The following is a 57,671-nucleotide window of genomic DNA, read 5'->3' on the forward strand; positions in this document are numbered from 1 at the left end:
CGTTGAGGTTGAATTTTTAGATTCACCCCGAATGTGAATTTTATCAGGACTGTTGCTTTGGCCACCACCCACATAGTCAGAAGACGATTCGCCATCACTAGCAAAAGTGCCCTGCACATAAATTGAGTCATCCTCTTTGCGGGATTCTTTTGCGGAGCCAACGGTGACATTGTCATCTACAATCTCACCGCCCCCACGCACATAAATTCGATCGGAATCACCACGAGATGTTCCTGACCCTTCTGCCCCTGATGCAAGTGGATCGCCTTCCGCATCATCGGCAAACACACTGCCTGAAGCTACGGCGTTTGCCTGCGAGTCGGTTTCAGCTTCCAGGTTTTTTTGATTTTTAAAGCGACTGTATTTTTCAATGAGCGTATCAGGATTTTGTCCGCCGTGAACAGCCAACACGCCAATTAGTTTTTGGGCGCTCACTGGTGAATCCAAAACTTCGTCGATAGATTCTATACCGAACATCTCTTCCGGAATATTGTGTGCCGGTGATCGCAAAAGTATCATTTTCGGTAGGCCATTTCGCTTTTTGATTTTATTGGCTATTTCAAGGCCATTGATTTTTTTGCCCAGGGCACTTGCAATAATCATTTGTGGATTAAATCCTAAACGGACGGCTTCTAGTTTTTTTTGCGATTGCAGCCCCTCCACATCTAAACCCAGGCGCTTCAATAGTGTCTCTAAAAACAAAAGTTCGTTGTAATCGTCAATGGCCAGTAATATTCGATACATACCCCATTATTTGATCACACCGTTAGAGGGTCAAGAGTTGCCAAGACTTCACTTTAAAACTTGTTAAGAGTTAGGCCAACGCCTAGGAGCAAATCACTTGGACTTACTTAGAAAAAAATAATATACCTGAACAACCTAAAGACTAAAGGTGAGAGAATGAATCTTTCGCCCATGGCGCCAGCCAACTAATGACGCCCCGAGATAAGGACAAGACAATATGCAAACGGAACGAATAGAGACCATTGCCCTCCCTGACCGCCAATTCACCGTGGACTCACCACGTGGACCCGTGAAAATGGGATCTGGACATGATTTGGCACTAATTGCTGGACCCTGCGTCATTGATAGCCGTGAGTTGATCATGAAAACGGCAAAGTCGTTGGTGGAAATTGCGGACCGACTGGGTGTGGGACTGATTTTCAAAAGCTCCTATGAAAAAGACAATCGTGGCAGCGAAAAAAACTGGCGAGGCCCTTTGGCAGAAGAAGGATTAAAAATTTTAGCGGAGGTCCGCAAAGAGTATGGCCTTCCTGTTTTGACCGATATTCATCGAGTGGAAGATGTGAATTGGGTGGCCGAGCACGTGGATGTTTTGCAAATTCCAGCCTACATGTGCCAACAAACATCACTGGCCATTGCCTGTGGTGAAACAGGACGGCCTATCAACGTAAAAAAAGGCCAATTTTTAGCACCTGAAAACATGAGTGGTGTCGTGAGTAAGATTCAATCCACCGGAAATAAAAATATTTTGTTAACAGAACGCGGGGCTTGTTTTGGCTACAACAGGCTTGTGGCTGACATGCGCTCCATACCAATTATGCAACAACTCGGGACCCCTGTTTGCTTTGATGCTACCCATGTGATTCGTCTCTACGGAATTTCAAGTGCTGACCCCGCCGGTGGCGAGCCGCGTTTCGTGCCTCACCTTGTCTTGGCGTCCGTGGGCGCAGGCACTGACTCACTATTTATTGAAACTCACCCTGACCCGATGTCGGCAAAATGCGACGCGGCCTCGCAACTGAACCTTCAACACTTTGAAAATATGGTAAAAATGGCGCAAGCTGTAAGAAAGGCCATTGGAAGTCCAGAAAATGTTGGGCAGGTTCACATCGAGGGATAGTTTTGTTGAATATTTGGCGAAATCGGCTGGTCACTAAATACATTTTTTTTGAGTTGCTGCCGATTTTTGCCGTGGGCGTGTTGATTTTTATCAGCATCATTTTGATGTTTGAGTCCCTGCGCTTGTCTGAATATGTCATTGTCCACGGTGCCGACCTTTCGGCCATGCTTCGCATCTTGTTTTATTTGGCCATTAGTTTTCTACCCGTGATCTTTCCTATGAGCCTGCTGTTTGCCGTTATTCTCACTTACGGGCGCATGAGTGCTGATTCAGAAATTGTAGCCTTTAAATCCATAGGCCTTTCGATGTCATCCCTGGTCACGCCCGCTCTGCTTCTAGGCCTGATCACCACAGGCCTTTCCGCGCAAACAGCGTTTAGTATGGCGCCCTGGGGGCATCGACAAATGGAAGTTTTGATTCATGAGCTGGGTGCTGCGAAACCTGAAGCGTCCATTCGTGAAGGGGTGTTCTCTGAGGGATTCTATGACCTTGTTGTCTATTCGCAAAAGGTAGATACGAATAGTGGATGGTTAAAGCGGGTTTTTATTTACGATGAACGCGATGCCAATGCGCCCATGACAATTATTGCTCGAGAAGGAAAACTCGTTGCCGACCCCGATTCAATCAACAATAGCGCTCTGCTGCGACTGATTGATGGCAGCGTTCACGTCACTCGGGGCGATATTTATACAAAAGTAGATTTTGAAACCAACGATTTAAAATTATTCACCCCCATTAACATCACTGAAAAAAGCAAGACCCCACTGTCGCTGAATTTACAAGAACTCCGCCAGGCCACGTCTGATCCCACTCGTTCTGAAAACGAACGCCGCCTGCTCAACGTTGAGCTTCACCGCCGGTGGGCCATCTCGTTTGCCTGTTTGATATTGACCCTTGTCGGTGTGGGATTGGGCACTACCACGAATAAAAGATCCGGAAAATCAAGCGGCTTTGTGCTTTCTGTGGGGCTTGTCATGGCTTACTGGATTTTTTATGCCGGCCTTGAGAGTCTTGCAAAAGGTGGATCAGTTCCTGTAGCTCCAGCGCTGTGGGCTCCCAATTTAATATTTTTAGGAATCGGCATTTGGGCCTACCGCAGAACCACAGGATAAAATCATCGCCAGGTCCTTGTGGTCTCTTACAATGTGCGCCCCATCAAAGATGAGATCGAGGTTTCCCTGAGAGCCCCCTTGTCCGGGAAAAAAGGGCAACGTGGCAATTTCCCTGTCACACTCAAAAGCTGACCGCGCCGTGATCATAGTTCCGCTGCGACGTCGGGCCTGCACAACAAAGACTAAACAAGAAAGCGCTGCAATCAATCGATTACGATAGTGAAAGTGTCCCTTGAACATCGGTGAAAAGGGTGAAAACGGACTGATCATGGCACCGTCTGTTTCAATCACCGAGGGTACCCAGTTTTTTAATGCAGCCGGATAAATGTTCGATAAACCAGAGGGCAAAAAAACAAGAGTGGGTCGTTTTTTTCGTATGGATAAACTATGGGCTTTTTGATCCACGCCCATGGCCCCGCCGCTGACAACACCTAAGTCTTCTGAAATATCCAGAAGGCGTGGTATCTCATGCTCCATCCACATGAGGGCCTCGGGTGATGGCCGACGGCTGCCCACAACGGCAAGGAGAGAGTGCTTTAACCAACAAGGGGATCCAAAGTAACTTAAAATCAGCGGCGGCCGATCTTGAACCGCCAACGACTCTGGATAGTCGGCCCCACCTAAGACGCTCCAGCGGATATTATTTTGAAGGCACCAATCCAGTTCTCGTTTGGCCTCTTCAAACCAAAGCGGATTTTCACTCAGCCACGCGCGAAGCTTTGGATCATTCACCTCACGGGTCCACTGATTCGGACATTTTAGATAATCTCCGAGGCTTATAAGTTTATAAAAATTTTCTTTATCTATTGAGTGGCCCCGCCAGCTCAGCGTGGCCACTATATCAGTCCATGTGTACATGGAGAAATTAGGGTGCAAGAAAATGCCAAATCGGAAAAGTCTATTAACTCATCAGCGGCGTCCGGCAGGTCCGGATTTACTCTTCTTCGAATCCCTCCTCTTCAAAGGGCTCAGAGATTTCATCACCACCTTCTGACGTGCCATCGCCTTCGAAGACTTCGACGTCTTCTTCGTCAGAGCCAAAGCTTCCTGAATCACCATCGAAAGTCTCCTCAGCCGGCTCAGAAACAGAATCCTCTCCCTGCTGTCCACGTTGAGCTCTGGCTCGCTCCAGAAGTTCTAATGTTTCTGGAGAAAGAGCCTTTGAATCGGGAATTTCAATTTTTCCGATGGGCCCAAACCCCGTCACGTCGCCAGTGAGAATATCTGACCAGGCTCTCACAATAATAGCCGTACTTGATGTGGCATTCACATCCACCACCCGCAGCCAGCCCAAGGGTCGCAAATTTTCTAGCACCTGTGATGTACTGTTTCGTAGCTTTCTATTGGCACGAATAGGCAATATGTCGCCTCTGGTAAGCCCATCATTTTGTCCTTTATTAAGATAGACCAATGACTCACTGCCAATAATTTTTCGACGATTAGAAAACTGTCCGCCTACAATAAAGGCCTGCACATCTTTGGTTGGGCCTTTTTCAGTGATTTCAACCGTGCGAATTTCACCCATCAGAACACTACTACCCACTGTCACTGGGTTTACTATTCGTGTCACCAACGCGCGGAAGGTTTCACCCAGTCTAATTTCTTCTTCACTTTGCGTTCTCTCTGTTAAAACAATTTCACCTTGAATTTCTACAGCATATCCCAAATCACCGCCAGCATCTGGGTTGTCAGAAATCAACTGTCCTTGATTTTGGATAACCAGCAATTTGTCGCCCACTTTCGCTTGGCCTTTTCGCATTCGAACAAACACATATTGATAGGCGGTGGCCACACGGTTGCCCACTTCCACTTCATGGATAACGCCAATCTCTTCAGGAATCTTTTCTGAAACATAGGCCGTTAGTGGAATTTCATTTTTTACATCTAAAATTTTGCGACGCCCGTAATCGATGCCAGCATCATCATACTTGCCTGCCCCTGTGACCGTGTCTTGCCACGATGGCAAACTCGGTGGCAGCTCCATTACCACAGGCCTTGGTGTAAAAGACGGCGACGGGATTTCTAGTTCTTCTTCCTCCCCACCTACTCCGGGTGCGAAGGCCACCTCTTGTTCGCCCCCTTCTTCCGCAGCCTGTTCTTCTTCAGTCACTTCTGTGGTGACCTCTTCTTCAGTGGCCTCTGTTACTGTAAAGGCCGGCGCATCATTGAGATCACCCAGTAAAAATTGAATGCGATGACCTGGTTTAATTAAATGGGGATTTGTGATTTTACCGTTTAACGACCAAACCTTTGGCCAATAGTTACCATCTCCAAACAGTGTGGCGCTAATATCCCAAAGCGTGTCTCCATTTTGAATTTCATATATTTCACTTTGTCGTTCTGCCGCCACGGCCGACCACTGCTCCTGCGGGGTTTCTGACGCGTAGAAGTCCACGAAGATTTGATGTAACTTTGCTTCGTAGGCGAAATTGGGCTCATCATTTACTGGTGGCGCTTGACTGTAAGCGGGCTCCGCAGGCTCCAGTGGCTCAGCCGCTGGCTCGTCAAACATTGGCGGCTCTGTGGGTTCAGCTAGTTGTTCTTCTCCGCCAGCAGGGCTTTCTTCACCTAAAAGCTCATCGGCATTTTGCAACTCAGTATCTTCTTCAAGAGGCTCTACCTCTTCAAATTCAGCGGCAAAGTCATCGCCCCCTTCCTCTTCAGCGGCAGGCTCTGCCATTTCACCAGTTTCTTCAGACTCAACCACATTCTCTGGCTCGGAGGCCTCATCAGCCCCTTCTCCCACAGCCTCTGCCTCTCCGCCAGATTCTTCACTGAATTCAGCAAAGTCTTCTTCCTCATCCCATCCAGAATCTTCACCAGAATCACTGATGTCAGAAATATCAGCCTCGTCACCACTTTCAGAGAAAACTTCATCAATGTCTTCTTCTTGAGCCCAAGAGGGTGCGCCACCCAATATTACAAAGACGGGGATGCCCAGATTAAAAAGAAGTGGAAAAATTAAAAGTACATGAGCCAGTCGACTTCTCAGCATAACGTTGAACATCCTTGTTCCATTCCCGTAAAGGGGTCAAATTCCAATTAACGCAAAAGGCTCATCTGCTTTTTTGCAACTTCAGCCTCAGGACTTTTTGGATACAACTTCAATACTTCTGCATAAACGTCTGCAGCCCTCTGTGGAAGGTTGAGCTTTTCATAAGCTCGCGCTTTACCAATCAACGCTGCACTTCTCTTGTTGCCTTTGGGATATTTCTTCACCACTTCGTCAAAATACTTTAACGACTCGCCATAGTCGCCACGTGCAAAGTTTAGATCTCCCACCAAATAGGCGGAATTATCGGCAAAACTGCTGTTCGGGTATTGGCCGACGAGAGACTGATGCAGATTCTTTAAGGCGTCTTCTTGTTGACCCCTGTAAGCTTCGATCACTTCTTTATAGAGATCCTTTTCGCTCAATCTTTTTTGCGGTGAAGATGCCGGTGTTGGAACTGCGATACCAAAAACGCCTGCTTGTTTTCTTAACACGCGATTTTCATCTTTTAATTGATCTAACTCTTGTCGTTGTTTTTTAATGACCGTCGACAATCGGGCCACTTTTTCGGCATAGCCCTTGGGTGGGGCATCTGTGACACATCCGGCGATTGTCGAGCACACAACCCACATTAACATGCTGCGTGTAAGATTTGTCGACTTCACCATTCGTATCCCCCCACAATGTTCGTCGCCTCATGTAAAAGGTTATCCAAACTTATGGCTGTTGAAAAGTAAGTTCCGCCGCCACGGGTAAATAATGAGTTTTCAACAGTTATCCACAGGGTTTGTGGAATACAGCCATACCAAGACCTTAGACTTATCTACTGACAAGGTTTTTAGCTCGTTGCTGAAAATGTCAGCACGACCTAACTATTTGATTTTTATAAATTTTTCTAAATTTCGCCGAATTATTTAGTGTCCGACGGTCATGATCTGTAATTCGAACCCCCGGACACCTTAAATGTTCTTACCCTCTTTTAGGGCTTCGTAAAAAATTGGTACACCTTGCATAACTCATGAGCATGGCTGGTTTGATGGGTTTTCTCGGTATTTCTTTGTTGGGTTTGGGATTTGGACTGCATAGTTTTTTAGCAGATCTGTCGGAGCCGCTTCACAAGATATGTCTAAATTCAATGCCAGCAGCTTCTCATTGGAGGTTCGCCTACGCTTCTATCATTTGCGGTGCGCCACTGACGGAAGAAGCTCTGCGTCAATCGCTTTTGGCTGCCGGCCTTATCCACTTGCTTGTGGTGTCGGGGTTACACCTCGTGTTGATGCAGTCTTGGATTCAGATTCTGCTTCGTCCACTCAAGAATTTCACGCTGGCTCGACCTGCTTTAATTGTGGCCCTTTGCCTTTACGCTGCATCATGCCAACTAAACCCACCCATCACCAGAGCACTGATGGGGTTTTTTATTTCTAATTTGAATCAAAAGAGAAAATGGTTTCTCACTTCAGCAGAGCGGACCGCCTTGGCCGGCGTGACATGCCTAACCCTATTTCCCGAATGGTGGAGCTCCCTTTCGTTGCCACTCAGCTGGACGGCCACGTTGGCTTTAATCATTGCCCCCAAAAAACCGCTTTTTGCTGCATTAAGTGTTTATATATTTTTGATACCGCCGCTGCTTTCTCTGGGCATTCCGCACCCGGCTTCTGTTTTTGTTAATCTGCTGATTGCCCCCATTTTGGGGCATGTGCTGTTTCCGCTCAGCTTGTTGGCCAGTATGGCAAAGCCCTTAACGGTTTTGGCCGATGGACTTTGGACCCTGTGCTTTCAAGTTTTATCCCGACTTGAACCCCATTTGGGGGCACCCCAAAAGTTAGCCAGTCCCTCACTTTCTTTCCTTTGGATTTATTTACTGGGACTGCAACTTGTGGCCATAAAAAAATGTCGGCGAAGGACACGTCTATGATTCCACTTTGTCGCCGGTCTCTTATTATATCCGCTTTGTTTTTGTTTACCGCCAGTCGATGGGCCATCGCCCCTGGCCTGCCTGTGCAAGCCTGGATAGTTTGGAATGTGGGTCAGGGTCAGTGGGTTACTTGGGCCAAAGAAAATCATTGTTTGCATTTTGATATGGGTGGCGAGATGTGGCCAAAACAAGCGCTTAAAAAAATCTGCGGATCCCGACAAAACCAACTTTTTTTAACCCATGGCGACTGGGACCATATCAATAAAATTAAAGAAGCCCTTTCGGTTTTACCAAGCCTTTGTCTTCATTCAGCTCCCCTACATATGCTGAGTCCTCTCAAAAAAACACTGATCAACATGATTCCGGTATGCCACCAACTCGTTCACAAAGTGACTCGCCTGTACTCTCCGCCACCGCCTTCCGCAAACCCGCGCCAATCGACCAACGCCAACAGCACTGTGTTTACGGCGGGGCAAAAAATGCTCGTGCCGGGCGATAGCCTGAAAGCGCAAGAGCGGATTTGGAGCCAACAATTGGATTCAATATCAAAAGTTCGATGGCTTATTGCCGGTCACCACGGAAGCCACACCAGCACATCAGACCCCCTGCTTCGCCGCTTGCCAAAACTAAAACAGGTGATCGTGTCTGCTCGAAAAGAAAAGTATGGACACCCTCATAACCAAGTAAAAGCTCGCCTACAAAAACTAAAAATCCCCATGCTCCAAACAGAGCTATGGGGAAATATTTTTTTAATGGAAAATTCTAAATTAAAATCGGATTAAGGCTTGTACGGGCGATATTCCATATCAAGGTCACGCGCCACAGGTTCATAGGCCACATACCCACCGTACACGTTCAAACCCTTTAACAAGGCTGGATCTTGAGAAATGGCCTCTTCAACGCCCATGCGCGCCAGCATTGAACAGTACATGAATGTGGCATTGGTCAGTGCATACGTCGATGTTCGCGGAACCACTCCCGGCATATTCGGCACACAATAGTGAATCACTCCGTCCACTTCGTAAGTGGGTTCTGTGTGTGAAGTGGGCCTTGTTGTTTCAATGCATCCACCCTGGTCAACGGCTACGTCTACTACCACACTGCCAGGAGCCATTTTTCGAATCATTTCATGAGTGACCAAGGTGGGAGCTTTTTGTCCTGTTACCAAAACTCCACCAACCACCAGCTGGGATTGGGCCACTGCTTTTTCGCGGTTTTGAATGTTTGAATACAACGTATGAACACGTCCTTGAAAAACATCATCCAAATATTCAAGACGTGCGTGGTTCACATCGAGGATGATCACATCAGCTCCAAGACCGAGTGCCATTTTTGCAGCATTAATACCCACAACTCCGCCACCAATAATAGTGACTTTGGCTCGCTCCACTCCAGTGACACCACCTAATAAAACACCCATTCCGCCTTTGTCTTTTTGCAGATACTGAGCCCCAATTTGAGTGGCCATTCGACCAGCCACTTCACTCATCGGAGTCAACAAGGGCAACTTGCCATCCGCTGTTTGAATGGTTTCATAAGCGACGGCTTTCACCTTTCGCTCACACAACACTTTAGTCAATTTTGGCTCTGCAGCCAGATGAAGGTAAGTATATAAAACTTGATTCTCGCGCAGAAGATCATATTCATCGGGTAACGGCTCTTTTACCTTTACCACCATTTCAGCGCGCTCATAAACATCGGCAATGGTATCGACGATTTGGGCCCCCGCCTTTTCGTAGGCCTCGTTGGTTATTTGACTACCCACACCTGCATCTTTTTGAACTAATAACTTGTGCCCTTCAGCCACCAGCTGCTGAACACCCGCATCAGTTAACCCCACCCGGTTCTCACTAATTTTAATTTCTTTGGGAACCCCAATGATCATTTCCAGCTCCTTGCTTTACTAAAAAGTTCTTTTAGATAAAACAATTGCTGGCAGTAAGTCTACCACAAAGACCAATGGGTATGGGCACCAACATCCCGATCGGGCAACTGCGCTCCCAATTCAATATGTCGGTAACTGTCAGGCGACTCCAAAATTCGGCGCACCAACCGATTCATGATGTCGTGACCGGCCTTGTACAACACCAAATGCCCCATTAACGGCATGCCTAAGGTCACTAGATCACCCAGAGCATCCAACATTTTATGACGCACAAACTCATTTGAATAACGAAGCCCGTCAGGATTTAAGATCTCTTCACTATCTAGAACCACCGCGTTGTCTAGACTTCCGCCTTTGGCCAACCCCTTGGCCCGCAGGGCTTCCACATCTCTTAAGAACCCAAAAGTTCGGGCATTGGCTAGTTCCCGAGAAAACGTGTGCTCGGTGATATCGAGATCCAGCGTTTGCAACCCAATTTTTTTATGAGGGAATTCTATGGTGCAAGTGACCCGAAGCCCGTTATAAGGCTGCACGTAGGCGTGCTTTTCGTCGGTGCCGTAATAAATGGGCTGGGTGATGTAAGCGTATCTTCGAGGTTGTTCCTGTTCAACAACACCGGCATTCATCAGTGCCTCTAAAAATACTTGAGCACTGCCATCACCGATGGGTATCTCAGGGCCGTCTAATTCTATAAAGAGATTGTCCACTCGAAATGCGGCCAATGCTGATAAGCAGTGCTCTACGGTGGAAACCGAAAAGGCCTCGCCACTCAATGTGGTGGCGAGCTGAGTGGCCGTCACATAGTCGGCGCGAGCCGCCACCGCGGGCCGGCCCGGCATATCACTGCGAACAAAATAGATTCCTGTGTTTTCTGGAGCCGGGCAAAACGTCAAGCAGGCCGGTTGCCCCGTATGCAACCCAATGCCCTCGACCATGGCCCGTTTTCGAATGGTTCTTTGTAAGTACATGCTGTGTATTTATACAATTTAAGTGCCATAAGATAAGAGACCCCCTCCAGAGGAACCCGCGTTGATTTTATTGGGCTTTTCAGGATTTAGCGACGAGCACCCATAATGCGGCGCAATTCGATGTGGACTTAATTACACAGAGAGTGTGGACATTTTTGTTGGGGCCGGGAGTTTTGGGCTTCGCCCGAGGTCTTCGACAAAAACACCGAATATTGAACCGGGCACCTTGCCGAAACGATCACATAAAATTCGAATCACTCTGGTCATGTTTACTCAAGTCAGTCCGAAATGGGCCTGCATCGTTTGTTGCCCCAATGCTACAATAGCAAACCGCTGATTGCACGACCGGCAGGTCAGGCGCAAGTTAGACACGTCATTGCTCCCTCCGATACAGACCGGTTGGATATGATCATACTGTAGGGCATGCCCTGAACCAAAATGAACACATCGCCCCTGATCTCGGTGATACACCAGACGTTTTATCGATTGCGGAATTGCCGACCGCAGAGACTTCTGACGCAAACCTCCTTGTTGCGCCGTAGTTTTGCCGGCAGTTTGATAAATTTTCTGACCTGGCTTTTGCAGCATGAGGTTTTTGTTAGCCATTTTGAACAGTGCATGCTGGCGCCCTTGCCACAGAGGTACTTGTTGCGCCGTGGTCGTTTCGTTACTTCGGTGATCACTCTGGTTTGACCTTGTAACCTCAGCATCTTCAACGGCTTTATTGCAAAGTGAACGTGGATGCACTTGACGCGTCGATCCTTGTAGCGCCGTAGTTTTGTAACCTTTTTGGCGGTCCTTTTGGCTTGGCATTTTGGGCTCTAGGCCTCTTATAGCTATATCGCAAAGCGCATGCAGGAGGTCAGCATGAGTGGGGTGTGGCAATTTGTGCGCGAGGAGCCCTCGAAGTTTTGCTATTTTTTCTACTAGCGCGTGGTCAGCGATGATTTTTAGTTCCGTCAGCTCAGGTGAGACCACGCGAGTGGATTCTTTCGCTTTTACAGGACAAGAGCTCATCGCAAGTAGGGTTCGTTCACCTTCGCGGGTGGATTTATTTTCTAGCCTTGCCAAAACCTGGACTTTTTCAGATTTTGAAAGCCGAGTGTTTAATAATTTTTCTTCATGCCGGAAAAACTTTCTAGCCTCGGCCACATTGGTCAAAGTTAAAGTGCCATTTTCCAGCTTTTTCTCCACCTCTGGCACTTCGCGAATTATTCTCATCGCACTGATGCGTCTGTGGGCTTGGCTCTCTGAATAACCGAGAAGTCGTGTGGCGTAGTCAAACAAAGACGAACACCTGTAGGCGCTAAAAAGTCTGCGCCTTTCGATTTCAGCTAAGTGATGCAAAACTTTTGTGACAAGCTCTCGTTCCTGTCGAACAAGATCTTTAGTGGTTAAGTGTAGATCACTATCTGACAAGTCCTTTAACCGTTTCGGACAAACAGCGTTCAACGGCAATCTGTTTTCTGACAAATGCTTCGATGACATGAATTCTCCCTGGCTCAGTTATTAATGAACACTTATAGCACGGCATTTTTAGCGACTAATTTTTGCGAGCGCGAATAGAGATGTAAATGTGACCTAAAAAGCCTGAGGCTCCCCAACATGCGGCCAATGGGCCAAAACGACGCTTCGAAGCTGCAAAGATCGAAATAAACTCACCACTGCGGCAATATGGAGGGCGAAAAACACGTCAATATTTATTTCAAGAATGTTTTTACCCCGACTCAGTTTACGCAGCTCACTCACAATCGCCTATTTTAATACAGCACCCTGCCCTGGTCTTAATCAAAGTGCATTTTTCTTTTTTTGAGAAACCAAGGTGGCAATTTCGCTGGATGACTTCTCTTGCGGCGCCGCAAGTGATATTTCTGAAAAGATCGACATCCCATCCGGTCTAAGGGCGGTTGGCCCAAGATTCTGTGAGTCACAAATCCTGAGTCAGGCGGCGCTAACTTGCTAACAAATTTCTCTGCTTGTTTGCAAAGCAGTAAAATCACCACTCAGAGATCTTGCTAGGGAATGATCGGCTGTTCGAAGTATCAGATTTGGATAATTTCGAAAGCACCCCCTCTTGTGCCAAAGGTGTCAGAACTGGAATAACCACCAAGTGACTATTCGCGATTTTTTTTGGACAGGCTCATTGATGAATGCTAAATTTAGGTCGAATGAAAAAGGACGAACCATATAATGCCTCATTGAAGAGTGAAACTGCCCCTGAAAGGCTTTATTTTCGGCCTGCAAATCGAAAAGACCGAGATGCAATTTCAAGCCTAGTGTCGGATGGTAACCCGGCGCAAGAGCTGTCTGAAATTTACAAAATGACCAACTTCTAAAATTGTGCTACTTTTGCTGAGTTATGAAAAAATTTACTTTAAGATTGCCACTGCTGCTATTGGTTGGCTTGTGTCTTTGGGTGGCGATTTATCCAAATCAGCTTGAGCTTGTTGGGGACATTTTTTCAAAAGAGTTAACAAGAACTAGAGTAAAAGCCTTTGAAGAAGCTTTTAAAAAAAGAAATGTGAGCATTTATTTGAGCTCTATATGTGATCAAAGACTTAAAGATTTAGGTGACTTAAAAATTGAACCGTCAATATTCTGTACGGCTAAGGCCTGCCTCGAGTCAAACCCTTGTTGTAACATCTGTGGAGTGCATAGTTGGCGTATCGGTGATACAAATTTTTATCTGCTAAATAAGGACATACAAAACATCACATGTGAAGTGGACGGCTGTGGTAATATTAAGAAATGCAATCCAAAAGTAATCCTGTTGTCTGTTCTTCGTAAGAAATGTAGTGATTGACTCCCCCCTCGTGATTCCAACGCATGATTTGCCATGTAACTCAAAGGCCAATTGGATATAGCTCGTGCGAATTTGGCTGGGCTAGACTCGGTTTTCTATTCGAGGTGTACTCCAATAAAAACCCTTTTGTCGGAACAGAGGTGTGTTTGGATTTTTCTGCGAGCCGTTTAGCAAATGAAAAACACACTCGCCCGAAAATTCTGCCGTCAACCTCAACGTCAACGTCAACCTCAACGTCAACGTCAACGTCAACGCCAACGCCAACGCCAACGCCAACGCCAACGCCAACGCCAACGCCAACGCCAACGCCAAAAAGAGACCCGACATTCGATTCCGTGGCAAGGTCTACCATGGGGCCTGAAGACCTCTCAACATTACACCCCGCCGACCTTGACCTTCGATGGTGTGAATGGACTTCACGACCCTTCGCTACACGAACTTAAGCGGCCTTTCCGGCTACACCCTTCCCGCTAAATATTATGCATGGCTTGTTTTTCGCCATACCAAAGTCTCAACAGTAGCGCCTTATAATAACTAGTCACTCTTATTTTTCGGCAAGTTGTTTCATCGCCATACTAAGGGCAGACACGCTGGCTTCAACTTTTTTTCCACTTTTCCGATACGGCATTTGCTATGAAGTTATCTAAGACCTTCTTGCCCATTTCGCTTCTGTCATGGCTATTCCTTTGGGGATGTGCCTCAACCGACGATCTAGCCGACTCCAATGCTGAAAATCTCGGGGCTGAGCACTATGTTTTAGAATCCATGTACATTGAACGGCAAATGCCCCGTCGGCCAGCGGCGGAAGATGCCCGCTTTTTTTACAAAGAGTGTGAGTCGACCGATGGACGAGCCTATTACTCGAAAACCTCCTACGACTGCACTCAGCCCTAGGTTGTTGCTGACGGAAGTTTTTTCTCCACCACTGTGAATCTGTACAGCCTCAAATTGTCGCTCAGTTCACCTTTGTCGCATGAATTCATCAGTTAATGCAGGATCCATACGAATCAAACGGACGAAAATAGCCCTAGGCAAATTCATCAAAGTAACCTACAATGTAGTTGATGATTGTCAGCTGGGATCCCAATAAGGCCTCAACCAATCTTCAAAAACATGGGATTTCATTCGAAGTCGCAGCCACTGTGTTTAATGACTCCCACCACCTTTCGATTTTAAATGCCAAATCTCGGGGTAACGAACGCTGGGCGACTATTGGATTGGCGGCGTATAGAAAAACGTTGGTTGTTGTGCATACATATTTTGACGACCACTCGGGCAAATTTGTCCGAATTATTTCGGCCCGAAGGACGACCAAAAAGGAACGACAAGTTTATGAAAAAGGAATATGATTTTTCAAACGGTGTGCGAGGCAAGTTTCATCGGCCAAAAAAAGTGCAAAAAACTCTTCGGATCGATGAAGACATCTTAAATTATTTTAATCAAGCCGCCAAACGCACCGGCATCCCTTATCAGACACTCATCAACATGTGTTTGCGAAAATTTGCTAATGAAGAGTCCGAATTAGTCATTCACTTAGACGGCAACGGCAAAAAAACGGGTTGATTGAATGCCCGCTTCACTCGACCTAAACTTCTACCGGGTCCAAGTGATTGAGCGACAACTCTGTGATGACCCGACCGCGAGGCGTTTTCTGCAATAGCCCTTCTTGAATTAAAAATGGCTCGTAAACCTCTTCAAGCGTGTCGGCCTCTTCGCTCAATGCCGCCGATAAAGTATCGATGCCCACCGGGCCACCAGAGAATTTTTCTTTAATTAAAGTTAAAATTCGACGATCCATGGGATCTAACCCCAGACGATCCACTTCTAGCTGATCCAATGCATACTGTGCTTGTTCTGTTGTGATGTTTCCATCACCATGAACTTCGGCATAATCTCGCACCCGCTTGAGCAAGCGGTTGGCGATTCGTGGCGTACCACGAGAGCGCCGAGCAATCTCAAGAGCCCCGTCTTCCGTCAACAAAATGCCTAGCAAAGAGGCGGATCGTTTTAAAATGGCCACTAACGATGCTTTATCATAAAAAGTCAAACGCTCCACAATCCCAAATCGATCTCGAAACGGAGCCTTCAACAAACCCGATCGAGTGGTTGCGCCCACAAGTGTAAATGGAGCCAGTTGAAAACGCATGGTTCTCGCACCAAGCCCTTCACCCGTAATAATATCAATGCAGTAATCTTCCATGGCGCTGTAGAGATATTCTTCCACATCTTTGTTAAGACGATGGATTTCATCGATAAAAAATACCGAACCCGACGGCAAGCTTGTTAAAATGGCGGCCAAATCACCCTTTCGGTGCAACGCCGGACCGGAGGTGGCGCGAAACTCAGCTCCCATATCAAAGGCGATAATGTGAGCCAAAGTGGTCTTGCCTAAACCTGGTGGACCTGACAACAAAACATGATCGAGAGGCTCATTTCGTTTTTTCGCCGCTTCCACAAATACTTTTAACTTGGCTTTAACTTTATCTTGCCCCGGAAACTCAGAAAAAGCTTGCGGTCGCAAACTTTTGTCGAGCACCTGATCCAATTCAGTTTTTTCACCTTCTATAATTCGCGACATCTATTCCTCTGATTTCTTATAGTGGAGCAGTGAGTTTCGCTAGGCCCTCGCGAATGCCCTGTTGCACATCCATATTTCGAGGCATAACAGCCACCACAGCTTCCACTTCATTACTCCGAAACCCAAGGTTCACCAACGCCGATACGATGTCAGCTCGTGCGGCAAACTTCACAGCCGACGCCGACCCTTCATCAAGCACCAATTGACCTTTTAAACTCAATATAATCTGCTCGGCTGTTTTCTTTCCAATCTTTGGCAGCGCGGTAAGGGCCTTTACGTCACCTTCCTCAATCATTTGCACCAGATTTTCAATTGTGGTGCCCGATAAAATCTTTAGAGCCATCTTCGGCCCTATTCCCGAAATACTGTTGAGAGACAAAAATAATTTTTTTTCTGTTTGGTGACTAAATCCAAAGAGCTGAAACTGATCTTCTCGCACATGAGTGTGAATCCAGAGTTTCACCAATTCTTCTCCGGCCACATCACTTAAGGTGGTTGCCGAACAATGCACCTCATACCCCACCCCATTCACGTTCAAAACGAGCGTGTCAATACTCGACTCAATGATTGATCCCTGTAAATAAGCTATCATATCCGTTCCCTGTTAGGTTGAAGCCTCACCACTTGCAAAGACATTTGAGATCGCTTACGCGCATGACAAATGCCAATGGCCAAAGCATCGGAGGCGTCCAAACGCCCATCGCTGGCTATGCCCAAAAGGCGAAGGGCAATTAAGCGCACATGTTCTTTACTGGCGGCCCCTGATCCGGTCACGGCCTTTTTAACTTCTCGGGGTGTATACTCAAAAACACCGGCTCCGACGCGCGCTGCTTCCTGAAGACAAACTCCTCGAGCATGCCCCAGCTTGAAGGCGCTGTCGGCATTCTTGCCCAAAAAGACGCGTTCCACCGCAACTTCATCAGGAGTGTTTTTCGCTAAGATGTCTGCCAATTTATCTGAAAGATAAAGTAACTTCTGAGGTAATTCTAGCTTGGATGATATGGCAATTTCTCCATGCATCACATGCACGAGTCTATCCCCGTTTATATCTATGACAGCAAATCCAGTAAAACGGGTGCCAGGGTCTATGCTTAATATCCTCTTCATCGTCACCGTTCATCATTGAAAACCTGTTTTGGAAATGCAAGTATGAAATTATGGTGAAAATCAGCCCTGAGTTTATAGAACGCTATCAAGAAATGCTTGAAAAAGACCCTAACTCGCAGGTATTTGCCCCCCTAGCCGAAGCCTACCGGCAGATGGGGTTAATCGACGAAGGTCTTGAGGTCTGTGAGGCGGGGGTCAAAAAACACCCTCACTTTGCCGGAGGACGCGTTGCGCTAGCTCGCCTTTATTTGGCTTCCCAACGGCCGGCTGATGCTGTGGAGCATTTAGAAAAAGCCATTGAGCTTTCCCCCGAAAATGTGTTGGCCCATAGCCTTCGCGCTGAAACTTTTCGCCAACTGAAAGAGCCAAAACGAGCCTTGGAAGCGTACAAAATGCTGCTGTTCCTTAATCCCCAGCACGAGCAGGCCCAATTGGCGGTTAAAAAACTAGAAAGCCTCACTGCCGATGAGTTTTCTGATGATGTGTTTGCCATGAAGCGTCTTGATGATGTCATCCCACAATCCCAATCCGAACTGGGAATCGAAGATGAAGGCCCAGAAGTCACAGAGTCACGACACCTTGAGAGATATGTTTCCCTGGCGGATGCCTTCATCGTTCGCGGCGACTACACGCGCGCCCTTAAAACACTCAATGACGCCGAGGAGCAACTCGGCCCCAGCCCAGAGATCATAAAACGGCTGAAACTTATCCAAAATGCACAGTCTGAAGAGGACGACGAAGACGCCCCTCCCCCGCCTCAACGGCCCGATCCCCGGCAAGAGAAAATTGATTTACTCCGCGAACTCTTGCAGAAAGTGGATAGTTACAAAATTTCCGTAACGGCGCGGTAACTGGGTTTACTTATGCATGGGGTCGGGATAAATACATCCCTACTACAAAGACAAAAGCGGCGTTCACATTTGCCACTTCAGAAAAAGGGAAATCATGCACTCCACAAGCGACTTTAAAAAGGGATTGAAACTTCTCATCGACAGTGAACCCTACACGATTGTTGATTTTCAGCACGTAAAACCCGGCAAAGGCAACCAATTCACTCGAACAAAACTTAAAAACCTAATTACTGGATCCAACCTCGAGCGAACTTTTAAATCGGGTGAAAAGTTTGAAGTTCCCGACGTGGTTTATCGTGACATGGATTATCTTTATTCAGATGACTCGGGCTTCCACTTTATGGACCAAAGTAATTATGAACAACTCACACTCAGTGCAGAGGTCGTTGCCGATGGAGCTCATTTTCTCACCGAAAATCTGACCACAAAAATTTGTTTATTCAACGACCGAGCTGTGGGCGTTGAACTGCCCAACTCCGTCCAACTAAAAGTCGTGCAAACGGATCCCGGACTAAAGGGAAACACTGTTTCTAACACCACCAAACCCGCGACTTTAGAGACCGGACATGTGGTGCAGGTGCCTCTCCACACCAATGAGGGAGATGTGCTTAAAGTGGATACCCGTACGGGCGAGTACATGGAGCGCGTGAGCACCGGCAAATAGAATGCAGGCAAGCTTTTCCTAGCCCTCCTCCTAAGCCATAATTCGAGGCGTCAAGCCTCGCCGCCTCGGTCTTTCCAGCGGATAATATTGATTTGGGCAACTAGAAGGCAGCACGGCTTTGAGCGAAAAAATTGAAACCAAAATTCAAACGTTGCTTCTCCAGCACCATAAACCTCATCAAGTGTTTGTGGCGCTATTTGATTACCTGACTCAGCGGGAAGAAGACATCGAAGGCGGATTCACGGCTCTCATCAACTTTGCAATTAATGCGGGTTTGCATCAACAAGCTTGGGGTGCCATTGAAAGTTGGCATAAACTGAAACGGCCAGTGCCGTGGCCCCAACTGATTGAGCTGATTCACCGCTGCCAAATCCCCGTCAACAGCCATATCGTACAGCAGTTCTTGCGCGGTGCTAGTGAGCAACGAGCCACTTTTGAGCTAGTGAAGCAACACCATTTGGATAAAAAATTTCCCGAGGTGGCTGAAATTCGCAAACAGTTGGCCCAAATTCGCACTCAAGAGACGGCCCGCAATAAAAATGAAATGCTTGATCAACTCAGCTACTACCAAAACAACTTCATGGTGGATCAAGAAAAAGAGCTTCTTGAAGATTTGGCCGTGGCTTTTCCAGATGATTCCAACGTCCAAAAGCTACATACTGAATTTTCTCTCCGATATGCCCAAACCATTATTGGCGAACACAGGTACGCATCGAAAGAGCGTGCCGACTTGGACGACAAAGAACATTTGAAACTCTCTGAAAGTGAACTGGTGGCGCTGGCCCCTTGGCGCCAAACCGCAGAAGAGATCGCGCAAGTAGATAACAACAAGGCCTATGATCTTGCTATTGGCTTACATTTTGTCGGCGACTTTGCTACAGCTGAAATTATTTTAAGCTATGCCCCATCAGGACTTGCTGCCGATTGGTTCAAAGCGGAGCTGTTGGTGAACTGCCGACGCTATGTTGATGCCTTAGAGTGGATACAAAACCTTGAACTTCGATATCAGAATGATCCCGAAACCACTTTTGCTAGTGTATACTTGCGTGCACAGTGTTTGCGTGGCCTTGGCAAAACGGCAGAAGCCATTGAACTGCTAGGTAGTGTGGTCAACATGAGGCCACACTACAGATCATCGCACTCGCTGTTGTTGGCTTGGCAGGAGCAAAAGGCATGAAGAAGTTTTGGGTTTATTTCAACTGGGCTGTGCCAATTTTAGTGTTCGCATTGCTGTCGTTGGCGATAGGCTTTTTCAAAACTTATCATGTTCCTCGCCTCAAGACTTGGATGCTGATTGAGATTGAACATGCCACTCAAAAACAACTCCCCATTCAAATACGGCCAAAAGCTGTTGAGTTTACGATATTTCCTCTGGGTGCTCGCTTCACCGAAGTAGACATGATCCCAAATGGTGAGCTGGCGACTGAACTGGCGCCATTTGCCATCGGAGAAGTGCATATTTCACTAGGCCTATTCTCTTTGTTAAAAGGCACTCTTCGCGTCGGCACCCTTGAAATTACAGACTCTAACATCCAGTTTTTTCAAAAAGCCAAAAAAGAAGCTCCCCCTGAACCGATGTCATTTTCTTGGGCCCAAATTGCGAAGATCCCACTGGACGAAATCAAACTGAACAAAATCACAGTGCAATCACGATCCTACGACGCTGGAGTGTCGGCACAGGTGAAAGACTTAGATCTCGCTCTTGAGTTTCGACCGAAATCAATCACTACCCGCCTAAAAACGCCCGAGCTGAAGATTAAAAAAACCAAGGCCGACCCCACCGTGAGCTTGTCTTTGGACACAGAATTTTTAGCAGATGAAAAGGGTGTTTACATTTCGGCATTTAAAGCCCAAAGAGATCAGTCTTTCATTGTGGGAGTAGGATCACTTTTGGGAAACACCTCAAAATTAGATTTCAACGACATTCAAATTAAAACAAGAAGCCAATTGCTATTAAGTGAAATCAAGGCCCTCTTGGCTGAGTTTGATCCCCAAACAAAATGGCCTCAAGTTAAAGGATCCACAGAGCTTGACCTCGCCCTCCAAATGAAAAAAGGGCAACGACCCGAATTTAAGTATGACATTAAAACCTACAAAGTTAAAATCGACCAATTTGAAGTGGGACAACTGCAAAGCTCCGGATCCGTCTCAGAGGCCCAAACCACAATTGACACTTTTTCAATTCGAAACTCGGCTGGCGAAGTCAGTGTTGAGAAGATTGATTTGAAAATCGGAAAGGAGTCCACCATTGCCGGTGACGTGAACATTCAATCTCTAGAAATACAAAAGCTTCTACGATCACTCGGTGTTGGCGAGGTGCCTGTGCAAACCCATCTGAAAGGTACATTGCCTTGCTCTGGTTCAATTACCCCAAAGCTGGCTCTGTCTTGTTCTGGCACGATCAACTCAGATTATTTAAATGTCTACTCAGGCGAGGGCGATGACGTTTTTAATATCGTTAACACCGGCCCCTACCAAGTCAGTGGCAAAGTGGAGGTTACAAACAAGGCCGTTTCTTACAATGGTGGCCTCACCGTGGGCGATAGCATCGGGACCTCTTCTGGAACCATTGATTTTGAAAAAGGATTTAATATTGAATATGGCAGTCCTAAATTTAATTTCGCTGATCTAAAAAATTTAGCACAGATAAAATTTGAAGGGACTGGCTCATTGAAGGGCGTCACCAAAGGCAATAGTCACACAGCCACCATGGAAATGACGGCGAAAATGAAGGACATGTGGCTTGCCGACTGGGGGCTTGGCGACCCCACTTTTCAAGTTCGCTACCGAAAAGGCATTTTAGCTTTTAGAAATTTGCGTTCTCACTACGGCTCAACCCGATACAACGGAAACGTCTCTATCAACCTGCTTCGCAATCGTATTTTCGTCAATGCGGAATTCCCCTTTGTTGACAGCAAAGACATGCTGGATGTTTTTTCAAGACAAGTCACCTTACCCTTTAGCATCTCTGGCACGGGCGCTGCCACACTGCGAGCCTCAGGTCCCCTCGAGTTCAGTCGTCTCAGTTATACGCTGGACTCTGCTCTCTATCGTGGCCATATTGCCAATGAATCTTTTGATCAGTTTATTTTCAATGTGGAATCGAAAGATGGCTATGTAGACACGCGTAAAGTGGAAATCACCCGTGGCGCCAGTCATATAGAGTTGGCCGGTAAGGCCTACCCCAATGCTCAAATAAATGCCCGCCTCGTCGGCAAAAACATTCGACTAGAACAATCAGAGAATCTCTCTCGCCTCAAGGTCGCTGCTGCCGGACAACTTGATTTTTCATCTCAACTCAAGGGACATATTTTAGAGCCTCAATCAAGTACTGAGGGGCGAATCAGTAAGGTGATCGTCGGGGGACTGCCTGCAGAAGACTCCACGTTCAAATTGGCAATTAACACCGAATCCATCTCCGGATCGGGGCAATTTTTTGGCGATGTTGTCACCACTGACTTTCGCTACCCTCTTCGAGAGGGTCTACCTCTTTCGCTGGCGTTAAAAACTAACGATTGGGATTTCACCAGATTGTTTGCGCTTTTTTCGGGGGCGTCAAAAGAGGGGGCCTTTCAAACGCAAATGACGTCGGATCTCAAAATTGAATCGTTAAATGGAAAGTTTATAGATGCGAAAGCCGACATGATTGTGCAAGACTTTTTTATTCGTCGCGGATCTGTGGAAATGAAATCAGAAGGAGCCATGAAGCTTTCGTACCAAAATCGCCGTTTCACCACCGAAAATTGGGTGATTCGAGGCAAAGATAGCTTTCTGGAGCTCAAATCTCCGGCCAGCACCCCCCAAGGGTTAGATCTCGAATTAAATGGCCGTGTGGATTTGTCATTGGTGTCACTAGCCACGCCATTTTTAGATGACCTTCGAGGCGATCTATCATTGGCGTTAAAATTAGCTGGAAAAGTGGACGACCCAAATATTTTAGGATCCGCCTACGTACAAAATGCATTGGTGCGATTTCAAGATTTCCCCCATGCCATACAAGACCTCAACTCAGATATTCTCTTTAGCCAAAAAACAATTCTTTTAAATGCCATCAAAGGCCGAATGGGCGGGGGTGCGCTCACAGGTAGTGGAACCGTTCGACTTGAGGGCATCAAGAAAGTGAATATCAACATCGGCGGTCGACTCGAAAACGCAGAACTCAACATTCCCCATGGGTTTATCACTCGAGGGTCTGGAGATGTCTCCCTTACTGGCGAATGGTTTCCCTACACTTTGAAAACCAATTACGAAGTCACTGGCGGTCAAGTCAGTCAGAATCTTTCTGCGACCGGCAGTGGCCAACCTCTCACAATTCAGCCAAGTTCTTTCTTGCCAAAATTTCTGTTGCAAGAAAATTTTGAACCCATTGAACTGGATCTCAACGTGACACTAAGAAATGAACTTCCTGTTGAGTTGAAACTGGGCGGCTTGGACATCAACACTCCCATCACGGGGAAAATTCGAGTGAACGGCACGCCTAGCCAACCAAAGTTAAAAGGTTCATTGGCCACAGGAGTGGACGGTAAAGTGGCATTTCGATCCAATCAGTTTGAAATCCGCACCGGACAAATTAATTACAACGACACTCGCCCAGAGGCTCCTAACCTTCTCGTAACTGCCGAATCCCGCGTGGATAACTATGACATTAAACTTCTTGTGCAAGGGACTGGTACACAGCCGGAAATCACCCTCAGCAGTCAACCGCCTCTGGCCGAACACAAAATCATCTCCTTGCTGGCCCTTGGCGTCATCGACAACTCAGATGGGAGCGCCAGCGGTGATATAGACAAATACCAGATTGGATCAGGGATTATTGCCGATCAATTTGGATTTGGAAAACAAATCAAAGAGCAGCTCGGCGTTGAACTTGATATCACTTCTACATTTGATGCCGCCGCAAATGATACGGAAACAAAAGTGACTATCAAAAAACAATGGAGTCCTCGTTTTGGCGCGGCAGCCAGTCGATCGTTCGGCAAATCCACTGCAAATGATGTGAAAGTAGAATATAAGTTGAATCGATCCGTTTCTGTGGTCGGAACCTGGGAGGGTTACGAAGGTGAAAATGCCAGTTCAGAATCGGAAAACAAAGTTGGCGTAGATTTGGAATACAAAGTTGAATTTAAGTAAACACCTAAAACTCATTCAACATTCGCTTTTGACTGGGCTCGTAGCCCTGGCCTTCGTGTATTGCCCCCTTGCTTTGGCGGCCATCACGTTCAAAGGTGTCGCTAAGGATAAGCAACAAGCCATTCAAAAAGAGGTTCCAGAAGCATTCAACGGCCGCTGGTCAATGCAAAGCGTGGACAAAATAATCACAATACTGATGCTTTCTGACCTATACGAACACGCCAGAGTTTACCGCCAATCCGGAAGGGACTTGATCGTCGAAGCCACGCCCTTGAGTAAAATTAGAAACATCACCTTCAGCGGCTCTCAAGTCTTTACAGAACGAGAAATCATGATCGCCCTGGGTCTTAAAGCGGACATGAAATTTGACAGAGAAAAAGTAGTTACAGCTGGTGAGCGCCTAAAAAACAAATACGGCTCAATGGGGTATTTTTCAACAAAGGTGGAAGTTGAATTCAAACCTGCTGACAGCCAAACTATGGATATTCACTTCAGCCTATCTGAAGGCGTTCAGTGCGAAATACAAAGAATTTCCATAAACGGTGAAAACCCTAAACTTATTAATAACCTTAACAAATCATTAGACCGATTTATTGGCGATCCCTTATCAAACCAAACACTTGAAGGCATACAAAGACGAATAGACGATTTTTTTACGGGCAAGCGATACCTTCAAGTGCAATTGGCTGAAGATGAAATCTCGTACAATTCTGACAAGACAAAGGCAACCCTAAAATACACGCTCAATAATCCCTACCGATTTGAGTTTATTTTTTACGGAAATGACAGCTTCTCAACATCAGAACTGCTTCGAGCCCTTAAAATTGACGAAATCAACAGAGAAGGCGACGACCCCACGACAAAGATTATTCAAAACCTAAAGGCATACTATCTCGCTGAAGGCTTTGCCCATGTGCAGATCTCTTACACCATTAATGATGAACAAAAAGATTTTGTTAAACAATTAAAAATAGACATCAACGAAGGACCTAAAGTACGCATCCGAGAAATTGAAGTCTCTGGAAGAATTTCGAGGCCATCTAAATTTTATGAAAATTTCGTAAAGAAGAACAGCACCTCCTTGGTTCGAACTGGATACTACAATCGTAACGATCTGGACCTTGGCTACAAAAATCTCATCACGTCTCTTCACAACGAAGGGTATGTAAGAGCCAAAGTTCAATCTGCCCGAATTGAGTACGAACAAAAAAAATCTGTCGTAAAAGTATTGCTAGTGATTGATGAAGGCCCACTTACCCAGGTCCGAAAGATTTCATTTGTTGGCAACGAGAACTTTTCCCGCGAAATCTTACTCAATGAGATCACCCTCTCGCCCAATGCCCCCCTTCGCCTCAATGAGCTGGATGCGAGTATTCAAATGATTCAGCAGTTCTACCAAAACCAAGGCTATCTTGAAGCAAATATTACTAATAAAACCACAGACCTTGTGTCGTACAACGACACCGGGTCGCTGGCTAACGTAAAATTTGAAATCTACGAAGGCCCAAAAATCTATGTTTCATCCATCGTCATAGAAGGCAACGGCTTTACAAAAGACTACGTCATTCTGCGAAACTTGAGCTTCGACGCTGGTGACTTATTGTTGCCAGATAAAATTCGAGAATCGATTTCACGAATTAACCGACTTGGTATATTCGCCCAGACCGATATTCGAACAATCGAAGCGGGCACCATGGTGTCGCAGCGGACCGTGCTAATTACTGTCGTTGAGAGAAACCCCGGCCTTTTTCGCTTCGGCGTGGGCGTACTGAGTCGCGGAGAATCGGATTTGACAGTGAGAGGCTTCACTGGGGTCTCATATAGCAACATTAATGGGACTGCGCGAGCTATCACGGGTCGAGTTGATATTGCCACCAACATTCAACGAGAAAACAAATATCCTGAAAACGATATTATAGTTGGATACCTCGAACCATTTTTATTTGGCTCCCTCTACCGTGGACGCCTCAACTTGTCACGCACTCAGGATGCCCGAGACCACACGGATAAGTATGCCCAAATCACTGAGTCCAACGAGATTGATGTGTTTATTGAACGGGACCTCAGCGAACGGGTAAAATTCACTTGGACTCTTTGGAACTTAGATTCTTCTCGGGTTTTTCAAAATCCCGACCCGCCGCCTGTGGTGTACGAGCCCTCCGTGTTCCAAGTGGTCACTATTGGTCCAAGTATTGATGTTGATTTTCGCGACAATCCCTTTTTGCCCACTAAAGGGTTTTTAACGCGACTTAGTTTAGACTATTCAGATCCTTCACTTGGTGGCTCTGAGAATATTCAGTTTTTCAAAGGTGAGGCATCTCATACAGGGTATCTCAGGCTTGGCTCGCCCCGATTTATCTGGGCCAACTCCGTACGTGGCGGGTATCTTGAAAATATTAGTCCGGCTGATGGAAGTGGCGTGCCCCTCAAATATTCATTCTTCCTCGGCGGCGCTTCGACGATTCGGGCCTTCAGTGGGCGCGATTACGACAACCGAATTCCTTACCCAAGTCAATTTAGTGATTTTGATGAACGAACTTTGGTGAAAACTAACAGCAACTATTATTTGCTCAAATCAGAATTGCGTTTTCCGATTTACGGCATGTTTGGAGGAGTTGTATTTTACGATGCCGGCCAAGTAAACGTGGCTGACAGTGATTTCACTCAAATAGGGGCTCTCAGGCAAGCCGTTGGCTTTGGATTTCGTTTTAATACACCAGTTGGCCCGGTAAGCCTTGACCTCGGATATGAGGTCAATCCACCCGACGACCTAGAACCTCAAAAGAGTTTTCACTTTTCTATTGGAACCTTCTGAAGAACACTAAAGTAAATGGGCCCCTGCCCCTGACATTGATCGGGCAAGATGATCCAACCATGCTCTGTTGGTTCGCCACATTCAGATCCCACTCTTTCGACTGTCACTGTGTTTGGTTTCTTTTTTAGATACTTTGATATCACCTGGTCATTTTCTAGAGGAGAAATTGTACAAGTGCTATAAACCAAACGCCCACCTGGTTTCAACACTTGCACGCCAGCACAAAGCAGTGCGTACTGTCGCTGCGCCAAGTACTTTGTCCGCTTCAATGACCACTGCGCCAATTCCGCCGGCCGACTCAATAGATGTTGCTCTCCAGAACAAGGAGCATCTAACAGCACCCGGTCAAAGGCCTCGGGTTCGTACATCCCCCACCGGCTAGAATCAAAGTGAGTGGTTCGAACCTGTGACAGGACGCTTTCAGGCAGCTGTTCTTTTAAAACTCGGTTAAGCCGAGACAAACGTTGTTTAGACAAATCATTGAGCACAAATTTGGCCTCACCCTCCACAGAAAAGATCATGGCCAATGCCTTACCGCCAGGAGCCGAACACATATCTAGAACGCGATTGCCTGGTTTGACTTGCAAAGCAGCGGCCGGCATCAATGATGCCGGGTCCAGTTCATAGGGTAATGAGCGAGTATCAGAAAATGGCGACGGCAACGATACTTTTGCAGATGGCTGTTGCAACGACGCCTTCAACTTAATCCACCGTTCCCCCCAAACGCCTTCATAATACCGAGTAAAGGCCTCAGGCCCTCGCTTCACATCTTTGTCGGCTTTGTTCGATTTAGTTTTTGCCACTGATATTACCTAGTTTCATGGCGCTAACACCTACCATCTCCACTTACTAAGATCCAGCCTCCTGAAAATTATCCTAAGACCATCGGCCAGATTTGGTGCCCAGCGCTTCAGAGCCCGCCCGAATGGTACCGACGAGCTCTTGAGTGAAGGCCAACTCGCCTGATCTCAGCCAAGGACAATGGCCTATTCATGCCAAGCCGGCAGTGGACCTTAATCAACTTGAGGAGATCCGATGAAGGACCTTGGCTTATTGCTGGGAACGCTCCTGGCTTTTCATCTGCTTGGTTGTGCACCCGCAAACTTAGCTGCAGTGAACTCACATGTGGCTTTATCATCCAAAATCAACAGAGATGTCATTTACGGAGACGACAACCGCCTTGATTTGTATGATGTGGCCGAACTTGAAACACTTCTTATTGCGCAATCAACTGTGGCCCTAATAAATTCTTCTCGGGTGTACTTTTCAGATAAAAGCTCAAAAGCAGTCATTACGGGGCAAAACTTCGGACAGCGCTATAACCTGTGTCCTGAAGAACCCTTTCGAGAACAAGACATTGCCGCATTTTGCTCTGGATTTCTCGTTACACCCAACACCATCGTCACTGCTGGCCACTGCATTCGATCTGAAAGCGACTGCAATCGCACCCTGTTTGTCTTTGATTTTGCGCTTGATGCGCCTTCCACCAGGCCGTTAGAAACTAGTAAAGAAAAAGTTTATAGCTGCAAACAGGTAGTTCACTCACAAGCTGAAGTCGGAGGAGCTGATTTTGCCGTCGTGACACTTGACCGTCCTGTGGTCGACCGACCTCCCCTACCCATGGCCTCGTCGTCAAAAACCAAAGCGGCTACCGAACTCATCGTTGTGGGCCATCCATCAGGACTGCCCACAAAAGTAGCCTCGGGCGCACAGGTTCGCGAAGATAAAGAAGGATACTTTGTTGCCAATCTCGACACCTACCAAGGCAATAGCGGTTCGGCCGTGTTCAATGCCAAAACCCATGAGGTTATGGGCGTTTTAGTGCGCGGTGAAACTGACTTCACTTTTAAAGGCAATTGCCGCGTCTCGCGAGTCTGCGAGAATGACCAATGCCGCGGCGAAGACGTCACTAAAATCAGTGAAGTTTTTGATTATTTACCTGAATAACACTTGACCCTTTTTGTCGACGGCAGTTAGCTGCTGTTTATGCGTTATGTAGCAAGCCTAATCGGAGTCGTAGTCCTTATTGGGGTAGCCTGGTTGTTGTCGACGGACCGCAAAGCCGTTCGCGGACCTGTTGTATTTTGGGGTCTTGGCCTGCAGGCGGTGCTAGCTCTTTCTGTATTAGGAATTCCCGCATTAGAAGTGCCCGGGGTGCTTCGTTTTGTTTTTGACTACGCCAACGACGGTATCATGGCGCTGCTGGCGTTTACAGATAAAGGCAGTCAGTTTGTATTTGGTGATCTCGCCAACTCAAATAAATTGGGTTTTATTTTTGCGTTTCAAGTTCTACCCACAATTATTTTTGTAGCCTCCTTTATGTCGATTCTCTATCACCTTGGCTTTATGCAGATAATCGTGCACGGCATTGCCTACATCATGCAACGAGTGCTGGGTACAAGTGGTGCTGAATCACTATCAGTGGCTGCTAATATTTTTGTTGGCCAAACCGAAGCACCTTTAGTGATTCGGCCCTATCTAGAAAAACTCACCCGATCAGAACTCTTTGCTGTAATGACAGGTGGTATGGCCACAGTAGCCGGCGGAGTTATGGCTGCCTATGTGGGTCTACTAAAAGACACTATCCCAGATATTGCTGGGCATCTACTCACGGCCAGTGTGATGTCGGCCCCTGCGGCTTTGGCTATTAGCAAAATCATGTTTCCCGAAAAAGAAATCCCCGAAACCTTAGGGGATGTTCCAAAGACACCTGCCGAAAATCGGGAGCACCACAATATCATTGAGGCCGCGGCTTCTGGCGCCGCTGAAGGGCTGAAACTCGCCTTGAATGTGGCGGCCATGTTACTGGCATTTATCGCACTCATTGCCGCTGTAGACGCCTTGCTGGGAGTTATTGGGGGTTGGACTCAATTTTCAAACTGGGGCAAGGATTTGGTGCCAAAACTTTTGCAAACCAATTCCGATCCAAAACTAAGCCTGTCGTTGGTTTTAGGCTGGTTTTTTGCCCCACTGGCTTGGGTTATGGGAATCCCCTGGGAGGAAGCCGGATTAGCAGGTGCCCTATTGGGAGAAAAAATTATTTTAAATGAGTTTGTCGCCTACTTGCATTTATCGCAAGTCATGGCCCACATTAGCGAGCGAACCACCATCATACTCTCTTATGCCCTTTGCGGATTTGCTAACTTTTCGTCTATCGCCATCCAGCTGGGTGGCATTGGCGCTCTAGCTCCTTCACGAAGACGAGACCTCGCCGAGCTGGGTATTCGTTCGGTGATTGGCGGTAGTCTGGCCGCATTTCTCACGGCCACCATCGCTGGGCTACTTATTTAAAAACTCTCTATTTTTGGTCCGTGACGAGACGTTGCGGAACAAGAAACAGTTCTGGCCAAGCTTTTTCTGCAAGCGACCAAACCGCAAACATGCCTGATGCGTATAAAAGTGTAGAGATCATTGATTGATTAAAAAACGGCAACGCTGCCACATAACATTGCACTAAACCCTCGGCGGATTTGACATAAAGGCCACTTGTGGCCCAGACAAAGAAATTCGTAATGACAAAAAACAACAAAGCGGCCGAGAAAGAACCCGCAACTACCTTCAGCACACCGCTGGATGGACCCTTTTTAAACCAGGCCCGTCCGAAAAGCGCAATAACCACCAACGCCGAATAAGTGGCCACCATAGACAAGTGAAAGCCTAAAAATAAATCACCCAATAACATTGCAAGAACCGGTAAACCCACGGCCCAAAATGGGGATCGTGATTTTGCCCCAGCAAATAGCGCCACAGCAAGAACGGGAGTGAAGTTGGGAGGATGCGGAATCAAACGAGTCAATCCGACTACGACAACAAATAAGGCCAATCCCCACCACCTAATACTTTTTGCAGTTTCCATTGATCTACCTCTCTACCCCACCTAAACCATGCGGGGCGGCACTTGCTAGGGAATAGAACTAGGACAGCGGTCTTGCACTGTCAAAGCTTTTACCAGACTTACCGTAAAGGACTCGACAGCTCCATCAATTTTGACTATTTCTTTTTGATCCAACAAGAAAGGCTTCGCCATGACAATTCATAAATTGGTACTTCTGCGCCATGGGCAAAGTGAATGGAATAAAGAAAATCGTTTTACGGGCTGGACGGATGTGCCCCTCAGTGATCTGGGCCGCGAAGAAGCGCGACAAGCCGGTCGCCTCCTCAAAGCCGAAGGGTTTTCATTTGATGTTGCCTTCACTTCCGTTTTGAAAAGAGCCATCGGTACATTGTGGCTGGTTCTAGAAGAAATGGATCAAATGTACATTCCTGTGGTTAAAAACTGGCGTCTGAATGAACGCCACTACGGAAGCCTACAGGGACTCAACAAAAGGGAAACCGCTGACAAATACGGCGATGATCAGGTGTTTACTTGGCGTCGCAGCTACGATGTACCGCCGCCGCCCTTAGAGTCCACCGATCACCGCCATCCAGCATTTGACCCCCGATACCGAGATGTTCCACCGTCCGAGTTGCCAGCCGCCGAAGCCCTGAAACAAACAAAAGAGCGGGTCATGCCGTTGTGGGATCAAGTGATTGCAGAAGAGATTCGCGACGGCCTCAATCTCATCGCAGCGGCCCATGGCAATAGCCTCCGCGCGCTCATTAAACATTTAGATAATGTCTCTGACGAAGACATTACCGAACTCAATATTCCCACTGGTATTCCGCTAGTTTATGAGTTGGATCAAGACTTGAAACCCATCCGGCATTACTATCTTGGCGATAAAGAGGCCGCAGAAAAAGCTGCCGCTGCGGTGGCCAATCAGGCAAAAAATTAATAACACTTATTACTTAAAATCCATAACCAAGTAGGCCCGCGCATTTTGAGAGCGTGGGTACTGAAAATGGGCTTTGCAGGCTCCCGGCCCGACCACTCCGTTAGTCAATGCCGCCAGGTGCTTCTCTCTCTGGGCACAGGTCAAAAGCGCCGCCTCCGAACCCGTCTGTACAAGCTGGGGCGCGGCCAATGCCTCCTCTGCAGTATTAGCATGACTGGCCAATATCACGGGATTATCTCCGAATAAAGGTACCAGAACCCGGAGATATGAATCGGGCCCACTCAATGCCGCTCGCCCAACAAACTCATCAGAATCACTTAAAGGCTCACTGTAAACAAGCCGCGTCTGCCAGTGGGTGTGACCAAACTCCTCAAGATCACCCAGTACCTTTTCGGCCACCGTACCCACTGATCCGGCTAAATCATAGAAGGGCGTTAAATCAGTAGATTTCTCTGAAAAGCCAAGCCCCTTAAGTCTTTCTTGAAAAAGTTGGCCCCAAAGATAGACCCATCGCCCACTAAGAGTTCCCTCGCGGGGCGCCATCAACGCCACAGAAATAAATCGCCGATTGTCCTCAATCGACTCCTCGCCATAATGCAAGGCATATTTGTGAAGGGCTTTCTTCCAGGCTGCTATGGAAATTTTTTTGTGATGCCGATGCAGTGGCAATTCAAAGACTAAATAACCCTTGGCCCCAGGTTTATAAGGATCCAGTGGCCTGACCGTGCTGTTCGACAAGATATCGTTGCAAATTGAACCCAACGCGACCTGAGAAAAGATAAAAAAAAGGCACAAAGCCAATATCTGCTTCATGCCCTTTTTTCTGCAAGATAAGTACCATCAATCAGTTGTCGGTAGATTCCGCCTTTTTTGCCGTATCATGCTTGCGAGAGGCCAGTTCGGCATCGCAAATCTCTAGCTTTTCTTCGTATTCGTCTTGGCGCTTTTGCAGGGTTTGCTTATAGCCCTTAAATCTTTTGATTCGATCTTTTAAAAATTCTTCAGAAACGCCTACAATTTTGTCTCTTTCATCGATGCCCACTTCCCACTCTTCTTCTTTATCAGTCACTCGGTCCATGGGCTCTGTCCACATCAGCTTACCGGTGCCACCATTTTCTTTTTTCGTCAAATCCACCCGACAGGTCTTAAGCGACCCATAAAGCCCCTTTGAGCCAAATTTACGGTTGCCGTACACCCGGTCTTCAAGGCTATATACCTCATTTTGCAAACGACGAAGCTCTTCGTTCATTTCGACCTTGCGCTGAACCACGAGGTTGCCATCTTTAATACCCAATTTGGTATCACCACTGACATTATTTTCACTCTTCATTTCTGTTTCAATTTTCTCCGCCTTGTGTGGATTACTCGAACAACCCACGACAGCCACAAATGCCAATATGACTAAACCCAGTAATCTCATGAAAATGCCCTCCACGTGCAATCGACTAAAGGAACCATTATCACTGCCTCCCCTCATCGAAAACAAGACTTTTTCAGCAAACCTGCACGTCTAACAGAAGGCCGCTCAACGACGCGACGCAATCAACGGCGTTGAGCCAACCTCCCCAAAACCCCTTTTTAGATGTTTTGCGTCGAAAACTTCACATTCTTTTGGCATCGACTCGAATAAAACCGCACAATGGGATGAGAAGAGCGCGCCGTCGGGGTGTCACGATGTCACAGCTCGTAACTCTCAGCAACAATGAACGCAGGAGCTTGGCCCTTTATGGCAACGCCAATGGACCTCCTTTTTAGGGATCAAAGAAATTACTTTGAACATGGCCACACCCAAGATCTTAAGGTGCGCAAAAAACACTTAGAAAAACTGGGACAACTACTCAGTCGACACGAAGGACAAATACTAGCGGCTTTAAAATCAGATTTACGCAAGTCCTCCTTTGAGAGTCAGGCCACCGAACTGTTTCCCGTCAAAGAAGAGATTCACTTTACTCGAAAACACTTGAACAAATGGACAAAACCTAAGCGGTTTCGTTTAAAACGAGGTCTAGTGGGCCTACCGGTTCGTGTGATGCCTGAACCCTTAGGGCATGTATTGATCCTGTCGCCGTGGAACTACCCTTTCAATCTCAGCCTCACCCCCCTTGTTTCGGCAGTGGCTGCAGGCAACGTGGTCACCCTAAAACCTTCGGAATGGGCCGCACGCTCAGCCCAAGTGTTGGCCGACATTATTCATGATAATTTTCCCAGAGAATTAATCAGCGTCATCATGGGTGATGCCACTGTGGCCGCGTCGCTGACGAGACATGCATTTGATTCCATATTTTTCACCGGCAGCCCCCAGGTGGGAAAAAAAGTGATGGCCGCAGCCAGCGAAAATCTAACGCCGGTGACCCTTGAGTTAGGAGGCAAAAGCCCCGCCATCGTCGACAAAAATGCAGACCTGGAAGTCGCGGCACAACGATTAATGTGGGGCAAGTTCACCAATGCCGGTCAGACTTGTGTGGCGCCGGACTACGTCCTGGTTCACGAGCAAGTTTACACCGAGTTTTTAGCCCTTTGCGCCAGCGTGCTGGAAGAGTTTTACGGAGGCAACCCGTACGACAACCCCGACTATGGCAGTATCGTCAACGCCGCCCATTATGACCGACTATTGGGTCTTATGTCCTCTGGAAGATGTTTTACCGGTGGTAAAGCCCAAGCTCAAAAAGACCGTCTGTACATTCCGCCGACTTTGATGACTGATGTCTCCATAGACTCCCCCATCATGAAAGAAGAAATATTTGGCCCGCTTCTTCCCTTTTTGCCCTTTTCATCCCTTCGAGAGTCCATTCAGCTGATCAAACACAATCCTCATCCACTGGCACTTTATGTATTTTCAAAGGACTCGAGTTTTACTAACACCATCGTTAATGAAGTTCCGTTTGGCGGCGGATGCATCAACGATACACTTTTGCAAACGGCCTCGCCTGAAATGCCTTTTGGCGGTCGAGGCACCAGCGGTTTTGGAGCCTATCACGGGTATGAGGGATTCAAATGCTTCACCCACTTTAAGACCATTGTAAATAGCCCCACATGGATCGACCCGAGCCTCAGGTACCCACCTTATGCGGACAAACTACCTTGGCTGAAGCGACTCATGTTTTAAAATATCACCGCAATAAACCACTCTCTGAGCGTCATCGAGTTTTTAACCTTTTCCCCATCGTAACCTTCATGTTAGCTTTTATAAAAACAAACTGAGGTAACTTCATCTATGGAAAAAATCTGGCTTAAAAACTACCCCGAAGGCGTTCCCCACGAAATTAACCCCGATCAATACAAAAATATGCTTGATGTGTTCCATCAAGCCTGTGCTGAATTTAGTGAACAAACGGCGTTTTCTAATATGGGCGGTCGGCTTAGCTATGGAGAGCTCAATCAACTCACCGACGACTTTGCCTCCTACCTGCAACACCATTGTCACCTTGAAAAGGGTGATCGCATCGCCATTCAGCTGCCCAACGTATTGCAATTTCCTATTGCCCTGTTTGGCGCCCTGAAGGCCGGACTCACTGTCGTCAACACTAACCCGCTATATACAGATCGTGAAATGAAACATCAGTTCAATGACTCTGGTGCAAAGGCCATTGTTATCTTGGCCAACTTTGCGGATAAACTCGAACACATCCTTGGCGAAACCACAATTGAACACGTTGTGGTCACACAATTGGGCGACCAACTGGGTTGGCCCAAAAGCCTTCTTGTCAATGCCGTCGTCAAATATTTAAAGAAAATGGTACCGTCTTATAATTTGCCGGAGGCCATGAGTTTTTACGAAGCCTTAGACATCGGCGCCGGCCGCCCACATTCTCCTGTGGACTCAGACCCCGAAGACTTGGCTTTTCTCCAGTACACGGGCGGCACCACCGGCGTTTCAAAAGGCGCCATGCTGACCCATAAAAATATCACTTCAAATATGCAACAGATCCGGGCCGTACTGGCTCCGTTTCTTGAGTCTGGTAAAGAGATTGTTATTACACCATTGCCGCTCTATCATATCTTCTCTCTCACCGTAAACTGTCTTGCGCTTATGAGTTACGGAGCTGAAAACGTGCTCATCACCAATCCACGAGATATCCCCGACTTTATAAAAACCCTCAAAAAACAGCCCTTCACTTTAATCACTGGGGTGAACACCTTGTTTAATGGTTTAATGAACCATCCCGATTTCAAAACAGTGGATTTTTCTACGTTGAAATTTAGTGTGGCCGGTGGCATGGCCTTGCAACAAGCCGTCGCTGAAAAATGGTTTGAAGTCACCGGCACAAAAGTGATTGAAGGTTTTGGCCTTACAGAAACTTCACCAGTGGCAGCTGTCAACCCCCTTGATGGAACAGACAAGGTCGGTTCCATTGGTCTGCCCGTCCCATCGACTGAAATAAAAATGGTTGATGAAAACAATCGAGAAGTCCCGATGGGAGAACCTGGCGAACTTTGCATAAAAGGCCCACAGGTAATGAAAGGCTATTGGCTGCGCGATGACGAAACGGCCAATGTTATGTTAGGTGATGGCTGGCTAAAAACGGGCGACATAGCAGTGATTGACGACAAAGGGTTTATTAAAATTGTGGATCGCAAAAAAGACATGATCTTGGTTTCAGGATTTAATGTTTACCCCAATGAAATTGAAGACGTTGTGGCAAAACACGAACAGGTTTTGGAGGTGGCCGCAGTCGGGGTACCTGATGAAAAATCCGGCGAGGCCGTGAAGTTATTTGTTGTGAAGAAGATCCCCTCGTTGACGGAAGACGAACTCAGAGATTTCTGCAACAAATCCTTTGTTGCCTATAAACGACCGAAATTCATTGAGTTTAGATCTGAACTGCCAAAAACAAACGTGGGCAAGATTTTGCGTCGAGCCTTGCGCGAAGGTCAGTAAAAAATGAAAAATGAGTATCTCTCTACCACCAGAAAAGCACTCACTATCAACCTCGACAACATTCGATACGGGACGTTTGCAGAAATTGGCGCTGGCCAAGAAGTGGCGCGACACTTTTTTCAAGCAGGTCATGCGTCAAATACCGTAGCCAAAACTATTTCTGCCTATGACAAAGTTTTTAGTGATGCCATTTATGGTAAAGGATCCCGATTTGTCAGCCATCAGCGACTTAACAAAATGCTCGATCACGAGTACAAACTGCTCGAAGAGCGTTTAAAAGACACTCGTGGCAGTGACTCATGTTTTTTTGTTTTTGCTAATACGGTGGCGACCTCCAGTCACCAAGAAGATTCGTCTTCTCATGCGTGGGCCGGAGTGCGTTTTCAAACCCGGCCTGGTGGACCAACCAATGATGTTATCCTTCATGTGAATATGCATGATCGAATGCGGTTACAGCAACAAGAAGCCCTGGGGATATTAGGCGTTAATCTTTTGTTCGGCTCCTTTTATTTGAGTGAGATGGGTCCTGATTTTGTAGCGTCTTTAATTGAAAACCTAGGGTTTGATCGAGTTGAAATAGATTTCATTCGATTTATGGGTGAAGATGTGGATCACATAGATGATCGAATATTGAGTTTGGAACTGGTCAAACAGGGCTTGACGAAGGCGGTGATGTTCCAGCCCAATGGGGAGCCTCAGCAACTGACCGACGCCCTCTATGGCAAGTCAGTCCTCGTCGAGCGCGGCGCTTTTCGCCCATTGACGATGACCAATCTTGAAATCATCACACGAGGCAAAGATCAAGTTATCAAAGACTGTCGGATAAAAGAAAAAGACCTCATCACACTATTTGAGATTACCATGAAACATCTCAAACAAGAGGGTCACATAGATTATCAAGACTTTTTACAAAGAGTCGACACCATCTGTGCTCTAGGCTACCCCGTGCTGGTCACAAACTACCCCTTATATTCGCAATTGAACAGGTACTTGCGGCGCTGCACCCATGAGCACATAGCCATTATCGTTGGTGCAGCCTCCTTGCCGGCACTGTTTTCTGAAGACGCCTACAAGCAGTCGCGCGGAGGCATATTGGGAGCCTTTGGCGACCTGTTTGACGACAACTCCAGAATTTATGTCTATCCTTTTAAAAATAAAGACACCTGTTCAACCGCCGCTTCGTTCTTCCCAGACGAAAAATTACAACCGCTATACCAATATCTAAGAGAAAACAAATCGGTTTTAGATATTTTAGATTGCGATGATGTGGACACCTCAGTGAGTGCCAGCGACGTGCGAAAGATGATGGAAAAAGGCGACTCTCGCTGGGAGCAATATGTTCCGGATAAAGTGTGCAAGCTTATAAAGAGCAGAAAACTTTTTGGTTACCATGAATTCTAAAAAGCTTCGTTTAATTTTAGCCCCTCTATGGCTCAGCTTGTTTTTAGCGAACTGGAGTATGGCCCAAGAGCCGCTCCCCACAACTCCTCCGCCAGCCACACCAGAAGACATGGCCAAACAAATGGAGGATCTGCAAAAAAACCTCGAGACCTACCAACAACTTGTAAAACGCCTCGACACCCCGGCCTTCCGAGCACTTCTGAAAGTCTCATCAGATAAAAATGTGCAGGAGAGTGTTTTGGAGTTGGCTGATCGGATGGATTGGAAAAAGCTGGCTCTCGCTCAATTCGTTCTACTTCTTGGATTTTTTATTTTTAGGAGCTGGAGACAATCGCAGGCCAATGGCTGGGCAGCCCGCATGTGGATTAGCACCTACTCGTGGATCATTTATATCGTATTAGCCGGATACCTTCTGCCGCGAGTTTTGTTGGGAAAACCCTACGGCAGAGTTCTTCACGCCATTTACGATATCCTCACCCAATCCTGAGCGCCAATCACTATCAAAATTCTGCGCCGACTGTTACCTCCTAACATCCACAGACAAATTCTTACAAATTACGCCGATTTCGAGCTTTCAACCGCACCTAGCTTAAGGCCAAACGCTGCAAGAAAACTACAAACAGTTTGATAGGTTGGATTCTTAATTTGATCCCATTTCTGCCGACTTCCACCAGCCATCTCGCTTATTTTTGATGGCCCCCAGGCCTCTACAATAAGTCGTATGGCGTCTAGCAGAAATTCATCATCATCTTCTTCTACAGAGCAAAGCAAAAACGCTTTGGCGGCCTCATAATCTTTCAAATCCTCTACAAGTGCATCTTTAAATTTTCTATATTTCATTTCCATTTCCTAGACTTATAACCTGCCCAGTATTTTTGAGCTTTTTTTATGTCTAAACCTTGAGACCTTTTATCTCCGACAGCCAGCAACAAAATCAGCTCGTCCCTGTCCAGTGCGAAATACACCCTATACCCTGGCCCACAATCAACTTTCAGCTCCCAAATGTCTCCTTCTATATGGCGGTATCCTTTCCCTTCTTGCCCAAAATTTCCACGCTCAGCCCTAGAAATTTTAATTTGAATCTTCGCCCGCCCAACAGGATCCTCCAGCCTCTTCAGGTAATCATAAACAGGCTCTTTACCGCACGTTGTCTTGTAGTACACGGCTTCGCGCCGCTTAACCACTAAAGGCATATTACGTCACACACTCTATGGCTGTCAATTTTAATTGACAGGCTCGACAATATCGATTGAATGACTTAAAATTCCTGCCATACAGGGGGCTTCAATTAGTTTTCGCTCTTCGGATTAGACCAAGGCGAATCAACCACCCAACATTGTTGGTCAGTAATTATCGCCGTAAGCCCTGGATTAGCCCGATTAGCGTCAAAAGCTAAAGGTTCGGGGCCTCCTAAATCTACTCTGCTTTCATTCTAATGCGCTCAGCCGCCTTGCGGTTCAGGTAAGGGTATAAGGGCAAAGGGGGACACGCTGTATTCGCGGCCTTGCGGTGTTCGCACTGTGACGAAGTTCATTTCTTCAACAACGATAACTCCCCGATCATAATGATGGTCACGCGGTCCATAGATAAAAATCACTTCATCCCCCAACTGAAAAATAGGTGGCACCATGGTGAGACCCAATTTTTCCATGAGACGATGTCTCACCCGCAAGATGTGGTTCAGGTGATCTATGTGCACGGGCTGTAATTGTTTTACTTGCATAAGCGACTCCTAACGCTGTTTTGTTTTTGTTATGGAACCCTTATGCAAGCCCGTAGGCCAAAATCAGCGACAATAGATAATAGGTAGACGTCCGGGCCTTTCCGGATTATCGGCCGAAGTCTCCTCTATCTGGACAATCTTTGTTGAAAATAACTATTTCACGCTCCCAATAATTAGGCGGTGTCGCGAAAGCGACCCGCCTAATTAGTCCCGCATAAAATGAGTCGGGCCGAAGTCGCTCTTAGCTAATTTGGTTTTGGCAAATCCAGCGAGTAAATTTCAACGAGGTTGGGCTTCATGCTGTAATCTGGTTACCCGTCTACCAAATGCCATTCTGCGCCGCCCCACCTGAATGGAACATTGAACCACCGACAAAGTCTGCGTAGCATTTTGAAAAGCCTTTCGTGCAAAGGAGCTTTTCATGGCCTTATTGAACGAAAATCTAATTCCGGTTCCTGATATTTCTTTTCCCAGGGAGCGAACAAAAGTGGTGAGTGCCTCTTCCTACACCACCACATACTATAAATTGGATTACAACTTGATGTACTTTCAACGTGAGCACGCCTGGACACCTGGCACCCGAGAAGTGGATGCCTTTGGCCGCGTGTGGAGCCTGGCCATTACAAATTTAGCAAGCGGCACACTGGCTGCCCACCGAAAAGGCCGACGCATTGAACTTGCAGGCCTCATGGGAATTTTTATCCCGCCCTTTTCTATTGTAGAGTGGGAGATCAACAAAGACTTTATTGTATGGCAAGGCTATCTCTCTGAATCAGAGATCCCCTCGGACCTCCCCTCTGAGCCTGTGGCGTTTCCATGGCGGGGCCCCTTGCCTGTGAGTTTAGATCAGGTGTTTGCTCATGTGCGAGAAAGCGAAAACAAAATTGCCGTTGGAAAACTAGAAACTCCATCGAAGTTAGCCAAACGCACTCGTCAATTAATGACTCAGAATATCTGGGAGCCACTTTCCATTAAAGACATTTCAGAGTCGCTAGGCTGCAGTCACGCCGCTATGACTCGAGCCTTTAAAAAAGCCTATGGCATCACTCCCGTTGGCTATCGAAACAAAATGCGAATTTTTGATGCGGCCGGGATGCTCGCCCTTTACGATCAAGCGGTCAATCACACGGCCCATGCGCTGGGATTTAAACACCTCAGACAATTTAACAAGCAGTTTAAACGATATGTAAATGCAGCCCCATCCCAATACCGCGGGCCCGACCAATAAGTTTGATATTTTGCCCAATCTCTAGTCGATCTTTCAATCCCTTGGGGCCAACCCTTTGTGTTTTGATATCAGTGACTTACATCAATTAGGTCAAAAAACGACATATCCGCTTCCGACCTCGACCGATGGCTTGGTCAAGGAGCTAAGGATATGGACAAAAAGCCAGACGACATCATCTGCCTGTCGGAACGCCGACGGCAGAGACTACTATTGGATTATGACTTACCCAAAGAGCTAAAAATCAAGGTTGCCGCCAACCGACCAGAATGGCTCGCCGCCTATGAGTTATTGCACGATGTTTATGTGGACGCGGGGTATGCAAAACCCAATGCAGCTCGAATTCGCCTTAATCCGTATCACCTGCTTCCGGGTACCACGACGTTTATCGCTTACTGGAATGATCAAGTGATCGCCACTCTCAGCACAATTACCGATAGCCCACTGGGGTTACCGGCTGACAAAGCATTTGATTTATCATCCTACAGAAAGAAGTTTTCGAGAATTTCGGAAGCCTCGGGTCTTGCCATCAAAAAAGACTTTCGCGGCCATCATGGTCAAATATTATTTCCCGTGATCAAATACCTTTACCACTTTTGCCTCAACTACACCTACAGCGACAGCCTCATCATTGCTGTGAACCCTAAACAAGATCACTTTTATCGCGACATCATGCTTTACAATGAAATCAAACAACCCACCCACGAACAGTATGAGTTTGCCAATCAGGCCCCCGCTATCGGAAAATTTATAGATTTCTCCAATCCCCTCGACCTCTACGGTCAGGTGTATTCGGACAAGCCGAAAGAACAAAACCTTCACCGTTATTTGTTTGAAGAAACCTTTTCACAACTCATTTTTCCAGAAAAAAAAGGACCCTTAGCCTACTGGCCGACACTTTCGGCCGAAGACTTAGACTATCTCCTTAACGGCCCCTCATCGCTGCGAAATACAATGACAGACAAAGATTTAGTAAATCTAGCGTCTGTCTATCGCCTTGAAGAGTACAAACCCGTTTTTGGCGACATGGCCGTGTATGACAATCGTCGCCGCGACCAGAGGTATGACGTCAAAATGGTGGCCCGAGCAGGAGGTTCTTTGGTGCCCATTCGGCAAGTTTCCCGCGGCGGGCTGCGAATAGATATTCCTTCTGGCTTGAACGCCTCTGGCTCCATAGATCTTGTCGTTCGAGTGAACGACAAACATGAAGTGCACCTTCGCCTGAACCCCAGGTTTAGACAAGGCCACTCCCTCGGACTCGCCATTGACGGAAAAAGTACTGAATGGGAACAAGTCATCGATGAACTTGACTCGGATTTTCGGCAAAAACCCAAGGTCGCCTAAAAAGAAATTCAACTGGGTTTCGCGACACAGCCCGTGCATGGAGTTTCTCCATTGACAATCGTTGGGCAAAACGCGGTAATAAACTGAGTTATCAATATGCAACGACTGATCGACCAGCGATGGAGGCCATTATGAACATCAAAAAAAATATTCATCCCATTGAACGAATTGTACGAGTTGTAGCAGGACTAGCTTTAATCAGCATGGCTTTTATTGGACCTCAAAATCTTTGGTTTTTGCTAGGCCTAGTCCCTTTGGCCACAGGTCTAATGGGATGGTGTCCCCCCTATGCACTTCTAGGCATATCCACCTGCCCCAGCAAGGGCTCTGGGGCTCCCTCCGACAACTAGTGAAAGTATTTTAGGGATACCACTGTCTCGTAGCGTTAGGGCGCCCTTTCTGGTAATTAAGTTTTTCACAAGAAAGGGCCCCACTCGTGATCCGTTTTTCTTTCTTTTCAATGAAAATCTGTTTGTCGGCTCTATTGAGTCTTGCACCCATAACCGAGACCTTCGCGGCGCCCGAAATTTACCCCCATCTAGCCAAAGCTGACTTAAAAAGCTTTCTCACTGGCGACAACAGCCCCTCGTGTTTGGCCGAAATAGCCCGATATCCTGTTGAGGGGATGATCCAATGGATGGGTGTGGGTGCCGGCGCAGGCATGGTTAGTGGCGCAGCGTCTAGTCCCTTTTTAATTAAAAAAATCGGCCTCTCGGGGACAAAAGCAGCTCAACTGATGGGAAAGGCCGTGGTTCGAGCCTCTGTGGTGGCGGCCGGTGCAGTGGCCGCAGGCAAAGGGCTATATGAGACATTTTTAGGCGAATGGTCGCAAGCTGAAGCCATTTTGCATGGTGAAGACTTATCGGCGCTAACTGTGAAAATTGTCGATGAACTGTTAACAGACATGGAGCGGGGTCGATTGGGATCATCTAGGGAGATTTCAATTCTCATTAATTCTCTTCAGTATCAGCTCAATGGACTCAATGGGGAACGAGCTCTGCTCCAAGAGATCATTGAATCCGGCCTGGTGCTTTATAATATCCATTTCAGGTGGAGCACTTCTTTTTTAGCTAACGGAGATATCTCTCCTGCGGACTTTCAAGAGTCTCGAGTGGATCGATGTTTATCTGATGGTCTCACGGGAGACGAACTGGTCGAGGACATCGAGCAGCAATTGAAGATTTTTCTATTGCGAGAAGTGGTCGAGACCGTTAATTAACTGACCAGGCGTTCTAGCTGACCAATGGGGATTTAAAGTGGATGGGGGGAGACCATGACACTTTTCAAGGGTGTTTTTGGCGGATATTTATTAGCACTGATAGTATTTTTCTCGCTGCCTGTTTTTGCAGATACAGAAATTAAGCTGCCCCCATCGACCTGCACCAACACACTTTTGCTCCCCTCACCCCGATCGCACCTCACCGAAAACTTCGTCCTCCATAACGATTTCACTCAATTAAATGTGGAGGCGCGAGATGGCCAATTACCCCGGCCCGAACAGAATCTGCCTGAGATCTTGGCTTTTTTTAATGCCATAAATGTTTCTGACCTCCAATTTTTTGCCTCATCCAAACACAACAAGGTGTTTGTGATTAACCCTCATTCACTGCGACCTGGAGCCACAAAAATGAAAGTGGCCACTTTAGATATTGAATCTGGTAAAATTGCCTCTCTGGATGTGAACTTCCCGGAAGGCATTCATTTAACTTCCAATGATTTTTTTCAACCGCTGCACCGGCGCTTTCTTGCAGGATCCCATTGGTCTCCACAAGGAACGCATTTTGCGCTGAAAATCTCCCTTGAAAAAACATCTCGGTTTATAAAACGTCCCTCAAAAGTGGGCGTCTACATGGTTTTTAATATTTCAGATGAAGGCATTGAATTTGTAGCTCCGGCGGGCTTACATCACGACGACGGCAATGAATCGCGTTCATTGAGCTGGTCTCCCGATGAGAAGCTTATCCTTTCTCAAATCTACAACAAGAAATATCTTCAGCCATCGTTTGAAATCAGGAATCTTGAAACTCTAGCTGAGGTCGCCCAGGCCACGGTTCCTACCCTTGAGGCCTTCACTAAAAGGGTCAATATTCGTCAGAATTGGGTGCAGTCTCCCTCCATTCAAATTTTGCGAAAAGCTGACATTGGATGGCCTCAAGATCGTGTGATCAGTGCGCCTAACGAAAACTTTCAACTTCAAATAGTTGAAACACCCTCGCCAGAGGGGCAACGATGGTCCTTTAAGATCAACAAACTCCACAATCTACCCACAGAGGATGCCCCTTTTCGCCACCAATCTCTAGAGTCAATTGCGCACGACCTCGACCCTGAAAATCTTCGTATCATTTTTTGGGGCAACGGCGATGGGGTTCTTGTGGACTCGGGCGATGGGTTCATTTGGATCTGGCACCACCTGAGAAAGTCCTTTTTTGTGCTTACACAAAGGAAAGTTCGATTGGCGCAAAATCACCACCTTGTACTAGAAACTCTTTCTGAAAACTCAGACCCCAGATTTGAAGTGCTCAACTTAGATAACATGGTGGTTGAGTATGAATCCCCAATCACCGGCGTGCCGGCTCTGGTGGGACAAAAACACCTCTGGGTGATCGGGTTAAAGGGCCTATCCAAAGCCGTGATGACTGAGGTGAATGAGTCACTTTGACCATAGATCCGTAGACCTCCCGCCCTTACTGTGTTAACACCTTCCGTCATGAGATCTTTTCGCGGAACCAATGGGGAGGGGTTGCCTCTCGCAAATTCAGACTTGCTGAATCTCAGATTCAAAGACCTGGGTCTTAATCTCAGCCATAGCCCCATGTTGAAGTGGATCAACGATGTGGAAAAAGAACTCTCGGTTCATGGGCTTCATTTTAAACCTCACTACTGGATTGCAGATGAGTGGTTTGTGGCCGACGGTATTGCAGGTGTGGCCATTCCGTTTTACCTCTTTCATCCTGCACTCACTCGTCTACACAAGTCTCAAGGATACGAAGTCGAGGGTTGTACAGAAATTCAGTTTAAAAAACTTTTACGACACGAGCTGGGTCACGCCATTGATAATGCCTTTGGCCTTCGCCGATCAAAAAAACGACAACGTCTATTTGGCCTGACATCCACGCACTACCCCACATCTTATCATCCAAAGCTTCACTCACGGCATTATGTTCGACACCTAAACAGTGGCTATGCGCAAGCTCACCCCGACGAAGACTGGGCTGAAACATTTGCTGTTTGGCTAAATCCTCGTTCGAACTGGAAGGAACGCTATAAAAATTGGCCGGCGCTCAAAAAACTTCAACTTGTTGATGAACTCATGCATTCCCTTCGAGGTTTAAAAGTCAAACGCCGGGACCAAAACACAGTAGGTGATGTTTCTCACAGCAACAAAAGACTCAAAGAATTTTACCAGCTACAGAAGAGTCAAAAATCAATAAATCAGTGTGGGTATCTGAAAAAACTTGTCCCGCAGGTCTTTGTCTCGACCACTTCCCGCGACGAAAATGTCCAAACCCTGAAGTTTTTAAAATCCCACCGCAGATCCCTTTGCCAAAGTGTGGCTCGACGAACGGGCTATCACCAGTACCAAATTGATTTTATTTTGAAGGATCTCATTACAACCTGCCAGTCGCAAAATCTTCGCTTGCCCTACCCCCAGAAGCAGTCAAAAATATTGGTCGTGGGGGCTCTTAGCAAATGGGTGCCGCGAGTCATTGAACGCGGGCACCCCTCTGTTCCCATGTAAGGGAGTTTATGCGAATCTTGCTACTGCTTCACTCAGACCTAGTTCCTCCGGAAAAGGTTAAGGATGAAAGCACTGTAGATTGGAACAACACACCCTGGACCACCGAGTATGATGTCTATCAGGCATTGCGTCGACTTGGTCACAATGTTCAGGTTCTGGGCGTTTATGAAGACCTAAAGGTCATTCGTGAGACTTTACAAGAATTTCGTCCCTCGATAATTTTTAATTTACTTGAAGAGTTTAAGGGCGAGGCCATTTTTGACCAAAATGTCGTCAGCTATCTTGAACTTCTTGGATTTCCCTACACGGGATGCAATCCCAAGGGACTCATATTGGCTCGAGACAAAGCCTTGTCTAAAAAAATTCTTAGCTTCCACAAAATAAACTCTCCTAAATTTCAGGTATTGCCAAAAAACCAAAAGAAAAAAGCAATTACCATTAAGGATTTTCCAGTCATAGTGAAGTGCCTGAATGAAGAAGCGTCTTTGGGACTGTCGCAGGCGTCCGTGGTCAGTAGTTCTAAAAAAGTGAGAGAGCGGGCTGAGTTCATCCATGATAAATTCAATACTGACGCCATAGCTGAGGAATTTATTGAAGGTCGCGAATTTTTTGTGGGTGTATTTGGCAACTATCGCCTTACAGTGCTGCCCCCTTGGGAACTCTACTTTTTAGATTCGGATACTCCAAAGAAAGAGTTCTATTCTACTCAGGCCAAATACAATGAAAAATACCGACAACGAAAAGGCATTGGCACTGGACCGGCAAAAATTGAAAACGCGCTGGCCCTGGAGCTTCAAAAAGTGGCTCGCAGAACATACAAAGCTTTAGGATTGAGTGGCTACGCCAGAATCGACCTGCGCGTCAGTGAATCTGGTAAGATCTATGTGTTAGAAGCCAACCCCAACCCTGATATCGCAAAAAACGATGACTTTGCCGCCAGCGCCCAGGCCTTTGGTCTAAAATATGATAATCTAATTCAAAAAATTCTGCTTCTCGGCAAAAAGTGGTCCCCCTAAGGTACCTGCTTCCTTTTGTGGCGACACTGCGTCAGGCGAGCCGCCCACCCCCATACCCGCGCATCGCCGCCGGCCCGAATGGCCGCATGTCGTCTTCGGATTGCGTCACTGCGTGCCGCAACCCGGATACGCCATGCACATCGGGAGTGCGTCGATACGCGGGTATGGGGGTGGGCGGCTCGCCTGACGCAGTGTCGCCACAAAAGGAAGCAGGTACCTTAGGCAAATAAAAATTGAACCGGGTACCTAAAGTTTTTAGGTCATTGGTCGATAAGATTGTATGGACCCTAAGGATAGCGACAATTTAAAAAATCACAAAAGACGAGAAGACCTCGATTCTGTCACCACAGATTTAAAGGGGTACAAAGGCGTTTTTGAACTACTGCTTCGGCGATTTCGAGGCCTCTTGCACCTAGCGATGATGTTGCCTCTTTATATGGTGGGCAGTGCTTGCCTTGGCCTTGCTGCTACTCCTGGAGTGATGTTCTTTTCTTGGGCCCACCGTTTTTCAGCCCATTGGGGACCTTTTTTAAAATACCCATGGTTGGGGTTTAGTCTTGCCGCTAGTTACTTTATCTATGGCCTAACACTCATTACCGTCATTCCCCTTTTGAATCGACTGACTGTGGGGTCTCTGAAGGCCTGGCGCGGTCCCTATTATTCGGCAGCCTCTTTTAAGTGGTATCTGCACAACGCTTTCACCTATCTGGTGCGCTATACGTTTTTAGAATTTGTAACTCCCTCGCCGCTCAATATTTTTTATTTTCGACAAATGGGGATGAAGATTGGCTATGGCACCCAGATCAACTCCGCTCATATCTCAGACCCTTCGCTGATCTCAATTGGAAATAAAGTGACCATCGGTGGGTCGGCTACCATTGTGGCCCACTATGGTGCTGGTGGATTTTTAGTGATCGCACCTACAATCATTGGCGACAAGGCCACCATTGGCCTTCGCGCCACTATCATGGGTGGCGTAGAAATTGGTAACAACGCCAAAGTTCTCCCTAACTCTGTGGTTCTTCCTAAAACAAAAATACCTGATGGTGAGATTTGGGGAGGCGTTCCGGCAGTCCCCCTCGACAAAAAAAGCCTCACCCATTTACGAAATTCGGCCTGAGGCGTCAGCTACAGCATTCATTATGACCACCGTGCATTCGTACCTGTAGGTTTTTAATTGCCACTGGTTTACTAAAGCGGCCATAGGTAAGGCCACCTTAATAACTTTTGTCTAGTTCCTCTGACGAAGATCGCTCCCCGATTCAAGAAGGTTTAAACTTAACCTATGCGGGAGGTTCCCTGTGAAATTTGTAATTTTATTTTTTGTGCTGCTATCCACATCACCCTCATTGGCGTCAGAGGCTCAAGAACAACGAGTCGTTAAACGCTACTATCAAATGCGACAAAAACCGTTGTCGTTCTTGAAACTCTACTCGATCTCGCAGCCCAAAGAAGATATTGAAAAGTTTCGACACGTCATTAAGACTTTTAAGATCAAAGAGCTTCCTCTGATTTCTTGGGATGGCGAAGAATACATCCTACAAGAAAGTCAAAGTGCCCCAAAAAACAAGCTACGCCCCATAGATGTCGCTAGTGGTCGTTGGCAATGGAATGGGAAAACCCTTGATATCTCTCAATCACAAACGGGATGGCAACAATACCAGACCATCTTGAAAGTCATTTCTCAGCCCCAAATGGAAGTTCGAAGCCCCTTTCAAATTTTTCCCGCCGCCTACGCCGATGTGTCCGATGCTGTTGAGGCCGCCCTCAAAGATAGTCAGGGAAGGCAAGCTAAATTTGGCAATCTCCTTAATGCCCTCGGCGTGCAAACTGTCTCTAAAGTTGCAAAAGATGAAAATACTCGATTTTTGGCTTCCACAGTGGATGGGGTGGCTCGCATAGAGTGCGCTTCTCAAACGGGCGTCACCGACGTCAACAAAGACTTAAAAGTGCTATTTGCAAAAATGGATTTAGAACAAGGAACACCCGAAGAAGTGATTGTGTTTTCCCAAAAAGGCACTGAAACACGATTGTCAGATATTCTAATTCCAACAGATAACGGAGAGTATTTGAGCTTTAGCATTTCTTTTGATGAAAAAGAAATCGAATCGGTGCAGCGAGGTGAGTTGATTTTGGCTAACCCCGGCCCCTTCCAGTTTAAGAGCCGGTTCTTTTTAAGAGCCAACACCAACGCCTCCACACTTGACCCGCTATTTCATGGAGGAGCAAAGGCCGTCAAAGAAAAAAAATCAGCCTTGGATCAGATCGCCCGAATCAAATCCCAACTTCCGAAAATTCGAGAAATTCAAGCTAAATGCTGGGATGAAACAAAACTAAAATCCGGCAAAGGCTGGTGGCCATTCGGTGCGAAATAGAGGCAGCCAATCGTCTTCACGTGTTTCAAATTGAAACACGTTTTCGCCAAAAGTCTAAAATTCAAATCTCCTGACATTGACAACTCCAAGATCAAACCCAGGTTTGTGGTAACACAGCATGGGTTTCATGTTTTCATTTGAATTAACTAATTTAAATGGGAGGAATCAATGATGAAGTGCTTCTGTCGATTTAACTTGCCGCCGCCTGTGCGGCTCTAATGCAACCATTTTTTCTTTTAGAATTGCGAAACCATCCTCTCAAAAAGGAGGTACCAAATGGACACAGAAAAAAAATGGCTCAAGTTTCGAGGGTTTCACCCCTCAGACTTTACTCGCTGTTATTTAGGCGAAAAGCTGTCAATGCTTCATGCGGAGGCTCCGTATGGCTCGATCATGAACGCCGAGTTTGTGAGAAATGGCAAATCCGTCAGAGGTAAAATTTCGATTTCATCCAAAGCCGGCCAATTTATCGCTATAGCCTCGGGTAGAAAACTAAAAGAAGTGAATAACAAGCTTCTCACACAAATACGAAAGAAACTTGAAAAATGGAAGAAGCGCCGGTTCAGAAACGATCGGCTTTCACAGCCACTGGATATCTCATTTAACACAAAGCCAGATGCCGCCTCGTAGTTTCTTTCAGTTAGCAGTCTGGCCCCTTGCGGGGTCAGACCCCTTTTTACGAACCGCAAAACATGCAGCGCCCACAGCTAGACCACAGGCCAGGACTCAGTCCTCGAACCCTCTATGTTCATTTTGTAAACAATAATCTCACAACTACAGATGTTTAGATCTCCTTCCGATAAATACTTCAAGGGGCATCGGCATGGGTGATATCAAAATCTTAAGGCAACAGATTGATGACATTGACAAGCAGCTGCTTCGTCTACTCAACGAACGTGCCCAGCTCTCAATTCAAATCGGTACATTGAAAAACACTGAAGGCCACGCGATTTATGATGATGGCAGAGAGATGCAGATTTTAAACCGACTGCAAATGCTCAATAAAGGGCCACTGGAAAACTCTGACGTGGTTTCTGTTTTTCAATCAATCATGCAAGGCTCGCGAAAACTTCAAGAAAACTTGTCTTCAAAAAAAAGAGCGTCAAACCCTTTTCCGTTTCAGACAGTGGGAATATTCGGATGGGGAGTCATGGGAGCTTCCCTTGGCAAAGCCCTATTAAACTTTGACGCCAACATAAAAATCAAAGCGTTTGATCCGAACTTACGTCTTCATCACTCCAGCATCCTTGCGTGTGAGACCGCCGATGACCTACTCCACTGCGACCTCATTGTACTCGCTGCGCCCATTAGCGCTAACATTGAATTTCTTAAAAAACAGGGCGAAAAGATTGCATCGGAAACCTTGGTGATAGATCTCGGCAGCACCAAGGCCTCCACTTTGAATGCCTATAATTCTCTTTCTAAAAAATCTTTCTCTTTTGTTGGGGGGCATCCTTTGGCTGGATCGCCTGAATCGGGCGCCCCATTTTCGGACCCCTATTTGTTTAAAGAAAAGTATTTCATTCTGGTAAGCGAAAATGAGGCCGCCATCGATCTAGCACAAACGGTGGTTGAAGCTGTTCAGGCAAAACCGATCACGCTGAATGCTGAAGATCACGACCACATATTGGCACTCAGTAGCCATTGGCCCCACCTTTTAGCGCTGGCCCTATCTGGCGTGGCTGAAAAAAACCATCTGCTCGATCGGCCCCAACTGTTTCCAAAATCCTTTCGTCAGTTTCTTAAACTTGCGGCTTCAAACGAAGACATTTGGGTGGACATATTCTGCGACAACAGCTCCGAAATTTTGTCACTGGCCACTGAATTAGAACAACAAATTCGCACACTCACTGAAGCCATCAAAAATCAAGATCGTCACTATTTATTGAAAACATTTGCCCTATCAAAATACTTAAATAATCGTTTAGGAGAAAAAGACGATGATCATCGTACTAAAGAAAAAGACCGAACAAAAACAGTTGCATAAGGTTTTAGATAAAATAGCAGCATTGGGCTCTAACCCCCATGTGGTTGAAGGGCGCGATCAAATAACCATCAGCCTCATCGGGAATACTGAAAAAATCAGCTTGACTGATTTCGGCGGCCTTGAGGGCATTGAGTCTGTGGTGCGAATTTCAAAGCCTTACAAGTTGGCTGCCATCGAGGCTCGTGGACAGCGAACAGTGCTCGACGTGGGCGGATGCAAAATTGGCGATGGACATTTTGTCAGCATGGCTGGCCCCTGTTCCGTAGAAAGTCGAGAGCAAACATTACGAATTGCCAGAGAAGTAAAAAAATCCGGGGCCCAATTTTTGCGTGGCGGAGCATTTAAGCCAAGAAGTTCCCCCTATTCATTTCAAGGACTTGGCAAGGAAGGTCTAGATATTCTAAAAGAAGCCCGCGATGAAACTGGCCTTCTTGTCATATCTGAGGCCATGGATTCAGCCAACCTAAACATGGTCGCTGAGTATGTGGACATTGTACAAGTGGGCGCAAGAAACATGCAAAACTTCTCGTTTTTAAAAGATCTTGGTCAAATTAAGAAACCGGTGATGTTAAAGCGGGGTATGTCTGCAACCATTGAAGAATGGCTTATGGCGGCTGAATATATCATGGCCCAAGGCAACGACCAGGTCATACTCTGTGAACGCGGAATTCGTACATTTGACAACAAATTTGCACGAAACACTCTGGACCTCAATGCAGTTCCAGTGTTGCGACAACTCACTCACTTGCCAATTATTGTTGACCCCAGCCACGGCACGGGCCTCAGACATCTTGTAAGCCCAATGGCCTTGGCTTCGATGGCAGCTGGCGCTGATGGAGTTATCGTTGAAGTTCACGACCGCCCCCAAGAGGCTCTATCGGATGGTCCCCAGGCCCTTTTGCCCAGTGACTTTGAACTTCTCATGCGACAGTTTCGGCAGCTCTCTTCTGTCATGAACCTTGAAATGCCCACAAGTGATGACAAATACAACTCCGTGGCTTAATGAAGGCAGTTAACAATGCATAGATTTGTCCAAAGTCAGATTCACTATTTAAAGACACTTCCGGCCCCCTCTCAGGTGGCTGCCAATGGCCTTTTGATATTTGACCGGCAGATCTATCAGAAAAATCCAAAGGTTCGGTCTTGGATTGATAAATGGTCCTACAAATATGGCGTTAACGCCGGTGAAAGACTGAAAGACTTGGATTTTTTTGCAGAACATATGAAACAGATACTCAAGAAAATCGATGGCATTTCGCATAAAGATCTCACCATTGTCTGCATCGGCGGGGGTTCAGTGGGGGATTTTTCTGGCTTTGTGGCCAGCACGCTTAAAAGAGGCTTGCGTTTTATGCAGATCCCTTCCACGTGGCTGGCCGCCATTGACTCTTCCCATGGCGGGAAAACAGCTCTCAATGTGGGCCATGCAAAAAACCAAATTGGAACTTTCTATCCTGCGCAAGATATTTTTATTGTAGAATCCTTACTTTCGGCACAGCCAGCATCACTCACTGTCGATGGACTAGCTGAACTTACAAAAATTGCATTTCTTGATAGAAAACCATGGACCAAAACATTTTTATCAAGCTCCCTTAAAAATCAAAAGTTAATATTTCGTTTTCTAAAACCCGGTATTCAAGCCAAATGGGACGTGGTCAACAAAGATCCCTTCGAACAAACAGGACACCGGAGGATCTTGAATCTCGGCCACTCTTTGGGACATATTCTGGAGTTGCACCACGGTTTATCACACGGAAAATCTGTCGCCTTGGGACTGCATTTTTCTCTACTGTGGAGCCATAAGCTGGGTCTACTGAAAGATAGCGAATTCAACCGATTGAAAATGTTTTTAGACAAACAACTCCCCGTTGAAATGATTTTAAAACAACGAAAGTTGCCTCCCCTAAGTAAAGCTCAGTTTTTAAAGTTAGCCAGCAAAGATAAAAAAGCATCGTTGCATAAAAAGTTTTATTTTATTTTTTTAAAAAAGTTGGGCACCCCCTTTCAGCAAGAAGTTTCTTTACAAAAATTCTACCTGGAGGCTAAACGGCAAGGATGGGCCAAATGAAGAAGTTCTCCTATAAGGGAGTTATTCCTGCCTCAAAATCATTGATGAACCGCGCCCTCATTTGCGGTCGATATAAAGTAGGTATGGAAGTCCTCGGGCACTCCAATTGTGACGATGTCGCAAAAATGCGGCTCGGATTAGCTGGGCTGAGTGCGGGCCAACCCATGGACTGTGGCAGTGCGGGCACAACACTTCGTTTTTTAGCCTTGGCCGCATCAAGGGTTCCCGGCACTCACCGTCTTACCGGGAGCGATCGTTTGTTCTCAAGACCGCAGCGACAATTGATGGATGTCATTCAATTACTGGGTGTCAAGTCCTATTTAGATGGCGACACGACCCTTGTGATTGAAAGTTCTGGTTGGATCAATCCTCAAAAGCCCATTCATGTTGACCGCAGCGTTTCTAGTCAGTTTGCTTCAGGTCTTCTCATTAACGCTTGGAACTTGCCCTTTGAGCTAAAAATCGAATGGGGCCCGAACCTGGTCTCAGATGGTTATTGGAAAATGACGGTCGAGATGGTGCGCCAATTGGGCATGACGCTCACCGATTATCCACAAGGTCTAGTGGTTGGCAAAAACCAATCCATATCAGAAGATGCCATCAAGTATGTTGTTGAAAGCGACTTTTCATCGGCTTTCGCTGTGGCGGCCCTTGCTGTTGTGGGTGGAGAAGCTCAATTGGCTCAATTTCCCAATCCCAGTCTCCAACCCGACAAAGAGTTCATTGCCATTTTAAAGTCAATGAACGTCCCCATGAGTGAACAAGGGGCCACTTTCACGGTAGGCAAACAAACTCACTTAAAACCCGTTCGTTGGGATTTAGTAAATTGCCCAGATTTATTTCCGGTGTTGTCTGTGCTGTGCGCGTTAGCTGATGGCACTTCTGAGCTTTACGGCGCGCCTCACTTAGTTCATAAAGAATCAAATCGCCTAAGAAAATCAGCTGATTTGGTAGAGGCCATGGGTCGAACCGTTGAGGTGAAATCAGACGGTATGTTAATCCATGGGCGCACAGAAAGAGACTTCACTTTGAAACCCATGTTAAAATTCGACACCGATGAAGATCACCGCCTAGCATTTGCGGCAGCGGTGGCTCAATTAGCTGGCCTTCCTGTGGAAATTTTAAAACCCGATGTTGTAAACAAAAGTTTTCCTGAGTTTTGGGATATCTATCACTCGGGCCAAGACCCAGGGGGGAACTAATATGTCAGCCAGTAGTTGGGGATCTCGTTTTGTTGTGACGACGTTTGGTGAAAGCCATGGGATGGGCCTTGGTGCCGTTATTGATGGCTGCCCTGCGGGCGTTGTATTTGACCATGACTTGTTAACAAATAATCTCGCTCGACGTCGCCCTGGACAATCCCATGAAGGTGTAACTCTGGTGACGGATCGAAACGAACAAGATCAGCCCCAAGTTCTTAGCGGCGTGTTTGAGGGCAAGACCCTTGGTACCCCCATTGCGGTGGTGGTTCAAAATCAAGACCAAAGATCCGGCGATTATGAAAAAATAAAAAATTCGCCTCGCCCAGGTCATGCTGATGATGTTTGGAAAGGTAAGTTTCACCACTCCGATCACCGAGGTGGGGGCCGATCTTCAGGCCGAGAAACTCTTGCCCGTGTGATTGCTGGATCCATAGCTGAAATGCTTGTTAAACAGCTGAGTCCAAAAACCCAAGTGGTGGCATGGACCAGCCAGGTTGGCCCCGTAGCGTTGACCAAAGAAGAGATTCATAGCTCATTAAAGACTCAAAAAAATCCAAAAAACATAGACGCCTTTGCCGCACGCCTACCCCACCTTGAAAAATCAATTGAAGTTAAAGAGCTGCTGCTTGCAGCAAAAAAAGATGGAAAAAGCTACGGAGGCATTGCCGATATCTTTGTTATAAACCCACCACCTCACTTAGGGCAGCCGGTATTTCACAAACTCAAAAGCGACTTGGCAGGAGCCTACATGAGCATTGGGGCCACCCACGGTGTAGAGTTGGGGTACGGATTTTCTGCCAGTGACGCTGAAGGATCGCAGTTTCATGACCCCAAAAATGACGACACCCACCGCTACGGAGGCATTCGAGGTGGGATTAGCACGGGAGAACCCATCCACTTTCGAGTGGCCTTTAAACCCACAGCAACCGTCTTGCATCATGCTCAATCGGGCCGCCATGACCCTTGCATTATCCCAAGAGCCATACCCGTTTTAGAGGCCATGACGTATATGGTCCTAGCCGACCACATCTTATGGGCCCGGCAAGATCGGGTGTAGCCGAAATAATTTTCGCTGCCTGCGAGTATCTGGCTACACGTTAATAAGCCCAACCACCATGCCAATATTAACTAAAGTACTGAGCGTCACTTTTTAATTGTCACCTTCTGCCAGTTTTAAATTAATAACTACAATTGATTTCGCCGGCAACGACGTTTGAACTTTACTCGAATTTTCCGCCAAAGATACCACTTTCGCTGAACGAGATACTATTTTTCCTTTTTCATTTCCCCTAACGTAAGCTCTCACATCTGTAACACTTTCAACTTGGGCGTTAATATCGAAAGAACCCAACCTCGATTGATCATTTTTATTGATAACCACTATTCTTAGATCTCGCCCATTCTTCGAACTGGTCACCAATATCTCCAGGTCAATGTCACTTTTTACTGACGAGATCTTCTGTGTTACTAAGTGGACTCGGTCTAAAATATTCTGATTTACAAATGATAGTGCCCTATACGCATCGGTGTTCTCCAAGCCCGCCTCCGCAGGTGCAGAAACAAATAAAGGCAAATTACTTGCTGCGCCGTTAAGGGGGTGAAAATTAGCCATAAATACGCCGCCGTTAACGTAATTCATCAGCTGCTCACTTATAGCCAAAGAATGATCGAAGGTTCCACGGCCCCCGTCGTAAATGAATGGCCTGTCGCCCGCATTGCAAGTGTTCCACTCCGTAACAGCCACTGGAATATCTTGTGCGGATGAATACAAATTTCGAATCTTTTTAATGGGTTTTGAAATATCCTGCCGCTTTGAAAAATCAGGGACATACGTAGGATTTGCATTTCCACAACCATATCTGTTGTCATTGTAATCATGCAGAACAACATAGTCAAAGTTGCCACGACTATTATTAAATATATCCTGCCACCAAACTAAAGGCTCATCTACAGTTTCTTCCGCCAAAGCTACATCTTCTAAGTAGCCAGACTGAACAAAAGCAGTCCATCCTTTAGCCTTGGTTCTGAATTCTTCTGGCATATTCCATTTAAAGTATCGCGGCTCGATCATTTCGTTGAAAAAATGATATATTTCAAACACGCCTTTGTTTTTCAGCTGCCCACCCAAATAGTCGTCATGGTTTCTTAATCTATTTGGAATCAAAATCTTTCTAAACTCACGCCGACCTTTTTCAGTGTAGTTGTTCATGTACCCTCGCTGCAGTCCAGTGGGGCCTATAGCTCCGATATTTATATGAGGGTCTACTCGCTTCATAGCCCGCGAAAATCGGTTCAAAAGATAAGCGTAGTGAGTTGAAGCCAGAGGGTATCGAGTCACTTTTAAGTAGGATTCATTTCCAATCTCCCAATACTTAACTCTGTAGGAATCGGCTTTTTTACCTAAAATCCGATTAAATTCAATTGGATTAGACGCCTTCAATTTCACATAATAAGGATCCTTCAACAGCTTTTCCATGTAGCGTTTTCGCATTTTTCGGGGATACACAATATTTGTAAACCGAACCCACTCTTCAGCTCTTTGAATATACTCCTCAATCAATTGCTCTTGAGGTTTTCCGTTTATTCGATCTAAGTGCAAAAATGCACCCTCTAGGTTGACTACAATAGCTCCTTGAGCACGGGTTGCAGAAATCATTTGTAAAAACTCAGCCGTTTTCATTCGCGCTTTTCTCTGCTCATCCCGTTCGGCAGGATTCGTACTTTCTCCTGGAAATTCACTAGGGTCATCAAGGCCATTGGTGATCCAATTGTAATTGTCAGAGACCTCACCCCCTGGGAACCGGATGTACCCAACATTCATAGATCGAAGTCTTTTATAAAGACTATAGTCTTCTCTCATATCATCAGTGAGTTCATCAAACCGGGGGTTAATCGATAAAGTGGAAACTGCGTGTGCGCCCGTAATTGTCTTGGTGTTAATTGAAACCTCTGCAATCGAAGCATCGGCCAGCGCCGTCCTTGCCGGCAATACCGCCCCCATAAGAGCCATGAAAATGAAATTTAATTTTACTAAATGTCTAGATCCCCTCACAATGCCCCCCAAGTCTAAAATATGCAAACGGTGTACTCAAAATAGACGTATTCACACGTGCCCTAATTTACCCTATACAATAATTTACTGATTAGTGACTAAACTTTTTACAGATCTGTCTGGATAAAATATCCTTCGCTAGTCAGAAGACCAGTGGCCGGACCTATCCTGCCCACATCCAAATCTTCAGGTTCCTATTAA

55 protein-coding genes (1 of these 55 running past the window's edge) are annotated in these 57,671 nt (G+C 46.6%); 35 read left to right on the top strand and 20 right to left on the bottom strand.

Annotation, left to right across the window (positions count from 1 at the left end; genetic code table 11):
• Nucleotides 1-744, bottom strand: the 5' portion of a protein-coding gene (locus H6626_06625; protein ID USN48759.1) for a hypothetical protein. The gene continues 243 nt to the left of window position 1, outside the view; 744 of the gene's 987 nt are visible here — the first part of the coding sequence; it begins with the start codon at nucleotides 742-744; its stop codon lies off the left edge, out of view.
• Nucleotides 745-961: 217 nt separating this feature from the next.
• On the opposite strand from H6626_06625, the gene kdsA reads away from it, so the two are divergent.
• Together kdsA and lptF are read left to right on the top strand one after the other, a co-directional pair.
• Nucleotides 962-1,864, top strand: coding sequence for a 3-deoxy-8-phosphooctulonate synthase (gene kdsA / locus H6626_06630; protein USN48760.1), 903 nt, complete (start codon nucleotides 962-964; stop codon nucleotides 1,862-1,864).
• Nucleotides 1,865-1,866: 2 nt separating this feature from the next.
• Nucleotides 1,867-2,976: an LPS export ABC transporter permease LptF gene (lptF, locus tag H6626_06635; protein ID USN48761.1), complete on the top strand. Its 1,110-nt coding sequence runs from the start codon at nucleotides 1,867-1,869 to the stop codon at nucleotides 2,974-2,976.
• Here lptF and H6626_06640 read toward each other — a convergent pair.
• The 3 genes from H6626_06640 to H6626_06650 form a co-directional block, all read right to left on the bottom strand.
• Nucleotides 2,935-3,834, bottom strand: coding sequence for a DNA-protecting protein DprA (locus tag H6626_06640; GenBank protein ID USN48762.1), 900 nt, complete (start codon nucleotides 3,832-3,834; stop codon nucleotides 2,935-2,937). The two genes, lptF and H6626_06640, sit on opposite strands and share 42 nt — an antisense overlap.
• Nucleotides 3,835-3,910: 76 nt before the next feature.
• Nucleotides 3,911-5,971 carry a LysM peptidoglycan-binding domain-containing protein gene (locus H6626_06645; protein ID USN48763.1) on the bottom strand — a complete coding sequence of 687 codons (2,061 nt, stop codon included), beginning with the start codon at nucleotides 5,969-5,971 and terminating at the stop codon, nucleotides 3,911-3,913.
• Between the two features lie 47 nt (nucleotides 5,972-6,018).
• The gene (locus H6626_06650) at nucleotides 6,019-6,636 is read right to left on the bottom strand and encodes a tetratricopeptide repeat protein (protein USN48764.1); all 618 of its coding nucleotides are present in this window, start codon (nucleotides 6,634-6,636) and stop codon (nucleotides 6,019-6,021) included.
• Between the two features lie 368 nt (nucleotides 6,637-7,004).
• On the opposite strand from H6626_06650, the gene H6626_06655 reads away from it, so the two are divergent.
• Both H6626_06655 and H6626_06660 read left to right on the top strand, forming a co-directional pair.
• A complete protein-coding gene (locus H6626_06655; protein ID USN48765.1) occupies nucleotides 7,005-7,883 on the top strand; it encodes a ComEC/Rec2 family competence protein in 879 nt (292 codons plus the stop codon).
• On the top strand, nucleotides 7,880-8,665 hold the full coding sequence (locus tag H6626_06660; protein ID USN48766.1) for a hydrolase: 786 nt from the start codon (nucleotides 7,880-7,882) through the stop codon (nucleotides 8,663-8,665). Before H6626_06655 ends, H6626_06660 begins: the two co-directional genes overlap by 4 nt.
• Here the strand turns inward: H6626_06660 and ald are convergent.
• The 4 genes from ald to H6626_06680 form a co-directional block, all read right to left on the bottom strand.
• On the bottom strand, nucleotides 8,662-9,768 hold the full coding sequence (gene ald, locus H6626_06665; GenBank protein ID USN48767.1) for an alanine dehydrogenase: 1,107 nt from the start codon (nucleotides 9,766-9,768) through the stop codon (nucleotides 8,662-8,664). The genes H6626_06660 and ald overlap by 4 nt on opposite strands.
• Before the next feature lie 59 nt (nucleotides 9,769-9,827).
• Nucleotides 9,828-10,736, bottom strand: coding sequence for a UDP-3-O-acyl-N-acetylglucosamine deacetylase (locus tag H6626_06670; GenBank protein USN48768.1), 909 nt, complete (start codon nucleotides 10,734-10,736; stop codon nucleotides 9,828-9,830).
• Between the two features lie 273 nt (nucleotides 10,737-11,009).
• Nucleotides 11,010-12,224, bottom strand: a complete 1,215-nt coding sequence (locus H6626_06675) for an HNH endonuclease (GenBank protein USN48769.1) — start codon at nucleotides 12,222-12,224, stop codon at nucleotides 11,010-11,012.
• Nucleotides 12,225-12,317: 93 nt separating this feature from the next.
• Nucleotides 12,318-12,485: a hypothetical protein gene (locus H6626_06680; GenBank protein USN48770.1), complete on the bottom strand. Its 168-nt coding sequence runs from the start codon at nucleotides 12,483-12,485 to the stop codon at nucleotides 12,318-12,320.
• Nucleotides 12,486-13,095: 610 nt separating this feature from the next.
• Between H6626_06680 and H6626_06685 the strand changes: the two genes are divergently transcribed.
• A complete protein-coding gene (locus tag H6626_06685) occupies nucleotides 13,096-13,539 on the top strand; it encodes a hypothetical protein (protein USN48771.1) in 444 nt (147 codons plus the stop codon).
• A gap of 81 nt (nucleotides 13,540-13,620) precedes the next feature.
• Here H6626_06685 and H6626_06690 read toward each other — a convergent pair whose 3' ends face one another.
• Nucleotides 13,621-13,866 carry a hypothetical protein gene (locus tag H6626_06690; protein ID USN48772.1) on the bottom strand — a complete coding sequence of 82 codons (246 nt, stop codon included), beginning with the start codon at nucleotides 13,864-13,866 and terminating at the stop codon, nucleotides 13,621-13,623.
• A 306-nt stretch (nucleotides 13,867-14,172) separates the two neighbouring features.
• Between H6626_06690 and H6626_06695 the strand changes: the two genes are divergently transcribed.
• The 3 genes from H6626_06695 to H6626_06705 all read left to right on the top strand — a co-directional run bounded on the left by H6626_06695 (nucleotide 14,173) and on the right by H6626_06705 (nucleotide 15,102).
• Entirely contained in the window at nucleotides 14,173-14,433 is a 261-nt protein-coding gene (locus tag H6626_06695; protein USN48773.1) for a hypothetical protein, read from the top strand.
• A 170-nt stretch (nucleotides 14,434-14,603) separates the two neighbouring features.
• Nucleotides 14,604-14,888, top strand: coding sequence for a BrnT family toxin (locus H6626_06700; protein USN48774.1), 285 nt, complete (start codon nucleotides 14,604-14,606; stop codon nucleotides 14,886-14,888).
• Nucleotides 14,872-15,102 (top strand): BrnA antitoxin family protein, encoded by a 231-nt coding sequence (locus H6626_06705; protein ID USN48775.1) that lies wholly within the window; start codon nucleotides 14,872-14,874, stop codon nucleotides 15,100-15,102. Before H6626_06700 ends, H6626_06705 begins: the two co-directional genes overlap by 17 nt.
• Before the next feature lie 22 nt (nucleotides 15,103-15,124).
• On the opposite strand, the gene ruvB is transcribed toward H6626_06705, so the two are convergent.
• From ruvB to ruvC, 3 genes are read right to left on the bottom strand one after another with little or no spacing between them, the layout of a single operon-like run.
• Nucleotides 15,125-16,117: a Holliday junction branch migration DNA helicase RuvB gene (gene ruvB / locus H6626_06710; protein USN48776.1), complete on the bottom strand. Its 993-nt coding sequence runs from the start codon at nucleotides 16,115-16,117 to the stop codon at nucleotides 15,125-15,127.
• A gap of 16 nt (nucleotides 16,118-16,133) precedes the next feature.
• Nucleotides 16,134-16,709 carry a Holliday junction branch migration protein RuvA gene (ruvA, locus tag H6626_06715; protein USN48777.1) on the bottom strand — a complete coding sequence of 192 codons (576 nt, stop codon included), beginning with the start codon at nucleotides 16,707-16,709 and terminating at the stop codon, nucleotides 16,134-16,136.
• Nucleotides 16,706-17,224, bottom strand: a complete 519-nt coding sequence (ruvC, locus tag H6626_06720) for a crossover junction endodeoxyribonuclease RuvC (GenBank protein ID USN48778.1) — start codon at nucleotides 17,222-17,224, stop codon at nucleotides 16,706-16,708. The genes ruvA and ruvC overlap by 4 nt, the downstream gene beginning before the upstream one ends.
• Nucleotides 17,225-17,274: 50 nt before the next feature.
• Here ruvC and H6626_06725 point away from each other — a divergent pair, with 50 nt between their 5' ends.
• From H6626_06725 to H6626_06745, 5 genes are all read left to right on the top strand, one after another.
• Nucleotides 17,275-18,075 carry a tetratricopeptide repeat protein gene (locus tag H6626_06725; protein USN48779.1) on the top strand — a complete coding sequence of 267 codons (801 nt, stop codon included), beginning with the start codon at nucleotides 17,275-17,277 and terminating at the stop codon, nucleotides 18,073-18,075.
• Between the two features lie 94 nt (nucleotides 18,076-18,169).
• Entirely contained in the window at nucleotides 18,170-18,739 is a 570-nt protein-coding gene (gene efp / locus H6626_06730; protein USN48780.1) for an elongation factor P, read from the top strand.
• A gap of 118 nt (nucleotides 18,740-18,857) precedes the next feature.
• Nucleotides 18,858-19,916, top strand: coding sequence for a hypothetical protein (locus H6626_06735; GenBank protein USN48781.1), 1,059 nt, complete (start codon nucleotides 18,858-18,860; stop codon nucleotides 19,914-19,916).
• Nucleotides 19,913-23,869: a translocation/assembly module TamB domain-containing protein gene (locus H6626_06740; GenBank protein USN48782.1), complete on the top strand. Its 3,957-nt coding sequence runs from the start codon at nucleotides 19,913-19,915 to the stop codon at nucleotides 23,867-23,869. The genes H6626_06735 and H6626_06740 overlap by 4 nt, the downstream gene beginning before the upstream one ends.
• Nucleotides 23,856-26,684: a BamA/TamA family outer membrane protein gene (locus tag H6626_06745; protein USN48783.1), complete on the top strand. Its 2,829-nt coding sequence runs from the start codon at nucleotides 23,856-23,858 to the stop codon at nucleotides 26,682-26,684. Before H6626_06740 ends, H6626_06745 begins: the two co-directional genes overlap by 14 nt.
• On the opposite strand, the gene H6626_06750 is transcribed toward H6626_06745, so the two are convergent.
• Entirely contained in the window at nucleotides 26,660-27,451 is a 792-nt protein-coding gene (locus H6626_06750) for an RsmB/NOP family class I SAM-dependent RNA methyltransferase (protein USN48969.1), read from the bottom strand. The genes H6626_06745 and H6626_06750 overlap by 25 nt on opposite strands.
• A gap of 268 nt (nucleotides 27,452-27,719) precedes the next feature.
• Between H6626_06750 and H6626_06755 the strand changes: the two genes are divergently transcribed.
• Both H6626_06755 and H6626_06760 read left to right on the top strand, forming a co-directional pair.
• Nucleotides 27,720-28,631 (top strand): trypsin-like peptidase domain-containing protein, encoded by a 912-nt coding sequence (locus tag H6626_06755; protein ID USN48784.1) that lies wholly within the window; start codon nucleotides 27,720-27,722, stop codon nucleotides 28,629-28,631.
• A gap of 39 nt (nucleotides 28,632-28,670) precedes the next feature.
• A complete protein-coding gene (locus tag H6626_06760; protein USN48785.1) occupies nucleotides 28,671-29,975 on the top strand; it encodes a NupC/NupG family nucleoside CNT transporter in 1,305 nt (434 codons plus the stop codon).
• Between the two features lie 7 nt (nucleotides 29,976-29,982).
• On the opposite strand, the gene H6626_06765 is transcribed toward H6626_06760, so the two are convergent.
• Nucleotides 29,983-30,540, bottom strand: a complete 558-nt coding sequence (locus tag H6626_06765; GenBank protein ID USN48786.1) for a hypothetical protein — start codon at nucleotides 30,538-30,540, stop codon at nucleotides 29,983-29,985.
• Between the two features lie 175 nt (nucleotides 30,541-30,715).
• Here H6626_06765 and gpmA point away from each other — a divergent pair, with 175 nt between their 5' ends.
• Entirely contained in the window at nucleotides 30,716-31,459 is a 744-nt protein-coding gene (gpmA, locus tag H6626_06770; protein ID USN48970.1) for a 2,3-diphosphoglycerate-dependent phosphoglycerate mutase, read from the top strand.
• Nucleotides 31,460-31,468: 9 nt separating this feature from the next.
• On the opposite strand, the gene H6626_06775 is transcribed toward gpmA, so the two are convergent.
• Both H6626_06775 and H6626_06780 read right to left on the bottom strand, forming a co-directional pair.
• Nucleotides 31,469-32,272, bottom strand: a complete 804-nt coding sequence (locus H6626_06775; protein ID USN48787.1) for a hypothetical protein — start codon at nucleotides 32,270-32,272, stop codon at nucleotides 31,469-31,471.
• A gap of 31 nt (nucleotides 32,273-32,303) precedes the next feature.
• Nucleotides 32,304-32,879: a hypothetical protein gene (locus H6626_06780; protein ID USN48788.1), complete on the bottom strand. Its 576-nt coding sequence runs from the start codon at nucleotides 32,877-32,879 to the stop codon at nucleotides 32,304-32,306.
• Between the two features lie 306 nt (nucleotides 32,880-33,185).
• Here H6626_06780 and H6626_06785 point away from each other — a divergent pair, with 306 nt between their 5' ends.
• The 4 genes from H6626_06785 (at nucleotide 33,186) to H6626_06800 (ending at nucleotide 38,226) form a co-directional block, all read left to right on the top strand.
• The gene (locus H6626_06785) at nucleotides 33,186-34,565 is read left to right on the top strand and encodes an aldehyde dehydrogenase family protein (protein ID USN48789.1); all 1,380 of its coding nucleotides are present in this window, start codon (nucleotides 33,186-33,188) and stop codon (nucleotides 34,563-34,565) included.
• 108 nt (nucleotides 34,566-34,673) lie between these two features.
• Entirely contained in the window at nucleotides 34,674-36,338 is a 1,665-nt protein-coding gene (locus tag H6626_06790) for an AMP-binding protein (protein ID USN48790.1), read from the top strand.
• A 3-nt stretch (nucleotides 36,339-36,341) separates the two neighbouring features.
• Complete coding sequence (locus H6626_06795) at nucleotides 36,342-37,739, top strand: hypothetical protein (protein ID USN48791.1); 1,398 nt, start codon at nucleotides 36,342-36,344, stop codon at nucleotides 37,737-37,739.
• Nucleotides 37,729-38,226, top strand: a complete 498-nt coding sequence (locus tag H6626_06800) for a hypothetical protein (GenBank protein ID USN48792.1) — start codon at nucleotides 37,729-37,731, stop codon at nucleotides 38,224-38,226. Before H6626_06795 ends, H6626_06800 begins: the two co-directional genes overlap by 11 nt.
• Nucleotides 38,227-38,294: 68 nt before the next feature.
• On the opposite strand, the gene H6626_06805 is transcribed toward H6626_06800, so the two are convergent.
• The 3 genes from H6626_06805 to H6626_06815 all read right to left on the bottom strand — a co-directional run bounded on the left by H6626_06805 (nucleotide 38,295) and on the right by H6626_06815 (nucleotide 39,462).
• A complete protein-coding gene (locus H6626_06805) occupies nucleotides 38,295-38,579 on the bottom strand; it encodes a hypothetical protein (protein ID USN48793.1) in 285 nt (94 codons plus the stop codon).
• Nucleotides 38,576-38,932 (bottom strand): type II toxin-antitoxin system RelE/ParE family toxin, encoded by a 357-nt coding sequence (locus H6626_06810; protein ID USN48794.1) that lies wholly within the window; start codon nucleotides 38,930-38,932, stop codon nucleotides 38,576-38,578. Before H6626_06810 ends, H6626_06805 begins: the two co-directional genes overlap by 4 nt.
• A 248-nt stretch (nucleotides 38,933-39,180) precedes the next feature.
• Nucleotides 39,181-39,462: a hypothetical protein gene (locus H6626_06815; GenBank protein ID USN48795.1), complete on the bottom strand. Its 282-nt coding sequence runs from the start codon at nucleotides 39,460-39,462 to the stop codon at nucleotides 39,181-39,183.
• Between the two features lie 421 nt (nucleotides 39,463-39,883).
• On the opposite strand from H6626_06815, the gene H6626_06820 reads away from it, so the two are divergent.
• From H6626_06820 to aroC, 15 genes are all read left to right on the top strand, one after another.
• Entirely contained in the window at nucleotides 39,884-40,690 is an 807-nt protein-coding gene (locus H6626_06820) for a helix-turn-helix transcriptional regulator (protein USN48796.1), read from the top strand.
• Nucleotides 40,691-40,840: 150 nt separating this feature from the next.
• Nucleotides 40,841-42,031, top strand: a complete 1,191-nt coding sequence (locus H6626_06825) for a hypothetical protein (protein ID USN48797.1) — start codon at nucleotides 40,841-40,843, stop codon at nucleotides 42,029-42,031.
• 137 nt (nucleotides 42,032-42,168) lie between these two features.
• Nucleotides 42,169-42,381, top strand: a complete 213-nt coding sequence (locus tag H6626_06830) for a DUF2892 domain-containing protein (protein USN48971.1) — start codon at nucleotides 42,169-42,171, stop codon at nucleotides 42,379-42,381.
• An 86-nt stretch (nucleotides 42,382-42,467) separates the two neighbouring features.
• Nucleotides 42,468-43,250 carry a hypothetical protein gene (locus H6626_06835; GenBank protein USN48798.1) on the top strand — a complete coding sequence of 261 codons (783 nt, stop codon included), beginning with the start codon at nucleotides 42,468-42,470 and terminating at the stop codon, nucleotides 43,248-43,250.
• Between the two features lie 54 nt (nucleotides 43,251-43,304).
• Nucleotides 43,305-44,690 carry a hypothetical protein gene (locus tag H6626_06840; protein USN48799.1) on the top strand — a complete coding sequence of 462 codons (1,386 nt, stop codon included), beginning with the start codon at nucleotides 43,305-43,307 and terminating at the stop codon, nucleotides 44,688-44,690.
• A gap of 81 nt (nucleotides 44,691-44,771) precedes the next feature.
• Nucleotides 44,772-45,770 (top strand): putative zinc-binding metallopeptidase, encoded by a 999-nt coding sequence (locus tag H6626_06845; protein ID USN48800.1) that lies wholly within the window; start codon nucleotides 44,772-44,774, stop codon nucleotides 45,768-45,770.
• 8 nt (nucleotides 45,771-45,778) lie between these two features.
• Nucleotides 45,779-46,786 carry an ATP-grasp domain-containing protein gene (locus H6626_06850; protein ID USN48801.1) on the top strand — a complete coding sequence of 336 codons (1,008 nt, stop codon included), beginning with the start codon at nucleotides 45,779-45,781 and terminating at the stop codon, nucleotides 46,784-46,786.
• Nucleotides 46,787-47,066: 280 nt separating this feature from the next.
• Nucleotides 47,067-47,906, top strand: a complete 840-nt coding sequence (locus H6626_06855; protein ID USN48802.1) for an acyltransferase — start codon at nucleotides 47,067-47,069, stop codon at nucleotides 47,904-47,906.
• A gap of 181 nt (nucleotides 47,907-48,087) precedes the next feature.
• On the top strand, nucleotides 48,088-49,161 hold the full coding sequence (locus tag H6626_06860; GenBank protein USN48803.1) for a hypothetical protein: 1,074 nt from the start codon (nucleotides 48,088-48,090) through the stop codon (nucleotides 49,159-49,161).
• A gap of 276 nt (nucleotides 49,162-49,437) precedes the next feature.
• Entirely contained in the window at nucleotides 49,438-49,791 is a 354-nt protein-coding gene (locus H6626_06865; protein USN48804.1) for a hypothetical protein, read from the top strand.
• A gap of 193 nt (nucleotides 49,792-49,984) precedes the next feature.
• Nucleotides 49,985-51,148, top strand: coding sequence for a chorismate mutase (gene pheA, locus H6626_06870; GenBank protein USN48805.1), 1,164 nt, complete (start codon nucleotides 49,985-49,987; stop codon nucleotides 51,146-51,148).
• Complete coding sequence (gene aroF, locus H6626_06875) at nucleotides 51,102-52,151, top strand: 3-deoxy-7-phosphoheptulonate synthase (GenBank protein USN48806.1); 1,050 nt, start codon at nucleotides 51,102-51,104, stop codon at nucleotides 52,149-52,151. The genes pheA and aroF overlap by 47 nt, the downstream gene beginning before the upstream one ends.
• 15 nt (nucleotides 52,152-52,166) lie before the next feature.
• On the top strand, nucleotides 52,167-53,216 hold the full coding sequence (locus tag H6626_06880) for a 3-dehydroquinate synthase (protein USN48807.1): 1,050 nt from the start codon (nucleotides 52,167-52,169) through the stop codon (nucleotides 53,214-53,216).
• A complete protein-coding gene (locus tag H6626_06885) occupies nucleotides 53,213-54,418 on the top strand; it encodes a 3-phosphoshikimate 1-carboxyvinyltransferase (GenBank protein ID USN48808.1) in 1,206 nt (401 codons plus the stop codon). Before H6626_06880 ends, H6626_06885 begins: the two co-directional genes overlap by 4 nt.
• Before the next feature lies 1 nt (nucleotide 54,419).
• A complete protein-coding gene (gene aroC / locus H6626_06890) occupies nucleotides 54,420-55,475 on the top strand; it encodes a chorismate synthase (GenBank protein USN48809.1) in 1,056 nt (351 codons plus the stop codon).
• A 93-nt stretch (nucleotides 55,476-55,568) separates the two neighbouring features.
• Here aroC and H6626_06895 read toward each other — a convergent pair whose 3' ends face one another.
• Nucleotides 55,569-57,470: a hypothetical protein gene (locus H6626_06895; GenBank protein ID USN48810.1), complete on the bottom strand. Its 1,902-nt coding sequence runs from the start codon at nucleotides 57,468-57,470 to the stop codon at nucleotides 55,569-55,571.
• Between the last annotated feature and the right edge of the window lie 201 nt (nucleotides 57,471-57,671).

It is taken from the genome of Pseudobdellovibrionaceae bacterium, from assembly GCA_023898385.1.
Taxonomy (GTDB): domain Bacteria; phylum Bdellovibrionota; class Bdellovibrionia; order Bdellovibrionales; family UBA1609.

What these genes read in the sequence shown, in the direction of transcription:
- H6626_06725 (USN48779.1), top strand. Translation starts at nt 17,275, where the DNA reads ATGGTGAAAATCAGCCCTGAGTTTATAGAACGCTATCAAGAAATGCTT.
- H6626_06775 (USN48787.1), bottom strand. Translation starts at nt 32,272, where the DNA reads ATGAAGCAGATATTGGCTTTGTGCCTTTTTTTTATCTTTTCTCAGGTC.
- H6626_06690 (USN48772.1), bottom strand. Translation starts at nt 13,866, where the DNA reads ATGTCGGGTCTCTTTTTGGCGTTGGCGTTGGCGTTGGCGTTGGCGTTG.
- H6626_06755 (USN48784.1), top strand. Translation starts at nt 27,720, where the DNA reads ATGAAGGACCTTGGCTTATTGCTGGGAACGCTCCTGGCTTTTCATCTG.
- H6626_06840 (USN48799.1), top strand. Translation starts at nt 43,305, where the DNA reads ATGACACTTTTCAAGGGTGTTTTTGGCGGATATTTATTAGCACTGATA.
- H6626_06785 (USN48789.1), top strand. Translation starts at nt 33,186, where the DNA reads ATGGCAACGCCAATGGACCTCCTTTTTAGGGATCAAAGAAATTACTTT.
- H6626_06760 (USN48785.1), top strand. Translation starts at nt 28,671, where the DNA reads ATGCGTTATGTAGCAAGCCTAATCGGAGTCGTAGTCCTTATTGGGGTA.
- H6626_06650 (USN48764.1), bottom strand. Translation starts at nt 6,636, where the DNA reads ATGGTGAAGTCGACAAATCTTACACGCAGCATGTTAATGTGGGTTGTG.
- kdsA (USN48760.1), top strand. Translation starts at nt 962, where the DNA reads ATGCAAACGGAACGAATAGAGACCATTGCCCTCCCTGACCGCCAATTC.
- efp (USN48780.1), top strand. Translation starts at nt 18,170, where the DNA reads ATGCACTCCACAAGCGACTTTAAAAAGGGATTGAAACTTCTCATCGAC.
- H6626_06850 (USN48801.1), top strand. Translation starts at nt 45,779, where the DNA reads ATGCGAATCTTGCTACTGCTTCACTCAGACCTAGTTCCTCCGGAAAAG.
- H6626_06705 (USN48775.1), top strand. Translation starts at nt 14,872, where the DNA reads ATGAAAAAGGAATATGATTTTTCAAACGGTGTGCGAGGCAAGTTTCAT.
- H6626_06865 (USN48804.1), top strand. Translation starts at nt 49,438, where the DNA reads ATGGACACAGAAAAAAAATGGCTCAAGTTTCGAGGGTTTCACCCCTCA.
- H6626_06640 (USN48762.1), bottom strand. Translation starts at nt 3,834, where the DNA reads ATGTACACATGGACTGATATAGTGGCCACGCTGAGCTGGCGGGGCCAC.
- H6626_06805 (USN48793.1), bottom strand. Translation starts at nt 38,579, where the DNA reads ATGAAATATAGAAAATTTAAAGATGCACTTGTAGAGGATTTGAAAGAT.
- H6626_06880 (USN48807.1), top strand. Translation starts at nt 52,167, where the DNA reads ATGCATAGATTTGTCCAAAGTCAGATTCACTATTTAAAGACACTTCCG.
- H6626_06810 (USN48794.1), bottom strand. Translation starts at nt 38,932, where the DNA reads ATGCCTTTAGTGGTTAAGCGGCGCGAAGCCGTGTACTACAAGACAACG.
- H6626_06855 (USN48802.1), top strand. Translation starts at nt 47,067, where the DNA reads ATGGACCCTAAGGATAGCGACAATTTAAAAAATCACAAAAGACGAGAA.
- H6626_06815 (USN48795.1), bottom strand. Translation starts at nt 39,462, where the DNA reads ATGCAAGTAAAACAATTACAGCCCGTGCACATAGATCACCTGAACCAC.
- ruvA (USN48777.1), bottom strand. Translation starts at nt 16,709, where the DNA reads ATGATAGCTTATTTACAGGGATCAATCATTGAGTCGAGTATTGACACG.
- H6626_06800 (USN48792.1), top strand. Translation starts at nt 37,729, where the DNA reads ATGAATTCTAAAAAGCTTCGTTTAATTTTAGCCCCTCTATGGCTCAGC.
- H6626_06820 (USN48796.1), top strand. Translation starts at nt 39,884, where the DNA reads ATGGCCTTATTGAACGAAAATCTAATTCCGGTTCCTGATATTTCTTTT.
- H6626_06675 (USN48769.1), bottom strand. Translation starts at nt 12,224, where the DNA reads ATGTCATCGAAGCATTTGTCAGAAAACAGATTGCCGTTGAACGCTGTT.
- H6626_06740 (USN48782.1), top strand. Translation starts at nt 19,913, where the DNA reads ATGAAGAAGTTTTGGGTTTATTTCAACTGGGCTGTGCCAATTTTAGTG.
- H6626_06685 (USN48771.1), top strand. Translation starts at nt 13,096, where the DNA reads ATGAAAAAATTTACTTTAAGATTGCCACTGCTGCTATTGGTTGGCTTG.
- H6626_06790 (USN48790.1), top strand. Translation starts at nt 34,674, where the DNA reads ATGGAAAAAATCTGGCTTAAAAACTACCCCGAAGGCGTTCCCCACGAA.
- H6626_06885 (USN48808.1), top strand. Translation starts at nt 53,213, where the DNA reads ATGAAGAAGTTCTCCTATAAGGGAGTTATTCCTGCCTCAAAATCATTG.
- aroC (USN48809.1), top strand. Translation starts at nt 54,420, where the DNA reads ATGTCAGCCAGTAGTTGGGGATCTCGTTTTGTTGTGACGACGTTTGGT.
- H6626_06795 (USN48791.1), top strand. Translation starts at nt 36,342, where the DNA reads ATGAAAAATGAGTATCTCTCTACCACCAGAAAAGCACTCACTATCAAC.
- H6626_06825 (USN48797.1), top strand. Translation starts at nt 40,841, where the DNA reads ATGGACAAAAAGCCAGACGACATCATCTGCCTGTCGGAACGCCGACGG.
- ruvC (USN48778.1), bottom strand. Translation starts at nt 17,224, where the DNA reads ATGAAGAGGATATTAAGCATAGACCCTGGCACCCGTTTTACTGGATTT.
- H6626_06780 (USN48788.1), bottom strand. Translation starts at nt 32,879, where the DNA reads ATGAGATTACTGGGTTTAGTCATATTGGCATTTGTGGCTGTCGTGGGT.
- H6626_06700 (USN48774.1), top strand. Translation starts at nt 14,604, where the DNA reads ATGATTGTCAGCTGGGATCCCAATAAGGCCTCAACCAATCTTCAAAAA.
- H6626_06655 (USN48765.1), top strand. Translation starts at nt 7,005, where the DNA reads ATGGGTTTTCTCGGTATTTCTTTGTTGGGTTTGGGATTTGGACTGCAT.
- H6626_06645 (USN48763.1), bottom strand. Translation starts at nt 5,971, where the DNA reads ATGCTGAGAAGTCGACTGGCTCATGTACTTTTAATTTTTCCACTTCTT.
- H6626_06660 (USN48766.1), top strand. Translation starts at nt 7,880, where the DNA reads ATGATTCCACTTTGTCGCCGGTCTCTTATTATATCCGCTTTGTTTTTG.
- ruvB (USN48776.1), bottom strand. Translation starts at nt 16,117, where the DNA reads ATGTCGCGAATTATAGAAGGTGAAAAAACTGAATTGGATCAGGTGCTC.
- H6626_06695 (USN48773.1), top strand. Translation starts at nt 14,173, where the DNA reads ATGAAGTTATCTAAGACCTTCTTGCCCATTTCGCTTCTGTCATGGCTA.
- H6626_06670 (USN48768.1), bottom strand. Translation starts at nt 10,736, where the DNA reads ATGTACTTACAAAGAACCATTCGAAAACGGGCCATGGTCGAGGGCATT.
- ald (USN48767.1), bottom strand. Translation starts at nt 9,768, where the DNA reads ATGATCATTGGGGTTCCCAAAGAAATTAAAATTAGTGAGAACCGGGTG.
- H6626_06765 (USN48786.1), bottom strand. Translation starts at nt 30,540, where the DNA reads ATGGAAACTGCAAAAAGTATTAGGTGGTGGGGATTGGCCTTATTTGTT.
- pheA (USN48805.1), top strand. Translation starts at nt 49,985, where the DNA reads ATGGGTGATATCAAAATCTTAAGGCAACAGATTGATGACATTGACAAG.
- aroF (USN48806.1), top strand. Translation starts at nt 51,102, where the DNA reads ATGATCATCGTACTAAAGAAAAAGACCGAACAAAAACAGTTGCATAAG.